Source organism: Candidatus Solincola tengchongensis, assembly GCF_015711935.1.
GTDB lineage: Bacteria > Actinomycetota > Geothermincolia > Geothermincolales > RBG-13-55-18 > Solincola_A > Solincola_A tengchongensis.
The window spans coordinates 1-57,671 of record NZ_JACVJJ010000098.1; the positions used below are offsets into that span (position 1 = coordinate 1).

Consider the following 57,671-nt stretch of genomic DNA (forward strand, 5'->3'; position numbering starts at 1 on the left):
CCGTCACCCCGCCCCTCCTCAAGGCCTTCGGGGAACACGACGTGGCATCCCTCCGCTGGCTGGTGCTCATATACAGTCTGGTATCCCTCGCCTCCCTTGTCCTGTTCGCCCTCCTCGGCAGGTCCCGTCCGCCCAAGCCCCCGCACCGCACCGAGTCCGAGGCCCTGGGGGAGGAAGTGGCCATCAATCTGGGCGCATTGCGCGCCCTCTTCGGCCTCCACGACTTCCGGCTCCTCTGCGCGGTCATCTTCATCGGCAACGGGGTGTTCGTGGGCCTCATGCAGCTCATCGAGAAGATCCTCAAGCCCAAGGGCATCGAGACCGGCACGGCGGGGAACATAGGGGCGGTGATCGTGCTGGCCGGGGTGGTGGGCTGCCTGGTGCTCCCGGCCATCTCCGACCGCCTCATGCGCCGCAAGCCTTTCCTGATCCTGGCCGCGGCGGCGGCCGCGCCCACACTCTTCCTGATGGGGGTGCTGAGGAGCGCGGCTCAGATATTCGTGGTGGGCGGGTTCCTGGGCTTCTTCCTGCTCAGCGCCCTTCCCGTGCTCCTGGCCCTCTCCGAGGAGACCACCGGGGCCGCCCTCACCGGCACGGCCACCAGCATCCTCCTTCTCCTGGGGAACGCGGGAGGGGTGGTCATCACCTTGGCCATGGAGGGGATAAAAGGGGCCACCGGAGGAGCGGAGGGGTCCTTCCTCTGGGCCATGGTCTTCGTGGCCCTGGCCTTCCTGGTCGCCCTGTCCATCGCCCTGCGCATCCGGGAAAAGCGGGCGGCTTAGGGTGAGGAAAATCTTTGACTCCTTTGGCCTCCGCAAGGCAAGCGAGGCGCTTTAGACGGTGAGGCATCGGGTCTTCGCTCGATTCCCTTGCGCTTCTTCGCCCCGCCTTGACGCGCTTTCACGCTGCGGGAACGGAAGCGTCGTCCACGGGAGGTCAACCTCCGCGGAGGCGGAGGTAGACCTTGGGCAGCTCACGGGGGAGGTCCTCCACGCTGCCCACCACCAGGTAACCGTGGGGAGGGCACATGCGCCGCAGGTAATCGTGCCCGGCGGCGTCCACGGTCACGCAGAAGGGCACGATATGTCCGGCCTCGGCCTCCCGCAGGGCCTGTGCCGTGTCCCGGAGCCCGTATTCCCGGTCCGTGCGGTCCTCGCCGTAGTCGAAGTCTTGGGGGTAGCCGTCGGAGAGGAGCAGCATGAGCTTGAGGGAGGAGGCCTCGGCATCCAGCAGGCGGCGGGCGTGGCGAACCGCCGTCCCCATGCGGGTGCTCTTCATAGGCCTGAGGCTGGCCAGGCGGCGCCAGGCGGCCTCGTCCATGGCCTCCTCGAAGGACTTGATGCGCAGGAACTCCACCCGATCCCGCCCGTAACCGGAGAACCCGAAGATGCCGAAGCGGTCTCCCAGCTGCTCCAGGGCGCGGGCCATGATGGCCACCGAGGCCAGGAGGAGGTCCAGTACCGTCTCGCCGGCGTGGTCCCCCTCGGTTATCTCCGCGGAGGTGGAGGCGGAGAGGTCCAAGAGGAAGAGGGCGCTCACTTCCCGGGTGATCCGCCTCTTCTCCATGTACACCTTCTCCGAGGGAGGGAGGCCGCAGCGAAGGGATACCCAGCGCTCCACGGCAGCCTGTATGTCCACCTCATCGCCGGATACCAGCCTTTTCCTCCAGTTGCATTCCCGGTACCGCAGCATGCGGAACTGCCGTGTTACCTCCCTGACCAGGTCCTCCCATCCGCCGGTAAGGCGGTCCGACCCCGCAGTGCACCTCTCCTCGGCCCGCAGCTGGAAGAGGGTGGTCCAGTCGCGGCGGTAGCCCCGGGCCAGATAATCCCATTCCGGGTAGCGCAGCCTCCTTTCCTCCTCTCCCGCCGCCTTTTCCCCTTCGCCTCCTGCCCTCTCCCCGGCTTGCATGCGACCGGCACCGGCGGTCTCCTCGGCATCCAGCCTGTGCCCCAGGATGTCCGGGCGGAGGAACTCTCCCAGCCCGGCGGGAAAGCGGATGGACACGAAGTCCGCCCCCAGTATCTCGCCCATCTCCTGCGGGGCGACGATAGCCCCGGCCTCTTCCCCTTCCCCTCCGGGGGATGGCCTCTTTCCGCCGGGACGGCGGAGGGGTGCCTCCAGTCCCGGGAAGCCCTCATCCGCGGCAGGAAAGCCCTGAAACCCCTCCTGGAGGCGGCGATAGAGTGGGAGCAGAATAGGGTACAAGGATGCGGTGCAGGAGAGGGTATCCCTGAGGTGGGCCCCCTCGCGGGCCGCCCCCTCCGCGGCCTCCAGGGCGCCGGCCGGATAGCCCCCTGCGGCCGGGGCCTCCGTGGGCCGGAGGAGGTCGAAGAAGAGGTTCCACAGCGCGCAGCGGTGGTCCAGCGGCTCGAGAGGCGCATTCAGGCGGGGGAGGAACCAGGAGAGGTCGGCGGCCAGCCCGCGGTAACGCCGGGAGAGGTGGGAGATCACCCGGGCGCTCTCCAGGGTGAGGAAGATCTCTCCCGCCAGTGCCGGCATGGGAAAGAGTTCCAGGAAGCGGCGGATGAACCCAAGCGGTTCCGAGTCGCCGGACGGCTGACGCCGCGCTTTTCCGGGAAGGCCACCCTCCTTTTGCGGTCGGTCGAAAGTGCCCGCCTCCCACTGCCCCACCTGGGCGGATGCGTAGAGTCGCAGGATCCTCCAGTTGTCCCTGCGGTCCGCGTAGAGGTCCAGGAGGCTCGGAAGGTATACCTCCTTTCCGTTGCTGAAGGGAAAGGGCCTCCAGGGGTTGGCCAGCGCCGACGGCGCCTCCTCCAGGGGCTTGGCCTGCAGGTAACGGGAGCACAGGCCCTTTCCGTAGAGGGCGAGGGAGGCCCTTGCCTCCTCCAGGCTCACCCCGCCTGCGGCCACCCGTCCCGCATCCGTCGAAGGCCTCCTTCGTGGCGCAAGGATACCGGTGCCGCCCTCCCGCGGTGGGTTTTCCCGGGAGGTGTCCGGCGAGTGGGAGTGCGGGAGGTCGGAGATGCCGAAACCGGCCCTCACATGGTAAAAAATACCATCAAGATCGCCGCCCCCCTCTTCGGTGCCTCTCCGGGAAATCGCTCCCCGGGAGCGGAATAACGCGGATCTCGTGTAGATGGCGAGATTGAGCGGAGAGGTCAAGGCCTCACCCCCAGGTGTGGGTCACGGGAATACGGTGGCCACCAGATCCCGCACCGCCTGCTGCACCACCGGGTCGTCGGACAGGGCGGAGACCAGGGCCGTCTCACAGGCGCGACGTGGCTCCACTCCCTGCCCGATGAGCCGGGCAGCGTAGATGAGCAGGCGGGTGGACGGCCCCTCCTCCATGCCCGGCTCTCCCAGGTTGCGGGCCAGTTCCCCCAGGCGGGCCAGCTCGCGGGCCAGGTCTTCGTCCACTCCCGCCTCCCCGGCGATGATGCGCGCCTCCACCGCGGGCGGGGGATAGGTGAAGTCGATGGCCGCAAAGCGCTGCCGGGTGCTTATCTTGAGATCCTTGAGCATGCTCTGGTAGCCGGGGTTGTAGGATATGACCAGGAGGAAACGGGGATGCGCCCTCACCAGGCAGCCCTTTTTCTCCAGCGGGAGTATGCGGCGGTGGTCGGCCAGGGGATGGATGAGCACCAAAGTGTCCTTGCGTGCCTCAACCACCTCGTCCAGGTAACAGATGGCCCCCGCCTTGACCGCCGCGGTGAGGGGTCCGTCCATCCATACCGTCTCCTCGCCCACCAGTATGTACCTGCCCACCAGGTCGCTCGCGGTGAGGTCCTCGTGACAGGCCACGGTGATGAGGGGAAGGGGCTCTCCCTCCTCGCGGCCGAGGGTCCAGGACATGTATTCAAGGAAACGGGTCTTGCCGCAACCGGTGGGACCCTTGAGGCTCACCGGGAGGCGGGCGCGGTAGGCGGCGCGGAATATCTCCACCTCGTCGCCCACCGGCACGTAGAACGGTTCCTCCGTGGGTACGTGCTCGTGGTAGGCGACCTCCCTGACGGGATCCTCTTTGCCGCCCTCCCCGTTAGTACCCTTTCGGCGGTCCTCGGGGTCTCCGCTATCCGAGGTCGCCGCAGCGGACACGACCCCTTCCGACTTGGGGTTCCGCCCGCTTCCGGTAAATGGAGCATCATGGCGCATTGCGTGGGGACCTCCTCCGTTTCCGCTCCCCGTTCTACCTTTCCGGGAAGAGGCGGCGTGTCCGCCGGGTTCCTTTTTCGAAGACCGGTCTCGCCGGGCCGCCGCTGATGATATTCTAACAGTTTTCTCGATGTGGCCGCCCGGAGCGGCGTTGGTGGGCTCACCCTCCCGGGTTTCCGGTTTGTAGGCGAGAGGCGACGGCCCGTGTCTGGCCCTTGCTCGAAAGGACGGTAACCGCCGGAGGTACGGAGGCGAGGAGCGGACAGGGAGGCGGAAGAAGGCGACCCATCCTTCGGGTGACCGTTACTGTGAAGAGGTTGCTGTGAGCCGCGCCCAGCTTCCACGGGAAAGGAAAGTGAACATGGGAAGGTGGAATAAAATAGAAGGGCGATAGGTTTTCGCACTCGCGCCTTGTGCCCCGATGTCCGTTTGGCCCATGACGAGGGAAGGAGGTCCTCATGCCGTTCTGTCCCCACTGTGGCCGGGAAGTTGGAGAGGAAGCCACCTACTGCGCCCGCTGCGGGAGCCGGTTGAGGGAAGCCGGAGGTGAGAGGATGCCCTCAGTGGCGGGCGGCACGGAAGGAGAGCCCCGAGCCGAGGCCACCCTGCCGCCGGTGGAAGGACCGCGGGTGCCGGTTGCCCCGTCCCCGGCGTTCAAGGTGGCGAGAAGGAGATGGGTGTACCCCGTCGTGGGTGGCATGGTGATATTGCTGGCGGCGGTCGCCGTGCTCCTGGCCCTCTTTCTCGCCGGCGGGAGGGGGATGAGCCTGCAGGAGTACAAGGAAAGAGCCGGGAACTTACACGGTGAGGCGGGGGAGTCCCTTTCCGAGCTGGGCTTGGAGATGGAGGAGATCGCCGGTTCACTATCCGGCTCGGAGGACCCCGAGCAGATCGAGGATGCCCTCGCGGAGATGGAGGGCCTGCTGGATGAATGCCTGGCGGCGGTCAGAGAGGCGCGGAACGGTCTCCAAGGGATGCGGCCCCCAAAAGAGGCGGGATCCCTTCACCGGGAATTCCTGGATTTCTACGGGGAGTGCGAGCTCGCCTTCGCGGAAGCGGGGCTCTTCTTCACCTACTCCCGGGAGCTGATTTCCGCCATGGTCGGGGGGTACGCGAAGCTCACGCGATTCCTGACCGGAGACATGGCCACGGAGGAGGACATCTACCGGGCGATGGGAGCGCTGGAAGAATATTACAGTGATTCGCTCAAGGAGCTCCAGGCCGTGCAACCGCCGAGGGGCCTCGAGGATTTCCACCGCCGCTTCCTCGAGACGTGGAACGGTATCTCGCCGGTCATCGCCGATTTGAGGATGGCCCTCGCCAACCAGGATCCCGCAAAGCTCGCTTCCGCTGAGTCCGGCCTCGAGAGATGGCAGAGTGGCATGTCCCTGCTGGCCGGGGAGCTGGAGTCCCGCTTCGACGAGGTCAGCGACGAGCTGATGAACCTGGGGGAGAAGGGCGCCGATCTGGAGGGTGAGCTTATGGCGCTCTGAAGACCCCCACGGCGGGACCCGGCGCGGCGGCCTTGAGCGCCGGGGCGGCCGGCATTGCGGTGGGAAGGAATATCGGGTGGCAGCGTGCGGAAACTCCATGAGGCTATCTTGTCCGGCGGTTAAGCCGCTGGGAGGACCTTGAAACGATTAAGTGAAGCGGTAACGAGTGGGCGACTCGCACCGGCCCTCGCCGGGAAGCTTGCGCCAGGAAGGTCGTCAATGCGCGGGGGAGGACGAGTCGGGCTCATGAACGGTCGTCGGTTCGCGAGGAAGAGCGGCCAAAGGCCGCGAGAATGGAGGAGGAAAAGAATGGAATCGGCTTGGAAGGAGGAGGCCGGGGTCCTGGTGGAGGTCCTCGGACTGGAGCGTAAGCCGGTGGCGGTGACCTTCACCAACGACGAGGTGGAGGAGGGAAGCCGGGAGAGGATATCCTTCTGCCGGGCCCTTAAGAGGGCGGCGGCAGGGGAGGCCTTCGTCATAGAGGCCGCCAACTCCTCCTGCCCGGGTGGTTCCTGGCACTGCGGCCTGTCCGAGCCGCCCTCCGGCCGGGGGTGGCGTTTCATCCAGGATTTCCTCACCCGGGGCGAGAAACTGACCCACTCCATCGTCAGCTTCCACCGCATGCAGGCCCTGGGCTCCCCGCCCCCCGCCGGGCTGGCCGACCGGGTGCTCATAGGTCCCGTCGAGGAGGCTCCCCTGCGGCCGGACCTGGTGGTCTTCGTAGTGGACCCGGAACAGGCCTGCCGCCTCATCACCCTGGACCATTACTGGGACGGGATTCCCCTCCGGGTGGAGCTCACCGGGGCGCTGTGCCATTCGGCGATAGCCTATCCGGTGGTCACGGGCCGCACCAACGTGACCTTCGGGGACTGGACGGCGCGGCGCATGCAGAAGTATCCGCGGGATGCGGTCTTCGTCTCCGTGCCCTACGAGAGGATGGCCGCCCTGGTGGACGCCGTGCCCAGGTGCTCGGCGGGCAACGCTCCCCTGGAGATACCCAGGGAGATAGAGGAACACATGGAATGAACCCCGGTAGAGCCCCGGCCGCTGCGCCGCAGCCACCGGGTCCCGAGAACCCCGGTACCTCGCCCGGGAGCGAGCCGGGAGGGGGGAGCATGCGGCGTGTGGAGCGGTGAGGGGAGAGAAGGGGTACCGCGGGGATCTCCACAGTGCGGGATGCCGGGAAGGAAACGGAGGGTGGGCATGGAATTGACACCGCGGCAATTGGAGGAACTGCGCCTGGGCGCCCTCACGGCCATCGACGGCTTGTGGTTCCTGGAGGTGGAGTCGGCATACGGTTTCGAGGCCGCCCTTGAGCTGGACCTCGAGGTGTGGAAGAAATACGGGCTCGTGGTCCTCAAGCGCATGGCGCGCATGCTGGGCCTGGACCTCACCTCAGGGCCGCCTCCGGACCTGGAGACGGTGAACTTCCTCATGGAGAACATCTGCCGTATCGACGGCACGGAGTGCAGGGGTGAGGTGCGCGGTGGGGAGGTCCTGTTCAGGGTGACCCGCTGTTCCTGGTGGGAGAACCTGAAGAGGGCGGGCCGGGAGAGGGTGGTGCCCTGCGAGGACATCGACAACACCATCTTCCGCCACTGGCTCGAGGCCGTGGACCCCTCCCTGGACTTCGAGATCACCGCCTCCCTCCCCCGCGGCGACTCCTTCTGCGAATGGGTCATCCGCAGGAGGTGAGCCGTCCCGGAGCGTGGCGCCGTAAGAGGGTGGTAGGCTCCCTCTCAGAAGGGGCGGCCGCGGTTCTCCTTCCAGGTGTCCATGGAGCGGTCCACGCGCAGGAGGTGGAAGAGGAAGTCCAGGAGCTTCGGGAGGCAGAGCCCCCTGAGGAAGGCCACCAGCCGCACGTTGAAGCGGGGCACGCAAATCTCGGCCCGGTTCCTCTTCACCGCCTCCACGAGCGCCTCGGACACCTTGCCCGGGTCCTGCCAGCGGGTGATGAAGGGAACCTTGGCCCCCTCGAACATCCCCGTGGCTACGTACCCGGGATTGACGATGGTGAAGCTCACCCCGCTGCCCCGCAACTCCTGCCGTATGGCGTCGGTGATGCCGATGTCCGCGAACTTGGTGGCGCAGTAACCGCCCATCTTGGCCGTGCCCGTCTTGCCGGCCACGGAGCACACGTTGACCACGTGGCCGCTTCCCCGCCGCACCATGTCGGGTACCAGGGCTTGCATCATCCACACATACCCGAAGTAGTTGACCTCCATCATGCGGCGCACGGAGCGCTCCGGGAGGTCCAGCACCGCTCGGCAGTCGGTTATCCCCGCGTTGTTCACCAGGACGTCCACCGGCCCCACCTCCTCCCGGACCCTCTCCGCGGTCCGGAAGCAGGCCTCCCGGTCGGAGACGTCGAAGGCGTAGGCGTGCACCTGGTATCCGCGATCCCGGAGCTCTCCGGCTGCCCGGTTGAGCTCCGCCTCGTCCACGTCGGTCATCACCACCCGTGCGCCTTCCCGGCAGAAGTTCTCGGCGTGCAACCTTCCCATCCCCCGCGCCGCGCCGGTGACCAGCACCACCTTTCCCCGGAGTTCCATGTTCGACCTCCCTCCTCTCTTTTTCCGTGTCCCCGCGATTCTTCACGAGCTTCGCCCGTTGGGGACGAAAGACTTATCTTCTCCGCTCTCAAATGCCTTCCTTCAGGGGAGAAGAGGATGGCCCGAGGCCGTGCGGACCCTCCTCTCCCTCGCCTTGAATCGTTGCATCTCTCCATGGAATCTCTTCAGATACGAACAGGTAACCCATCCATCATGCCCGGTTTTGGGCTACGGTATTTTCGAGGTTCGGGGAGGAATTCTTCGTGGGAACCGTTATCGCGGCACGCATGGCCGCGTTCGCTGGGATCGATTCCGTGCAATCGCCCCCCTGGACTTTCCTCCCTCCGGAAACCTATTCTAACACCGCTATGGTTCTCCTTGTCCCAATGCGATCGGTTTACCGCTCTGCTCGAGTCCAACCTCGCCTGACCATGCGTCGCATTACCGAACCCGACATGGAGCAGTCAGGATCATCTAATTAGGTATCAGGCGGGAATCGGCCCTCCCTCTACTCACCGAAGGCGGGACCCTGCGTCCTAGAGATGATCGACCCCATAACGTTCTCGTGCCTCAAAATGGATTATCTTGCCGTATGTTCATCCTGCTAAGGTCGGGAACCTCCTTCAATTTTTCGAGCTTTCAGCTCCCCATGCGCCACGCTTTTTCCTCTCCCCACAATCAGCCCGACCTGCGCCTCGGTTTTTTACCACTCTCCCACAAACAGCATGCCACCCGCCCCGGTTTTCCCGCTCCTCCCAAACGGTCCGCCGTCCGCCCCGGTTTCCCATCATCACGAAGACCTTCCCGCCCGCCCCGTCTTTCCCCCTCCTCGCCATTTCCATCATCACCTCATCATCACTCTCAACTCTGTTCTTTCCTCCCGCCCCGGGTTCAAGAGTTCCCGTTCTTTCCCGCGGACGCGTTCGGGAGGGCTCGACGCTTTGCCGCCACGTTGAAAGGGCCTCCCTGGGATATGGATCGGCCCTCCAGTGCCCCTGCTATTCGGTGTCTCGAATTAGGAAAATGGGCGTTTTCGGTAACCATGTGCCGCCCCGCGTGTTTACTTGGTCGAAGGATGGGCGGCGAAAAGCGATCCGTTTACTCTCTCCGGCATGGATGGTGCCGGAGCGGGACACTTGGGAGGCGTGGGTGGCCTCGGGAGATGCGCGGCACACGCGGGACGGGAACCCCGCCCCGATTCGCCGTTTCGTCCTCTGTACGCATGTGGCCTGTGGTGAAGGGGAAGGCGGCGGCCTAAGCCCGCCGCGCTCGCTGAAGAGGGAGGAGGTGCCTATGAGGAAAGCGAGCAATGTCTGGGAAGGGATCGTATCGGGCGTAGAGCGCTCCAGGCGGGGCTTGATCATACTCGAGGAGGACGGGGAACGTGTCTTCTCGCCTCGCGAACTCGTGCGCGAGGCCTTGCGTGTGGCGGCGGGGCTGGCCGGGCTGGGAGTGAGGCCCGGGGACCGGGTGGGCATCATGGCCCAGACCACCCCTCATGCCGTGCTCACCTTCCTGGGATGCTGGGCCGCCGGTGCGGTGGCCGTGCCCCTGCCCCTACCCATGCGCGCCGTGGAACCCTCCTCCTTCATGGAGCAGAGCAGGCGGAGGCTGGAGAAGGTGGGAGCGGAAGTGCTGGCCCTCCCCGGCGCCTTCCTCCCCCTGGTCTCGGACCTGGGCGGGGGTTTCCGCCTGGTGGCCATGGAGGACCTCCCTGCAAGCGGGGAGGCCTCTCCCGTTCCGAGGGGAAAAGGGGACGTGGCCCTGATCCAGTTCACCTCCGGTTCCACCAGTGAGCCCCGAGGGGTCATCCTCACCCACGGGAACATACTGGCCAACGCACGGGCCATCGCCGAGAAGGTGGGCGCGTGCCCCCGGGATACGGTGGTCTCCTGGATGCCCCTCTACCACGATATGGGGCTCATCGGTTTCATGATCACCGCCCTGGGGGCGGGATGCAGCCTGGTGCTCATGTCGCCCCAGCGCTTCGTGGCCGATCCCTCGCTCTGGCTCCGGGCTTGCGGGGAGTACCGTGCCACCATCACCGGAGGGCCCAATTTCGCCTATGCCCTCTCCACGCGTGTGCTCCGATCCGGGGGGCTGGAGGGCACCGACCTCTCATCCCTGCGCCTAGCCCTCAACGGGGCGGAGCCCATCGACCCCCAGGTCCTGGACGACCTGGTGGAGGCCGGCGCGGGATACGGCCTCGGGCCGGAGGTCCCCTATCCGGTCTACGGGCTGGCCGAGGCAACGTTGGCGGTGACCTTCCCGGAGCCCGGCACGGTCTACCGCAAGGATCACGTTTCCAGGAGGGGAATCGAGGAGCGGAAGGAGGCGGTCCCCTGTCCTCCCGATAGTGCGGACGCGCGCTGCATGGTCTCCCTGGGGCGGCCCCTCCGGGGTCTAGAGGTGCGCATCGTCAGGGAGGACGGCACCACGGCGGGGGAGCGTGAGGTGGGGGAGGTGTGCGTGCGCGGCCCCTCCCTCATGCAGGGCTACTGGGGGGATGCCGCGGCCACCGCGGAAGCCCTCAGGGGCGGCTGGCTGCACACCGGGGATCTGGGTTACCTGGCCGGCGGGGACCTTTTCCTGGTGGGACGGATCAAGGACATGGTCATCATCGGGGGTCGAAACCTCTTCCCGGAGGACGTGGAACGCTGCGCCGAGCGCGTGGAGGGCGTGCGCAAAGGCAACGCGGTGGCCTTCGGGGTGACCACCCGGAGAGGGCGGGAAAGGCTGGTGCTGGTGGGCGAGACCCGCCTCTCCTGCCCGCAGGCGGCCCTGGAGACGGCCCGCGCCGTGTCCTCCCTGGTGCGCGAGGAGATCGGGGTTCCCGTGCGCGAGGTCGTCCTGGTCCCGGCGGGGACCCTGCCCAAGACCTCCAGCGGGAAGAAGAGGCGTTTCCTCTGCCGCGAACTCTACCTCAGCGAGAAGCTGCAGGCCATAGCCCGGAGCGGCGCCCCGGTCATGGCCAACTGATCACATTAGGGGCCCCGGGTCATAAGGCGGGGATAAGGACCCTCCCGCGGCCGAGGCGGAACACCCTGCCCGACCCGGGGCATCCCTCCGGTGAGGCGGCCGGGAAAGCTTTCCTGAGGGTTCCGGGCTGCGATTTTCCCATATCATCGCCCACCGTCTCCTCTTTACGCTGCTGCCGAGCGCACATTGCTCCCCGACCGCCCAGGTCTGTGGTTATGGGCGTTTGATTTCCTCCCCGGCCCGTCCATGTTCGTTGTTTCCTGAAGAACATCCCCGGATGGGGCCGCGGCCCTTCCGGGTCCGGGAAGGAACGCCGGGATTCGTTCCCGGTACCCGCGCCTTCGTCAGGGGTTGAGGAGCTCCAGGAACCTCTCCAGCTTCCCCTTCTGCTGCAGGATGCGCATGCCCATCTCCGCCGTGGTGAGGGGAGGAGCCGCCGTCTCCACCTTCTTTTTCAGGCTCATGGCCCGGTTGGGGCAGCCGGTGACGCAGAGGCCACACCCGATGCAGCGGGATTCGTCCACCACAGCCCGCTCCTCCTCGATCCTCACGGCCCCCACCGGGCACCTGTCGTCGGCGCATATCCCGCATCCGTTGCACATCTCGGGGTCGTTCTCCGGGATGAAACCCGAGGAGGTGAAGACGTTGGGATTCCCCCATTCCAGGGAGGCGCGCAGAAGCCCACAGCAGCAGGGGCAGCAGTTGCAGACGAAGGTCAGCCGCTCCTGGACGTTGTTTATCTGGTGCACCAGCCCGGCGCGGTCGAACTCGCGCAGCTTCTCCTTCATCTCCTCCTTGGTCAGGTAGCGTCCGAAGCCCCGCTCCACCAGGTAGGTGCAGGTCTCGTCGAAGAGCATACAGGCCTCGCGGGGGGCGTCGCATTTCTGCTCCAGTTCCCGGCAAGCGCAGCGGGCGATGCCCACCACCCTGGCCCTGTCGATCATGTCGTAGACCCTGTCGTAGGGGAGCACCCCCGGCTGGCTCTCCACCTCCTCTTGGATGGGAACGATGCGGGAGAAGGAGACCTCCGGGGTCCCGAACTCCCGCGAGAGCTTTGGGAGGTAGCTTTTCCACAGAGGGGTGAGCCTCTCCCTCGTCTCCGGGTCCAGGCCCTTCATGTAGGGGAACTCGAAGATGCCGGGCATCACCGGCAGCAGGGCGTATCCCCAGACCCCGTCCTTCTCGCGGGCGAAGACCACTCCCTTATCCGCCAGGGATTCCAGCCGGGCGCACGCTTCCTCCGGATCCACCCCCGCCCTCCGGGCGACCTCCTCGAGGGGAAAGGGCCGGAATCCCAGTCCCAGGGCCACACGCGCTTCCTCGGGGGTGAAGAAGGTCTTGAGGATCTCCATTATCTCCGGCGACGGCGGGCATCCCGCCGGGTGGCGGTCCAGGATCTCCCTCAACTTCTCGTAGATCTCCTCGGACATCGAGTTTACCTCCTCTTGTGTTCCTTGCCGGAGAGCAGGCGCAGCTGCTCCAAGACGAGGGCGATGCTGTTGCGCATGGGCCCCGGGTCACGGGTCACCTTGCTCATCATTATCCCGCCCTCCATGGCGCTCACCGCGAACTGGGCGTAAGCACGGCAGTCGAAGCCGGGTGGGAGGTGTCCTTCCTCCTTCATGGCCTCAAGGTGGGAGGTTATGAGTTCCCACCATTCGCGGAAAGCGGCGGCGATGGCCTCCCGGAAGCCGGGGTGGTCGTGGCTGGTCTCCAGGGCCAGGTTTCCGAGGATGCACCCCCGCGTGCAGTCGGCGGCCTCCACTATCCGCTGTATCTCGCGCAGCATGGCCTCCAGGCGTTCCCAGGAGTTGAGGCCGGGCCTCTCCAGGACCTCCCTCAACCTCCCAAGGATGTAGTTGGAGGCGTTCTCTATGACCGCATAGCCCAGGTCCTCCTTGGACCGGAAGTGGAAGTAGAAACTGCCCTTGGTGATGCCCGCGGCGCGGATGACGTCGTCTATCGAGGTGCGGGCATAACCGTTGGCGTACATGAGCAGGGTGGCGTGCCCCACGATGCGCTGCCGGGTGCGTGCCCCCTTGGAAATCCGCTCGCCGCCCTTGGCGGCCTTGCGCCCCGAGGCACGATCGCCATCCATAAGGGTCGTCTTTCCCCGCTCGCCCATCTTTCCCCACTCCTTTTGGAGGACGCGCGCAAGTTACGTCGTCAACGGCGGATGCCACGGTTGCCAACTGCTCCCGGGTACCCTTTACCGTATCCGTATACTGCCTTCCTCATCACCTTGTTCACGGCACCGTAATAAGGGGTTATCCTGGTACCTTTTACCGTCCCTCTCGCCTGCCGCTCCCATCTTGACCCCCTGCCTCTGCCTCATGTGCATCTTGACGCCCATCTACCCGGCCTTCCTCCCCCTTTCGCCGCCAGGAGGCTGGGGGTTAGGGTCCCTTCCCGTGGAAACCGCCCTTTAGGCGCTTGAGATACGGGAATACCCGGCGGCCTCCGATTTCACATCTTCATACGGGCGGCGATGAAGTCCTGCAGGCTCATGGGCGGGTTTATCCTCTCCCGCACCTCGAGGCGGATGGCCTCCTCCTGGCAGGTGGGGGTGCACACCCCGCAGCCTATACACACCTCGGGGTCCACGACCGCGGTATCTCCGGACAGTTTAACAGCTCCAACCGGGCACCTCTCCTCGCATATCCCGCAGCCGGCACAGTCCTCCTCCACCCGTGCCACGTAACTGGACGAGGAGACGGTTTGCAGCCCACGACCCAGCTTGGCGCGGAAGAACCCGCAGCAGCAAGGGCAGCAGTTGCAGATGGTCCGCACATGGCCTTCCACGTTGTCGCAGACGTGGATGAGGCCCTCCTCCGTGGCTTGGCGCAGGATGCGCAGGGCCTCCTCCTTGTCTATGGCCCGTGCCTTTCCCGTATCCACCAGGTAGCGGCCCATGGTCCCGAAGTGCATGCACCTCTCCACGGGGTGCTCGCAGCCCTCGCCCACGAACCTGGCCATCTGGCGGCAGGGGCAGTGCCCGACGGCGTAGTAGTCCACCTTGTCCAGCAGCTCCTCAAGGGCGTCGAAGGGCAGGACCTGCGAGGGGTCGCGCAGGGACTCTCCCACCGGGACCACCCGGATGAGGGGGACCTTGCGGGCCAGCTCCTCGCCGAACTCCGCGTCAAGGTACTCCTTCCAGTGGCGGGCCAGGCGGCGCAGTTCCGGGGTGTCCTCACCGGAGAGGAAGGGTGCCTCCGCGAAGCCCACCACGCTGGGCAGCAGGCGGTATATCCTCTCCTTGCCGGGCTTCTGCGTCGTGAGCACCGTGCCCCTCTTTGCCATGCTCGAGAGGATCTCCTCCAGTCGATCGGCCTTGTCCGGCATCATCTCCCGGAGTTGTGAGAGGGTCCGGTTCTCGTAGATGGCCAGGTTGAGGGCCACCTCCGCCTCTTCCCCGGGGTAGAGGATGTGCAAGATCTCCATGAGATGAGGGGACATGGGGACCCCGTTGATGGCCCGGTCGAGGTGTTCCGCAAGCCGCTGATACACGTTCTCTTCCATCCTCTCCTCCCTGGCTTTCCCCGCCTGCCCGGCTTATCAGATGACCGTAGCAGGAGCCTTTAAACATACCAACCGGTCGGTTTATTTATTATTACGCCGGGATCGCCCTACGGTCAAGCCGGTGTATGCCGATCGTGGGGGAGCCCGCTCAGCCTGAAGGCGTGTCGCTCGGCCCGAGGGACGCGCTTTACCAGGGGCAAACGACTCCCGTCGAAATTCCTCGATGCGTGGGTGTCAAGGCCCCCACTGCAACATCGAGGACGGTCCCGACAAGTCTGCTTTTCAAGGCTTCGAACAGGACGTCCGCGAGGCCCAGCCCAAGCGACTATGCAGTGTCCATTGGAGTGTCTGGCGAAAGCCTCCTGTTTCAAGTTCCACTCGAAGCTTCAGGGAACCAAGGTACCGCCTTGGGTGGAACTTTCAACGTTGAAAAATCGCCGGCGGCGCGTGGTGTTCCTCGGGGACGGCCTCTTCCGCGGGATTTCCGGGCGGTTGGCCCATGTACTGCTCACTCATGGACCCCCGGTGGTCTTCCTCCACAACGACCGCATGCTCTCCTCTAGGCGGGTATAAGGGGGTGTCCGGGAGACCGCGGAGGCTTTCGGACCCGACGAAGGTTCAGGGGTGCGCGACCTCGCTCATTCCGGCAGTTCCACCCGCATGCAGGGGTCGGTGCTGATAGCGAAGCGACTTTCCGGTGACGATGCGGCGCTCCTCCCCGGATGTCTTCATCAGAAGGGGCGGAAAAACAAGCGGCTCAGGGTGAGCACCCCTCGAGGGCCCTCTCCTTCTGCAGGCGGCGCAGGCGGGCGTAGAGCCTCCCCACGGCCACCCCGGAGGCCGCCGCCAGGCGGGGGAAGTAGCGCCGGTAGTGGTACATCAATCGGGAGGGGAGGCCGGGTATGACCAGGAAGCGCCCCCTCTCCACGCCGTCCAGGGCCAGGGAGGCCACCTTCTCCGGCCGGCTGCTGAAGAGCTCCAGCAGGCGGGCCACCCTCTCCCAACCCCGGAAGCGGATGGGCAGGTCCTTTATCGGGTGGGAGCGGGCCATGGGGGTGTTCACGTAACCGGGGCAGACCAGGGTCACCCCTATGCCCTGTGGTTTGAGGTCGTAATAGAGGACCTCGCTCATCCCGGTAACGGCGAACTTGCTGGCGCAGTACGCGGACTGGCCTGGGATGGGGACCAGACCGTCTATGGAACCGATGTTCACGATGCAACCGGAGCCTTTCTCCACGAGATCGGGGAGGAAGACCTCCACCACGTTGACCGTGCCCATGAGGTTGACGTCTATTATGCGCTTCCATTCCTCGTGCTCCGTGGAGGTCACGTGGGCCACAAGGGTGACCCCCGCGCAGTTCACCAGGACGTCGGGGGAGAGGGAGAGCGCATCGAGCCTCTCGCGCAGATTCCTCACCGCGTCTATGTCCGTGACGTCGATGCGGAAGCCGCGTGCCTCGTGACCCTCTCGGCGCAGAGAGGCCTCCGCTGCGGCGAGGGCCTCGGGGTTCAGGTCCACCAGGATGGGGGTCGCGCCGCGGTGAGCCGCCTCGGCGGCGATGGCCAGTCCTATGCCGCTTCCCCCGCCGGTGACGAGCACCTTCTTTCCCCTCCAGTCCCATCCCCTCTTCATCTTCCCGTTCCTCCCTGTCGGACTGTTTGCTGCGACGCTGAGATGGCTTCCGCCGGGCATCATTTCCGGGTCGGCACACGTCGTGTCACAAGCGGTTTCCAGCGGGGCGCCGCAGGTGCGTTTTAACCGGCCCCTCCACATACCGGGTACATGGTACACCATTTTTAAAAAATTTGCAAATTGCAATAGTTTATTAATGAAAATATGACTTTTCTGCTCCTCCGGCAGCGGAGACGGGTCCTCTGGGCCGTATGTACGTAAGCTTTGCACTGCCGCCCGTGGTCATCTTGACCTTTCCTCGCCGCTGCCAAGCGGCCTTCAGGGGTTTCTCTCCTTCCGTCCATCCCCTTCGGCGGAAAGTGCACGGGTTTCGTTTACAACCACACAAGGCTCTGTCGAGGCCTTGGAACTATCGGCCCCGTGGAATTCCCGAACGGGTTAACATTGGAGCGGAACAAAAGGGTGAATCGTATTCCCTGTTGTGTCCCGGACAACCCTTGATTAGAGCGTCTTTCTTCGGCCCATCGTCTTGAGGGCGGTCGTGGCACGATTTCCCCCGAGAGGGCACCCCTCGTCACCAGGGCAGCGGCTCTCCGTCCACGCAGTCCGGCGCCTCCCACCCCAGGATGCGGTAGATGGTGGGTGCTATGTCCCCGATCTCCACCTCCTCATCCACCCGGGTCCCCGGGAGGTAGAGGGGGTACCCGGTGGGGGCTTTGAGGAGCAGGGGCATGCGGGTGGTCTGGGGACCGCCGTGTGCGCCGGGGAACCCGAGCTGCACGTTGTCCGGCACGTTTCCCAGGTTGATGCCCACCGGGTTGGCCGACGTGGAGAGGATCCCCCCGTGGGCGGCCACGTTGTAGTTGTACAGGGGGAAGACGAACAGGTCCGGCCAGAGGTGTCCCTCCGGCAGGTCGGGATGGTTTATCCAGAACTCGGAATACAGCTCGCGGGGGCGTATCTTGCCCCACAGGCCCAGGTCCACCCCGTTGAGCATCTCCTCGCGGTTCACCACCACCAGCGGCTTCACGGGTCCGCGCTCCGGATCCTCAACGGTAAAGTTTTCCAGTATCTCCTCGATGTTCCGCAGCCTCTCCGGGTCCGGGCACCAGATGAAATTTATCTCCGTTCCGCCCCCCTCCCTGTAGTCCTCGTTGAGTACCAGGCCGTGGGACCTGAGGATGAGCCGCAGGTCCAACACCTGGTACCCGCGCGCCCGGTCCTTCATATTCTCCATGCCGTGATCGGAGAGGAATACGATGACGCTGTTGTCGTAGACACCCCTTTCCTTCAGGGTGCGCAGGAAGTCGGCGAACAGGAGGTCCGCCTCGCGCAGGATGTCCAGGCATTCGTCCCGGCGCATCCAGGGGCTGTAACGGCTCTCATCGTCCGCCGCGCCCGGGGTGCCCTTTTCGTCCCATTCCCCGGTATCCCAGGAGGAACCAGTGAAGTGACCGGTGTTGTCCAGGTCGGCGATGTTTATATAGCAGACATCAGGGTCCTCTTCCTCTATGGAGCGCAGGAAGGACTCCATCAGGTAACGGTCTTCGCAGTGGCCGCCGGGCACCATGCCCACGAAAGTGCTCACCGGCATGACGTAGAGCCCCAGGCCCAGGAGGAGGTTGAACTGCCCCAGCAGGGCGGGGATGAGTATCTCCCGGGTGGTGTCGGAGTAGAAGCAGGCGGAGAAGGGGCCGGAAAGCGGGTCGGACGGATCGCCATCGCTGCGCGGGTCCCCGGCGGCGGAATACTTGTACGGCGGCGGGAAGAAGAGAGGGAAGCGCTCGCTGTGGCCCACGATGTCCACCGTCCGCTCCCCCTCGATGTCCGCCAGCCAGTTCTTGTTGGACCAGAACCCGCAGAGGGCCTTACCCCCCGTCTCCTCCTTGGCCACCTCGAAGACGCGCTTGAGGGGTTTCCCCTCCAGGCCGTAGAGCATGAGGGCCATGGAGTTGGGGCCGGTGATCACCTCGTCGTGCTCCGTGAATCCCCGCCAGGTCCCGCCCACCATGTACAGGCCCTGAGTACCGGTGTAAGTGCCTGCCAGGGCGTTGGTGTGGTTCATGTCCGTGGCCGAGGGGAGGTAGACCCGGGCGTTGGGGTAGTGGACGGCCTCCTTCATGAAGCTCCGCAGGTTGGGCATGAGCCAGTCACCTTCCGAGCCCGGCCCCGTTCCGGCGCGGTTGAGGTCGAGGTACTCGGGGTCCATGGAGTCGATGGCGAAGTAATAGATGTTGGGGACGTCGGTCACCTCTGCGGCCACCCGCACTTCCTCCACCCGGCCGGAATCGCTCTCCGCGCGTACGGTGAACTCCACGCGTTCGCCCACCGTGGACTGGGAGGGTGCGGTCGCGGTGAGGACCGCCTGGGCGGTGGAACCGGGTTCCAGCCCGCTTATGGCTTCCCGGTCCAGGAGGACCCGCCAGTCGGTCGCGCCGCCGTTCCAGGAGAGGCGCACGTCGATGGGTTTTTCTTCCAGGTCACTGACGTGGAACATGAAGGTCGTGGACTCCCCGGGCATCACCTGATGGGCGTGAGGCCGCGGTCCCTCCAGGTCGTTGGCGCAGTAGAGCATCCCGGGGTTGAGCACCTCCACGGTCACCTCGCTCACCGATCCGCTCCTTTTGCCCGGACCCAGCGTGAGGGTGACGGGCACTGCCCGGTTCTTGGGCAGTCCCGGTCCGGGAATGACCTCCGCCTTTAGGTACACGGGCCGGGGATAGAGGTAGTTGTGCGTCACCCCGGGAAGGCTCACGGAGCTGATCTCCTCCCCGGAGGGTCCGAGGAACCTTACCTGGCAGGGATGTTCGCAGCGAAAGGAGAGGCCGTAGGTGTCGTCGCCGCCGCCGAGATTGGTGGCCGCCAGGCTCCAGGTCAAAGGGCGACCCGTGAAGGGCTGGCGCACGGGGTCGCGGTACCCCTGGCCCAGGAGCGTGTCCCCCCGAGAGAGCTCCAGGCGTGGTGCGGAGGAAAGGGCGGTGACCTTTAGCCACAGGCGATGCGTCTCCGCTCCCCTCTTGCCTGTGGCCTTGATGTAGCCCACGGTGCCCTCCGGGGTCTGCGGGGAGCAGGAGACCAGCACCCAGCTCCTGGCCGTTCCGTCCCTTCCCGCCGGGCGGACCAGGCAGGGCAATACCACGGCTGTGAAGTAGGGCGACTCCGAACTCACCGAGAGCCACGTCCACTCGGTGACGTCGGCGATATTGCGGGTGTCCAGGGGCATCCAGGTGAAGGTCCTGCCCGCCGATGGCGCGAGGACCTGCTGCGGGAACATGCTGAAGAGGTCGAAGGTGGCCGTGGCCTGAGCCTTTGCCGTCCCGACGCCGGGGCCGTAGAGGAAAAGGCAGGCCGCCAGGATGAGGGCCAGGGCCAGGGAGAGTCCATGCCGGCGGCGTCTGTACCCGGCTTCCCATACGGCCGTACCGCCGCTCCAGGCCCTGCCGAAGAGAGCGGCCGTGCCGCTTGCCCTTGCGCGTGCGGCGCGGGCCCGGAGACGATCTCCGGGGCCGTGAGGGCCACCGGGGATATGGCGGCGTGGAACCCGAGACCCATTTTCGCCTTGTGGGAATACGGAAGGCATGATGGTCCCCCCCTTCCTCATCCGCGCGTCTGGAAACCGTCCCCCAAGAACATGTGGCAAAGCGCTTTTGACGCTTTGAGCAATTCCCCCAGACTGATTTGTATAATTCTATACCCTGCACGTGGGAAGAGAAAACCCTTTGATCACGCTTGGGCGGTAAAATGCCTGGTCAGGGGGATGGGGGATTCATGCACATGGTTCACTTTCGGTAAAGGAAGGAATGGTGGTCATAGCCCCGGGGAAGGCTCCCGGGATGGCCCTCGGGTGGAGGAAAGAAGCCGTGGGTAGACCTACGCGGAACGGAAACGCAGGGACGATGATGCTCGGCGGATTGCCCGCAATGGGCCTGATCTTGCCTCGCGGGACCCTCTTTTCCCGTCGTCATCCCTGCCCCGTGCTGCAGCGGAAGGATCCCAGAGGATACGGTTGGGCTGTTCCCGGGCGAGGAGGATCGCCATGAGTGGAGCCATTTGGTTTACAATCCCTTAAGAGGGGGGAGATTTATAGCATCGCCACGGTCAACGGACGGAAAGCGCTACCCGACGGAGCCTTTACGCACTTGTCCAGACGCTGTCTTTTGCGCGCTCAAGCTGGCGATGTCGTCCGTGGCCCGTGTGGGGCACTCTTTTCCGGCGGCGTAGCTTTGGGGTTCCCTTTCAAGAACGTGGGGGACCCACGAGGTCCGGCGTCGGACAGCGGACTTTCAGGCTTAGGCAGGCGGGCTTTGGGCATCAAACTCGGGGAGGGAGGTCAGGGATGAACGTGGCCATGCTGGCAGAGGAGCACTACAACCGGTTGGGTGAGACGGTTTCCATGGTCTTCGAGGGCCGGGAGATAACCAACCTGGAGACCATCAAGAACTCCAACCGTCTGGGCAACGCGCTTAAGAAGCTGGGCATCGGCGTGGGGGACGTGGTGGCGGTGACCATGTCCAACTGCCCCCAGGTCTTCGAGGCCTTCGGCGCCGTGTTCCGCATCGGTGGCGTGGCCCTTCCCATACTCTTCGTCCTCACAGCGGACGAGTTCCGATACATCCTTGACGACGCGGAGGCCACTGCGGTGATCACCGATACCATCATCGCCCCCAAAGTGCTCGAGGCGTCCGCTGGATTGGAGAGCGTGCGCCACGTGATCGTGGTGGGCGGGGAGGACTCCGAGCGCACCCTCTCCTACGAGAGGCTCCTGGAGGAGAACCCGCATCACCTGGACATCGAGGACCGCGACCCCGACGACTTGGCGATGCTCATGTACACCTCGGGGACAACGGGCAAGCCCAAGGGGGTCATGCTGACCCACCGGAACCTCATCACCTCCGCGGAGAGCGCCTACTACGCCAACGAGGTGGAAAGGCCGCAGGTGAGCCTGGTGTGCCTACCCATGGCCCACATCTACGGGGTGGGGGCCATGAACGCCGGCAATCTCTCCGAACACCGTGAGACGCGGGCCGTCCTCATGCGCTGGTACGAGCCGGAAGAGTGCATGCGCCTCATCGAGAAGTACCGCGTCAATTTCTTCCCCGCCGTGCCCACCATGTTCTCCCTCATCCTCAACCACCCCAACGTTGACAGGTACGACCTGAGCTCCCTGGAGGACACCATCGCCGGCGCCGCGCCCCTCCCCCTGGAGCTCCGCCGGGCCTTCATGGAGAAGTTCGGCTGCCGCATGCGCCAGCTCTACGGCCTGACCGAGTCCACGGGCATGGGGGCCATCCTCAGGCCCAGCCAGGAGTGGCGGGACGGGGCGGTGGGCAAGGCCTACGACAACACGGAACTGGCCGTCTTCGACGAGCAGGACCGTCCCCTTCCTCCGGGCCAGATAGGGGAGATCGTCATACGCGGTCCCCAGATCATGAAGGGGTACCACAAGCTGCCGGAGGAGACGGCGGAGGCCCTGCGCGGCGGCTGGTTGCACACCGGAGACGTGGGTTTCCTGGACGAGGACGGCTACCTCTACCTCACCGACCGCAAGAAGGACATCATCATCAAGGGGGGCGAGAACATCATGCCCACCCAGATCGAGGAGGTCATCTACCGCCACCCCGCGGTGGCCGAGGCGGCGGTCATCGGAGTGCCCGACCCCGTCTACGGGGAGGAGATCGTGGCCTACGTGGCCCTGAAGTTCGGGGCCGAGGCCTCCCCGGAGGATATCCTCTCCTTTTGTCGGGAGAACCTGCCGACCTTCAAACAACCCAGGGAGATACGCATCCTGGAAGCCCTCCCCAAGAGCTCCGTCGGGAAGATCCTCAAGCGGGAGCTGCGCCGCCTGGTCCAGTAGTGACGTGGTCCCCGTGGACATCCGACCTCCGGTGGGGACGCGTCGTTTGAGGAAGTTGAACCTCACACGATGCTTCTCGCGGCATGAAGGAGGGATTATCATGGCTGGGAGAGTCCTGGTGGCCTATGGGACGAAGCACGGGGCCACGGCGGAGCTGGCGGAGAGGATCGGCACCGTGCTGCGGGAGCAAGGGGTGGAGGCGGACGTGCTCCCGGCGGCCGATGTTGAGGACTTGTCCGGTTATACGGCGGTGGTCCTGGGGAGCGGGGTGTACTACGGTCGCTGGGTGAGGGGCGCGACCCGGTTCCTGAAGAGGTGGAAAGGGGAGCTGGAGAGGATGCCCCTCTGGCTATTCTCCAGCGGTCCCACCGGGGAGGGCGAAGCGGAGGAGCTGACCGCGGGGTGGCGCTTCCCCAAATCCATCCAGCCGCTGCTGGAAAGGCTCAAGCCTATGGACACGGCCCTCTTCAAGGGGAAGATAGACCCGGAGAGGCTGGGATCTCTGGAGAGGGCCGTGGTTGGGAAGGTCAAAGCGCCATCCGGAGACTATCGCGACTGGAAGGAAGTGGAAGGTTGGGCGGCCTCCATAGCCGGGCGGGTCAAGGGGGCGGAGCGGTGAGGCGGCTCGGGAGGCCGCGAGATAGGGATCGTCGCACCACCGGTTGCGGTTCTTGGGGTTAAACGGTCGGGGACGGGATGTCGAATAAATAGGCGCGCGAGCGCGCGTGACCCGCGGACCTGGAGAGGAAGGGAGGAAGATGGACATCCTGTTCCTGTGCAAGACGCTGCCTCACGAGAAGGTCATCGGAGGCCCCATCCTGGTCTACAACCGGGTGCGCATCCTCTCGCGGCGCCACAACGTGTCCCTGCTCTGCTTTGTGCCCGAGGAGGAGAGGGAGTACCAGGACAGCGTGGCCCGTTTCTGCCTTGATTACCGGGGCGTGCCCATGCCCGGCCCGCGGCCCTTCCCCCGCAAAGCGTGGGATTTCCTCTTCTCGCCCGTCCCCATCTACTTCCTCAACTCGCGTTCCCCCCTGATGTTCGAGGCCCTCCGGGAAATGGTGGGCAAGCACTGCTACGACGTGGTGGTCTCCGAGTACTCCGCCGTGGCCCAGTACCTCTTCCGCAACCCGGACCTCGCGGGGATGAAGCGGGTCATGTCCGTGCACGAATGCTATTACCTTGCGCGCCGCAAGGCCTGGAGGGTGCAGCGCTTCTCCCGCGAGGGCGTCTCCGCCCTCTTCAACCTCAAGGGGCTCCGGAGGTTCGAGTTCGAGATGTACGCCGACGCTGACCTGGTCCTCACCCTGACCCCGGAGGGGAGGCAGGAGCTACTGGACATCCGCCCCGACCTGAGGATAGAGGTGGTCCCGCACGGGGTGGACGTGGAACGTTTCTGCGTCTCCGGGGAGTGCGAGAAGGAAGAGGCGGTGATGTTCCTGGGCAACTACCCCCACGACCCCAACCGGGATGCCGTCCTCTACTTCCACCAGCGCATGTGGCCGCGCATCAGGAGGGAAGTCCCTTCGGCCCGCTTCTATGTAGTGGGAAAGGACCCCACCCCGGACCTCCTGGAGCTGGCCCGAGAGGACCCATCGGTGGTGGTCACCGGGACGGTGGAGGACGTGCGCCCCTACTTCGAGCGCAGCAAGGTATTCGTCAACCCGGTGCGCATCGGGGGCGGCTTCCGGGGCAAGCTCCTGGAGGCCATGGCCATGGGGTTACCCATCGTCACCACCTCCCTGGGGGCGGAGGGCGTGGAGGCCGAGGACGGTAGGGACATGGTCATCGCCGACGACCCGGAGGAGTTCGCCGCCGCGGTAATACGCCTACTGCGGGACGACGAGCTATGCTGTCGGTTGGGTGACAGCGCCAGGAGACTGGCCGAAGAACGTTTCTCCTGGGAGAAGGGCGTGGAGCGGCTGGAGAGGGTGCTCCTGGACCTGGTGGAAAAGGGTTGAGTCCGGCTTGACTGCAGAGGGGATGCTACCCGGCCGCTCGATGCCGTGCCTTCCGGCCTGCACCAAAAGGTGGTCCTTGTGGTGATCCGAGTTCCATCCCGAAAGGCTAAGAGAACTCTTTCCCGCCCCAACGGCGACTAAACGGGCTGTCCGGTTACGGGATATACCGGACGGACATCGGGCTTTCCTGGACAGCGTTTTTATGAAGCCAGCGTGCTTGCCTGGATGCGGCTTCTTTTCGAATGCGGAGATGCAATCATCGGCGAGGTAAGGACAAAAAGGGGCGAAAAGCCTTATCGCCGGGTGGCGGAAGAGGATGAGCGGGACCGAGGAGTCCCACCGTGAGGGAGAAAACCTCGCGGGATTACCAGTGAACCGGGATGTGCGAGAGAACGTTCTGGTTCCTGGCAAGGCTTCCCACGTGAAGGAGAGAAGTCTCCCCCGGAACACGGAAGCCGACCGGACCAAAGGACAAACACCTCTTGCCTCGTTCTTGGCAGAAAGTTCCATGGAGGTTTATATTGTTCACGTCAGGAGCTGATTCGCCTCTCTCGAAAAAGCATTGAAGAGGGGGTGGTTGTATGGGGAAGACACGGAGGACTGGGATGATCCTGGCAGCGGGCCTCGCGGCGCTTTTCCTCCTCGGCTCCTTCGGGCAAGCGGTCTCCGCTCCGGGTTCGCCAAGGATGGCCTGCCTGCGCTGGACGAAGGTGTGCGCCGATGACCCCGAGTGGTCGAAGGATGGCGGAACCTGGGTGATCGAGGACTATTCCTGCGTCGGTGGCCCGAAGCTGCTGGTGACCAACGACACGGGGGCCACAGCCACCTACGTCTGCGTGGGCAAGTCGCGCTTCAAGGTGGTTTCGGCCACGGACTGGCACATGGGTAGGATGGACATCCTGGTGGATGGCAGGCGGGTGGCCACCGTGGATCTCAGGTCGGAGGAGAGACGGTTCGGCGTGGAGGTTTATGAGGGGGCTTTTCCCCGCAGGCCTTTCCCTTGCGCCGTACACACCTTGACCTTCCGGTGCTCCGGTGAAGGCGGTCCCGGAGTGGTGGAGATCGACGGTGAGACCTATGATCTCACCTGGGTGCATTTCGTCAACGTCCAGGAAATATGGGTCAGATAACGCTCACCTCGCGCCTCCCTCCGGCTGGGGACGAAGCGTGATGCGCCAGGATGGGCGCAATGCGATACGCGGCCCCTTCGTCCGTTTCCCGGGGACATCCCATGCTGGCCAGGCAGGATTTCGTGGCCTGGCCTTCGCCTCTCATGGGCGAGTGGCCATGCGCCTCCGGTCAGCGCAGGTCCTCGGCCAGCACCTCCCTCACGTAGGCCAGGAGTTCCGGCCCGTAACCCTGTTCCGCGTGGCCGAAGCGGGGGAAGGTCTTCAGGCGGCAGTGGTCGCCGGCCCTGCGCTTCAGCTCGTGCGCCTGTTCCACCTCGAAGATGTAGTCGTCCTCCCCCTGGATGATGGTTAGGGGTTGGGAGGCGGTGAGGGGCGCCAGCTCCAGGGGAGAGGCCTGCCTCTTCCAAGAGGGGTCCACGTCCACGCGGTACCGTAAGCGGGCCGCCAGCCTCCCCAGCGGATTGCCCATGAGCAGCCGTATCAGCCGGGCCCCGGGGGCGCGGGCGGTCCACAGGTCGGCGGGGACGCTCACCGCCAGGGCGGAATCCAGCCCCCCGTAGATGGCGGCATAGCGTATGACCACCACCCCTCCCATGGAGAACCCCAGGGCGGCCAGCCTGCGGTTGCCGTCGCCGCGGGCCAGCTCCACCACCGCCTTGAGGTCCAGCACCTCGCGGTACCCGAAGGTGGAGCGCCCCGGGGAGAGGCCGTGGCCACGGAAGTCGAAGGTGTAGACCGTGTAATCCAGGGAGAGCTCCTGGGCCAGCGCCACCAGGCCACGGATGTTCTTGTTCCCCCCGAAGCCGTGACAGATTATCACCCCCCGCTCCGGTAGGCGTCCCAGCCGCAGGGTATCCAGGAGCACCCCATCCTCGGTGCGCACCGGGCGCCGCAGGTTCTGGACGGTATAGGCGGCGAACATGGCATCCGCGGGGAGGTCCCGGTTCACCCCGCTCTCCACCCGATTCTCCATGCGCAAATTATAACCGCCCGCCGGGGCAACTGCGGATGCCGCGGGGCTGAAAGCGGTGAGCGCCGGTTATGGGGAGGGGCTGCTGTGGCCTCCTCTCACCGCGGCCATCCGGGAGGTTAGAGCGGAGGGGCGGTACTTGTCGATGGCCTGTGGGAAAAACTCTGTGCCGCATCCGGAAAGGGATATGAGGGGCCTTCGGGATGGAGCGGATGACGGTGGATGTTGAAAGCCCCTGCCGGTGTGTGAAAGAATATCCAAGGCCGCGTGCCGGAACGCGGCCGGAGGAGGCGAAAGAGGTAATGCTCGTAGATCTGCACGTCCACACCGTGGTCAGCTCCCCCTGTTCGCACATCGACCCTCGCCAGCTCATCCACGCCGCCCGCAGATTGGGGCTCGATGCCGTGTGCGTCACCGAGCACGAGGAGATGGAGGGTGCGCAAGTTGCCTGGGAGCTGGGGTGGGAATTGGGCTTTCCCGTCCTGCGCGGGGTGGAGGTGTACACGGACTGCGGCGATATGCTGGTCTTCGGGCTGGAGATTCCCTCCTTCCCCCTCCAGGTGCCCTTCGAGGAGCTCCACCGCTGGGTGCGGGAAGCCGACGGGCTCATCATCCCCGCTCATCCCTGCCGCAGCGACCGCGGTTTCCACGACAGGCTGGGGCCGGAGAGGGCGGAGTTCCTCTTGGCGCGCGTGGATGCTCTGGAGGTCAAGAACGGGGGCAACACGGAGGAGGCCAATCTCCGGGCCGAGGCGGTGGCCCTGGAATACGGGATCCCGGGCGTCGGGGGGAGCGACGCCCATTTCCTCATGCAGCTTGGGCGCTGCCTGACCGTCTTCGAGAACGACATAGAGAGCGAGGAGGACCTGGTGCGGGAGGTGAAGGCCGGGAGGTGCCGGGCGGCCTACGCACACGAGGTTGAGGGAATAGAGCTCTCGCGCCTCTGGAGGTAGCCTTGATCGTAGACCTGCACATCCACACCAACCTGGGTTCCATATGTTCCCAGCTGGGCCCTGACGAGCTGCTGGAAAGGGTTCAGGAGCTGGGCATCGACGGCATCTGCATCACCGACCACCATTCCCACCGCGGCGCCAACAAGATGCTGGAATACGCCGGAGACCGGGGGTACCCCATTTTCCGGGGCGTGGAGATATACACCGATTTCGGGGACATGCTGGTCTTCGGCCTCCGGAGGGACACCCGGTACCACCTTACCACTTTCTGGGAACTCGTGGAGATGGCCGAGGAGGACGGCGCGGTCATCATCCCCGCCCATCCCTGCCGGGGGTGGGACCCCAAGCACGGGCATCGCCACGCCTTCCCCCGCGAGATAGCAGAGCACATCGTTGCCCTGGAGACCCACAACGGGGCCAACAAGACACGCAGCAACCTCCAGGCGCAGGAGCTGGCGCGCGAATGGGGGATTCCGGGGACGGGCGGGAGCGACGCTCACGCCCTGTGGCAGGTGGGGAAGTGCGTCACCGTCTTCGAGCGCGAGATAAAGACCGAGGAAGACCTCATCCGCGAGCTCCGGGAGGGCAGGTTCTACGGGGCTTACCTGGAGGAGCTCCGCCGGGAAGTCGTGTGAGCCTCATCCTCCCCCGGGCCGTGAGGAGCGGCTTGCGCTCACCGCTTCCGGGAGGCCCCGAGCGGCCTGAGGCTAGATGATCGTGCGGTGACGCCACGCCATATGGTAAAAACTGTAAGAAAATTGCGCAGCCTCTCAACCAGTGGGAAGTCGGCTGCCGGATGACAACCCGGAACGTGGGGATGGCCATCGGAAGACAGGCGCCGGCGCCTCCAGGCCTTCTTTATCCGCGATCGAACTCCGGCTCGGTTCGTGCCCGATGTCGGTTTTCCGGGGGCCGGAATCCCTCCTTATCTGAGCCCCGCTTTCCTCATGGCCGCGAGGACCCCTTCCGCGGGAGCGGCTTTCATGAAATGTATCCCGGCCAGCCCGGGGAGGTCGCGCAGGGACAGGGCCGTCTCCGCGGCCATCGCCGCTCCTTCAAGGGCCTGGTCGGGAGCCCTCTCCAGGCGGCGGACGGCGCTCTCCGGCACCTCCACGCCGGGAAGCCCTCTGGAGAGGTACCTCGCCGCGCGGGCGCTTCCCAGCACCAGGACCCCGGCCAGTATAGGGCATCCCCGCAGCGTAACGCGGGCCTCCTCCCACCATTCCGCGAAGGGTTCGGCATCGAAGACCGGCTGGGTGACCAGGAAATCCGCGCCCGCCTCCAGCTTGGACCGCGCTCTCTCCAGCTCCGCGCTACCTCCCCGGTGGTCCACGGCGGCCCCGATGAGGAAGGGGATCCCCGTGCTCCCGCTCCCTTCCCCCGCGTCTCCTTCGCGCATCCCCGCGGCCAGGGCGATGAGTCCGGCGGTGTCCAGGCAGTATACGTCCAGGGCGTCCGGATGGTCGCCAAGGCGGGCGGGGTCCCCTCCCAGGAGGAGGAGGTTGTATATCCCCCATGCGGCGGCGCCCAGGAGCTCGCTTTTCAGAGCGATGCGGTTGGAGCGGATGCGAGTGAGCTGGAGGACCGGTTCCACCCCGAGTTCCTTGAGCCGGATACACCCCGCCAGGCTGCTCACCCGGGGGCGGGCACCCGGGGAATCGGTGACGAACACGGCATCGGCGGCAGGCGAGAGGAGCAAAGCTTCTCTGGAAAAAACATCCAAATTCGCTTCGCGTGGAGGATGCAGGTCGCAGGTGACCGCGAGGTGGCCGGAATGCAGCGCGGCGGCCAGTCGCGTGGGGGCGGGAGGGGCGATCGTCGTTCGCGGGGAATCGCCGGACTGGACGGATCGACGAACGCTTGACGGAGTCCCATCCGCTCCGCGACTAACCTTTCCCGCTTCGTCATCCTGTCCGGGAGGCATTCCCCGAGGCACTGCCTTCCTTCCCCGTCGCGGACACAAATGCCTTCGACTCACTTGCCTTTGGTGATGCGGAAGCGGCACCGCTCGTCGCCGCGGGGCAGGGATTCCAGGACCTCTATGTTGAAGTTCCCGCCGAGGTGGGAGACCAGTCCGACGAACTCATGCCGCGAGCAGCTCTCCTCGCAGTTGATGGGGAGGTGTTTGAAGTACCAGTCGTACCAGGGGTCCCTGCGGATGGTGAGGTATCCCACCTCGCCGTCCAACTCCGCGTATATCTGCTTCAGCTTGGGGAGGTAGGCCAGGGACTCGTTGTTGAGTAGGAGGAGGAGCCTCATGGCGTCTTCCACCGTGGGCTTCAGGCGGTAGACCTTCACCAGGCGCTTGCCGGCGCTCCAGCCCACGCCGTGCATGGCCGCGTTGACCAGTTCCTGGAACTGCTGCCGGTCGAGGTTGGAGGTGGCGAACTGGGCTATGTCGTTGAAGACGCCCATGAGAGCGGCATACAGGGTGCGGTATTTATCATCTACGGACATGGCCGGGCAGACGAGCATCTCCATGCTATCACCTCCTGCGGCCATTCTAACATGGAGGCCCTGCGCCGTAGATACTCGTCCACGGCTTCCCCTCCCGGAGGGGTGGGCACTTCATGCTGGCCCTCCTGCCCATGAGGAGGTATGCCGTGCCAGGGACCCCACCGACGAGGACCAACACCAGGATGATTACCGAAAGGACCTTGAGGGTCGAGGGTCCGCCGCCGGCTGCCCCTCGGGGGAGAGGGGCCGGCGCCGGAACGGGAGGCCCGTGACCTTCCTGGGGCATGGGCGTGGGGCCCGGTGAAGGGGCTGCGGCGGGAACACGTCGTGCGTTTCTGAGGCGTACTCGTGCTTGAAGGGCTGATCGCAAAGGTAATACCAGGCGGCGCTTTCGACGTTCTCCGCTCCACAACATGGACATTTCATCCCCATCACTCCCGGCTTGTCTCTTGTTCGTCCGGATCGCCTTCTACGCTACTCCAACGGCCATATGCGGGGCACCGGCCCTATCTGCCCCACAACGGATGCCTCTTTCGCTCCGCACTCCACTCAAGCCCGCTGTCGCGGGGATAAGCGTCCGCCCTTACCCCTGTGGCCACACCGGGGGATTTGGGTATTCGAGTGGATAAGGATTTCATGCCCTCTCCCCAGCTCCACCCCCGCCTGTACCCCCAGGGCATAGGCCGACTTTTCGAAGTGTTCGACAGGTGAGGAATCATGGCCTTTTCGGCCGCGCGGTATTGGCATCCGCTCCGCGAGGGCCCCTCTTGTTGCTCGATGACCGGGTGCGTGAGAACCTCGGCTTCCATGCCCCTCCTACCTGGTTTTTTGCTTGCCCCCTCTCGTACAGCCGCGGGGGCCATTGTGCCCTCCGTATGGAAAAGCGTGCGAGTGGAGTCGCATGCTCGCCTAGACCCCTGAGCCCTCACAGGTATTTTGAGAGATTTGTCCTTGGATGATTTGACCGCCGGCCGCCCTCGACGAACCCTTGGGGGCTCACTCCTTTTCGCGATTTTAAGGTCTCCGGGGGCTTCCTCTCACGCGCCCTCTCAATACCTGGTCAGGTGGTACTCGCAGAGACCGAAGAGGTCCTCCACAGCATACTCCTCACTTCCCGAGGCCAGCTTGCCCCGGAACGTCCCGAAGGGCTGGTGGAAGTCTGAGAGTAACGGCCCCACGCGTATCCTCTCCGCCCGTTCTCCCCGGGGACGGAACTCCACATCCACCGAGCCGTCGGTGGTCTTTATGAACCAGGGCCCCAGGACGTCCGCCTCGCTGAAGCCGAAGCGCGCCGCCCCGGTGAGGTGAAGGCGGCCGTTCACCCAGTAGCAGTTCTCGCTGTAACGCTCGTCGTCGGCTATGTTGTTGTGGCAGAGGTTGGCCGCCAGTAGCCTTCCGCGGGAATCATACCCGGCGAAGGTCATCCACCTCCAGAAGCTCCGGTAGGGGTAGAAGGCCTTCTGTTCGTCGAGCAGGCAGACGTCGCGAGCGGGATCCAGGTCTATCACCTCGTCATCGACGGTCAAACGTCCCTCCACCGGGCAGGCCGCCTTGTGGGTATACAGGGGACGGTTGGGTCCGAAGGGGCTCACGACCACCAGCGGTTGAAAGCGGGAGAGGTCCTCGAGCATGCGGAATTCCCCCCTGATGCCCGGTTTGCGCGGCGAATCGGCGCTCAGTGAAACCCTGTGGAAACCGTCCTCCAGGCGGTTTTCCACGCCCAGTGAATATCCTCGGGCGGAAAAGGAGCACTCGCCCCGCCAGACCGATTCCGCCACTCGGGCCCTCCCTCCCGGTGCCTGGCGGGAGTGCTCGTGCATCTCCCCCGTGCCTCGGCGGTAGTGGTAGATGAAGGATACCCCCATGAACTTGGCGTCAAAGATCACCATCCCGAAGTAGTGTTCCGGGTGTATGACCCCGAAGTGCTGCCACTCCTTGAGGCGCAGCGCGCCCAGTGGCCTCAGGCGGGGGTTTCTCACGCGGAAGATGTCCGCTTCCTTGATGTTTAGTTCCCGGAAGGGTTCCCGGAAGACCCCGAAACCTACCACCCGGCCGTCCTCCACAAGGCGCGGGGGCGCTTCCTTCACCTCGCGAGCCGCTCCCTCCATGTCACCCTCCCTTCATCCGATGCCTGCGCGATCCGCCGTCATGGGCGCTCCCGGAAGACCCCGAAACCAATAACCCGATTCTCCTTGGCCCTCCCAATCATACCGAAACGGCACCTTTACGGCCCCCGCTTCCCGCTTGCCCCCTTTTCCTCTTTACTATCCGTTCCTCCTGCGCCCCCATTCTCTCACGGACGGCGTGACTTGTCCCTTGATGTGGGTATAAATGATTGGGGTCGGCAGGATGACCGCGACACGGACCGGGGAAAGGAGAGGATGGCCGATGATCACCGCTTTCCAGCACGTGGGCATGGGCGTGCACGACACCGAGCGGACCTACCGTTTTTACCGCAACCTCATGGGCTTCCGCGTGAAGCTCAGCGACAAGACCAGCTACCTTGAGGAGATGGCCCCCGTCATCGGGGCGGTGGTGGAGATGAGGGCCCTCATGGCCATGAACGTGAGGGGCGGGGCGGCCATCGAGCTCATCGAGCACACTTCCACAAAGCCGCAGGATCCGCCTCAGCCGGTGGAATGGGGGGATATCGGTTACCTGGAGTTGGGGCTCAAGGCCTTCCGACTGGACGACCTCTACCTGGACCTCAAGAGGAAGGGCGCGGATTTCCTCACCCCGGTGAGGGTGATGGATTGGGGCGGAGGGAAGGTCGAGAAGTACGCCTATCTCAGGGACCCGGACGGCCTCCTCATCCAGCTCGTGGAAGAGGAGGGAGGCCGAAGGCCCGAGGTGGGAGGGGTGCGGCACGTGGCCATAGGGGTTAGGGACATGGCGGAATCCCTCTCTTTCTACCGCCGGGTGCTGGGGTTCGAGGAGACACTCTTCGAGTTCTCGGGCTCGCTTCCGGAGATGGAGCCGGTCACCGGCGGCAAGGAGACGGAGATGGTGGTGCTCAGGCACCGGCCGGAGGGGGAGTGTGCCCTGCCCCTCCTGGAGAGCGCGGTGGTCAAGCTGGTGCACACACCGAAGTACCGCGGGAAGGTGATCTACGAGGGACGGAGGTGGGGGGACATCGGCCTCATGGAGATGGCCTTCGACGTCATAGACCTCCCGGAGACCGTCAACCGGATACTGGCAAGGGGCGCGGAGCTCTACCATCCTCCCACGCGCGTGGACATGGGTTCGGGGACCATCGGTTCTTTCGCCTACCTGAAGGATACCGACGGTAACGTGGTGGAGCTGGTGGAGGTGGAGAAGGTAATGCACGCTTCACCGCGCCTGATGAAAAACGCCCTTATCTGGCCGCTCAAGGCGGCGGCCAGGCTGAGGCTGCTCTGAATCAAGGTTCCATCTTACTCGCTAGGATAGCATCTACATAGAGGATGATGTCCACGGACGGGTGCGAGTTAACCGTTGAGAACATGGATAGGATGCGGTGCATCCTTGGTGAGGATGCGGTTGCCGTTGGTGCCGGCGGCAGAAACGGGATAGATCGGGGATCGTTCCCTCAGGGAGATCGATCGGCCGATCCCATTGCGGAGGTTTCGAGAGGCGGTGACGTTCATTGTGGACCCCCGGCGTAAATGCCGGAAGAGGGAATGCCGGAAGAGGGGAGCTTGACGGAAATTCTGGAGCCGTCGGGCCTTTCGAATGTAATGCGGCTCTGAGTCCCTCGAGGAATGTCAGGCGAGGACGACCCCGCCTGGGTTTATGAGTGTCGCGGCCGGCGTTCAAGTAATGCGAGGCCGCCGGATTTGTTGAGGAGCTGGTGGGAATGGATTTGCCGGATGACGTGAGCGTTCCGGAGGATCTGCAGGAGACGGCCCGGTTCCACGGTCACCTCTGCCCGGGTCTGGCCCTGGGGTATCGGGCTACCCGGGCTGCCCTGGAGAGAATGGGCCTGGACCGGTCCCGGGACGAGGAACTGGTATGCGTTGTTGAGAACGACTCCTGCAGCGTGGACGCCGTGCAGTACCTGGCAGGCTGCACCTTCGGCAAAGGGAACCTGGTCTTCCGGGATCACGGGAAACAGGTCTTCATCTTCGCTTCCCGGAGCCGCCCCGGCAAGGGGGTCAGGGTGAGCCTGAGAGCGGATGCCCTGCCGCCGCCGTCCGGGGAGGAACCCTCGGAGAGGAGGGCAAGGTTCCTGCGTAAACTCCTGGAAGCGCCTGTCGAGGAGCTCTTCCGGGTGGAGGAGGTGGATTTCCGGCTCCCTGAGGAGGCGACCATCCATCCCTCCGTGCCCTGCGAGCGCTGCGGCGAGCCGACCATGCAGACCCGCCTTGTGGAGGTGGAGGGGAAGAGGCTGTGCATCCCCTGCGCCGAGTCCCTGCGGGGCTGAAGACCTCCGTGCCCTGCGAGCGCTGCGGCGAGCCGACCATGCAGACCCGCCTTGTGGAGGTGGAGGGGAAGAGGCTGTGCATCCCCTGCGCCGAGTCCCTGCGGGGCTGAAGACCTCCGTGCCCTGCGAGCGCTGCGGCGAGCCGACCATGCAGACCCGCCTTGTGGAGGTGGAGGGGAAGAGGCTGTGCATCCCCTGCGCCGAGTCCCTGCGGGGCTGAAGACCTCCGTGCCCTGCGAGCGCTGCGGCGAGCCGACCATGCAGACCCGCCTTGTGGAGGTGGAAGGGAAGAGGCTGTGCATCCCCTGCGCCGAGTCCCTGCGGGGCTGAAGACCTCCGTGCCCTGCGAGCGCTGCGGCGAGGCCGGGAGAGGTCGCCTAGCCGATTTTGAGCGAGAATTGCGCGTCCGCGCGGGTAGATAGTTTTGGGATATAATGGAAAATAATGGTTAAATCGATTATCGGGATCTTTTAAGGACCGCGGAAGGAGATATTACGTTCGGCCTCAGGCCAGGATGATGCGGCTTCTTTCCCTCCAGTCCTCGTCCAGCTCTCCTCTGAATACGCGCCGGGCGGGCCCTCGCGTGAGAACCTCGCCTTCCGCGGTCACTTCCACCTCCATGAGCCCACCGGGAAGCTGGACGTGGACCTTCCTCTTGCACCTTCCGGTGCGTAGAGCAGCCGCCACCGCCGCTGCCGCTCCCGCCGCGCTGGCCAGCGTCTCACCCGCCCCTCTTTCCCAGGAACGCAGCCTCATCTCCGACATGTTTATCACCTGGGCGAACTCCACGTTGACGCGGAGGGGGAACAGGGGATGATTCTCCAGAGCCGGTCCCAATTCCCGCACCAGGCGGACGTCGGCCTCATCGAGGAATAGGACGCAGTGCGGGGAGCCAACGGAAAGACAGGTCACGTTCAGGCGCTTCCCCTCCACCTCCAGGGGTTGGTCTACGGCCTCGTTGTCCTCTCCCTTCATGGGTATGGAGGAGCGGCGGAAATCGGGCCTGCCCATGTTGACCTCTATCGTGGTCACCTTTCCCATGGCCGTGTGAATCACGATGTCCCTTATTCCGGACGGCGTTTCCACCTTCAGCCGCTTCCCGGTGTGGGTCCCCGTATCGTACAGGTGTTTGGCCAGGCAGCGCAGGCCGTTTCCGCTCGCCCCCGCTTCGCTGGCGTCCGGGTTGTAATTGACCATCCTGCAGGCCGCTTTCTGCGAGGGTTGGAGGACGATGATGCCGTCGCTCCCGATGCCCAGGTGGCGGTCGCAGAGCATCCGGATATCCTCGGGGGAAAGGCGTACGGGAGACTCGAGCGCGTCTATGAGGATGAAATCGTTTCCAAGGCTGTGATATTTATAGAACTCCAACTTGCCCTCCTGGTCGTTTATCGGTTTGGGCGAACGTTTCGTCCCTCCTGTCATCTTGACGAAGCCTGCCTCGACCTCCCAAGGCCCGGAAGCGGTATCCCCGAGGACCTCGACCCCCGGCCCCGCCACCGGGAAGGAGGATTTATCCGGTTGGGCCTTACGTTCCCGGAGGCCCGGTCGCCGCCTAGGGACCCGGTTTCCTCGGGCTTCAACGGGTCAAGGATTTGAAGGCGGCGACCCCCGGACTCGGCTACCGGTGATCTTCAGGGCACGGCATCCGGCTTCCGTCCCTCACGTCCGTCCTTAGACGATGAGGCACTCTCCTTCCAACAACGCCCTCTCGCCTCTTGGGCGCCTCCTTGTTTGAGGGCGCGAGCCTTTTAAATCTCCGGCGCGGGAAGAGCGAGATGATGCTGGCCGTGATCCTCTTTCGCCCCGGCGTCGCTTCTCCGGCCTTTCCCAACATATCATATACGTGCGGCATCATGTCCGTCCCGGTAAATGATTCCCGTCGTTTGCGCCGGGGATCTCCTCTTTGCGAACTCTCCGGCGCTGGAGCCCCCATCTCGTGAACCGTCCCGGATGACGGATCCCCTCCCACCGGTCGGGGTTGGCGCCCGGCGGAAAACCCCTCCGTTTCCCGCCCCTAGCACGACGAGGGCTCCTAATCCTAAACCGTCCCAGGTGCCGGATCCCCTCGCGCATGTCGAGGTGTCCCCCGGACAAGGGACACCCGCCTTCCTCCTAAGCCGCGTATCAGGTACCTCTTTCCCCCAGGCTCCTCTTGGATGACGGATCCCCTCCCACCGGTCGGGGTTGGCGCCCGGCGGAAAACCCCTCCGTTTCCCGCCCCTAGCACGACGAGGGCTCCTAATCCTAAACCGTCCCAGGTGCCGGATCCCCTCGCACCGGGTATGATGTTGGATGGAGATCCATGAGCGGTGGGGCTTCCGCGGGGTCGCGCTTGCGGGAGATTTTCCTGGATGGTCGCGGGAAGAGGCCCCTCCCGTTTTCCCGTGTGCCTTACGGCCTGTCGCAGGAGGACGCCGGTGTCTTCGGAAGTATGCGGGATATAAAGGGAGGGGAAAGGCCTTTAGCGATTGGTGAAGGAGGGGGTTTGAGCCTCGAATGGGACACTGACGAGGAGAGGGAGGAGTGGCTGAGCCAGGCCCTGCTCACCTTGCGCGCCGCCGAGGAGATGCTCCTCGGCGACCTGGCGGGCGACTGCATAGCCAACTCCTTTCTGGCCATGATATATGCCGCCAGGGCTGTTCTGGTGGGCAGGGAGGGCGAGGTGACCACCTGGGAGGAGGTCATCCGACGCTTCCGGGAAGCCGCCGTGGATAGCGGGATGAGTCCCGAGAACCGACGGGCCCTACCCGTGGTGGCCGAGCTCTACCGCCGCGTCTTCGTGGCCGGGGACATGGAGGCGGACCCGGTCACCGCCTCCGCCTGCCTGGACGATGCCCGCTCTTTCCTGGAGGAGGTGGCTGAAAGGATGGGTTTGTCCATAACCAGGGAGGATGACGAGGACGGAGACCGGTATCTTTGAAGGCTCATCGGCTTGGTGACCCAGGACCTCGAGGATAGGGCTTAAGTTGTGCTTTTCACCTGTCGCCGAAACCGGCGGCGCATCGCCCCAGCCCTGACCCCCCTCATGGCCGAATGTTTCGACATGCCGATCAGGCCGGAGCCTCTCAGAGCAGTCTCCGGTCCCATCCCAACCTTGCCGGTACGGAGGGATTGTGGCGAGAGGGGGAGGCCGACCGCACTTCGATGCCTTGGGGCTGACCAAACCCCTGGCGATATGTCGTAAGGAGGTGTTACGAAATATTGGTGTTCAATAAACAGTCATCGAGTTTGACTAATAAGTATAAGATTGCTTATAAAATAAATGGCCAACTCGTGCTCTGGCCAGTCCTTCCGTTCTTGCCCTTCAGGGAGTTGGGTGGAGGGAGGCGGCCTTCATCGTTGCCGGTAAGAGACGGGATGATTTTCCCGTGAGGCTTGCCCGCGATGACGGCTTCAGGGTCCGGATCGGCTTGTAAAGAGAACGAGCCAGGCGGATGGCTGCCGCTCTGCTAGCGAGTACCTGGGATGCCCTTATCCGCGTCGAGGACCCGTGCTGGCAGCGGCAGTTGGGGATGCGGGGAGCCGGTTCGTGTTGAGTCGAGGGGGGGCTCCGTCGTGGCGGGGACGATGATCCCGAGTACTTCGGGCCCATGCAAGGCCGCTTCTGGAGGAGCCGTTTACGGGATGCTGGAGGTTGCCGCCGGCACCTTTTTTCTACCTGGGTGTCCGTTCCCGGGCAACCGGGGAACCATCTCGCCGGGATGTCCGCCCGGCGCAGAGGCGGCACGGCCGGCATCGGTACCTGATAATTCGCGACGGGTGCTGACTTCTGGGGTCTCGTTCGAGGGGGAAACCAGGAATTGGACATGTGCCGCGAATGGGATGTCGGCGGCAGGACCCGTCGCGAATCATGAAACACCCTGGGCAGCGGCGTTCTCGCGTTTGAGGGTCGATTTTCCCTCCGTTGCACGGATTCGTGGTGGGTGGGCGCGGCACGCTCTCTTCGGGTGAGGACAGCCGCCAAGGAAGATGACGGGAGGCGCGTCATGACCGTGGATAGATACGACGTCATAATCATCGGCGCGGGCGTGGGCGGTCTGGTCTGCGGGAATTACCTCGTCCGCCAGGGAAAGCGCGTGCTGATCGCCGAACAGGGGCGGCAGGTGGGAGGCAACATATCCGGCTTCCGGAGAAAGGGCTTCTTCTTCGACGCCGGTTCCCAGTCCACGGAAAACGTGGGAATCCTCTTTCCCATACTCGAGGAGTTGGGGCTTTTCGATCCTGCGGACTGGGATCGCGCGGACTGGCGCTGGAAGACGCCGCACTGCGATGTCGTACTCCGCGACTTTACCCAGATAAGGCGAGACTTTAAGGCTTGCTTTCCGGAATCCGCCTCGGACATCGATGCCTGGTTCGACTTCCTGGAGCCAGGGACCATGCTCCTCAAGGAATTGATGGAACGGCCGTTCCCGCTGCTGAAACGCGGCGCGGAAAAGCACCGCCTGAACGCGAGGATGCTGAGGGCCGGCTTCTCGATGCTCAGGTCCATGACCGAGACGGTCCGTAAGCCGGGAAGCGAAAAGGCGCGGGAGATATTCAGGGACCCACGGCTGGCCTTTCTCTTCGGCGAGTTTGGGGACCAGAACATGCTGTTGTTCATGCATTTCGCCTTCTGGTACAGCTTCCTCTTCGACTACGTCTACCCCAGGGGAGGCCTGGTGGCCCTGGCCGGGAAGCTGGCTGATGCCTTCGAAGAGCATGGAGGAGAGATAAGGGTATCCTGCGGGGTGGACAGGATACTCGTTTCCGGACGCACCGCCGTGGGCGTTGAAACCTCGCATGGTGAACGGATCTATGCCGAGAAGATCGTGAACACCGGCAACCCGAGGCGGCTGGTCACCGAGATGTGCGACCCGGCGCTGTTCCCGAGGAAGTTCCTCTCGAGGAACAAGGACGGGGAGTTGAGCATCTCGGTGGCCACGGCGTTCCTCGGTCTGGACATCGACGATTCCGAACTTCTCGAGAGACATAAGGTGCACCACGTGCTCTATTGGAGGGACTACGGCCTGAGCATGGACATCTACGACCCGGAGATACACCGCAAGAACTGGCTCATGTCCAGTTGGGTATCCATGCACGACAAGAGCTTGGCGCCTGAGGGAAAGAACTCGTTGATAGTCCAGGTTCCCATGCCCTACGACTGGATGAACGGTTGGGGAACCGGTTCGGCCGACCCCACGGCTCGGAGCGAGGCCTACAGGGACCTCAAGTCGAGGGTCCTGGAGGACATCATCGAGGATATGGAGGACATTATTCCGGATATACGCGGCAGGGTGGAATACAAGGAGTTGGCCACGCCCCGAACCCTGGCACGGCTCACCCTCAACCCGAAGGGGTCCATAATGGGCTGGTCCTACGACATGTACAAGACGCCCCTCTTCGGGCGTTTCGTCCAGTTCACAACGCCGATAAGGAACCTTTACATGGCCGGCCATTATTCCATCTGGCCGGGAGGCATCGTTTTCTCCGCCCTTTCCGGCAAGCTCGTGGCGCAGGGCATGTACGAGGGTTTCTGGAAGGTGTTGCTCTGGTGAAGGAGAAAAAGGGATCCGGCACATCACTGCGTCCGCCGTTACTTGAAAGGGGCGCCCGGCCCGCGGCAGGCATGCCGGGAAGGTGGGAACCGCCTCAGCTGCGCTTCTCCCATATCTCCAGGAAGCGCTGGGCGTCCTCCCACATGTAGATGTTGTTGAAGAGCACGTAGGCCCTCTTCTTCTTGCTCTTCTTCAGGATGGTCACCAGCTTGTTCAGTTCCTGGTCGGTGAAGCGGTGCTTGTAACCCCCTATCCCGTGAAGGCGCCAGTAGATCACCGACCCCCACTTCTCCCGTCCCTGGAAGGGGTCCACCACATGGATGAGGTCCAGCTCCCGGCACAGCTTTCCCGCTTCCTCGGGACTCCAGGCCCCTCTCGGCTCCCAGGCCAGTTTCAGGCCGTCGCGCTCGATGGTGGTCAGGAACTCCCGCATCTGGGCGATGTTCTTGGGGCCGGGCCCGAAGCTGGCCGGGGTCTGGAAGACCACGATCTCCGCCTCCAGGGCGTGGGCCACCTCCAGGGTCTCCTTCCAGGCCTGATAGTTCTCCGGGCTGGGCTTGAAGGAGCCGTAAGCTTCCTTCTTCTCCTCCGGGATGGGGTGCGTCAGACGCCGATATGTGGGGCTGGAAGGCCGGTGGGTGATTAGCTGCCAGGCTTTGAGGGTGAATTCGAAGTGGGGAGGGGCTTCCTGGCGCCATTTCAGGGACGTGGCCACCCTTGGAAGCTGGTAGAAGGTCCTCTGCAGTTCAACCAGGGGCAAGGTCTGATAGTAGATGGACCTGGCCTGAGGAAAACCGCAGCAACCGACCTTGAGCTCCAAGGCGAAACACCCCTATTCCGAACGAACTTGTCTGGTTTACCGGCGGTAAAAACCGGACCAGCAAGCACTGCTAAATATTTTATAACAAAATATAACAGAAAGGGCCGGGGGGAATGTTCCTCCCGGCCCGCGGTTCGCTCGTCCTTCCGTCGCGTGAGCCTCCTATTCGAGGTCCTTCTTCAGCTTGCCGGCCTCGCTCAAGAGGTTGTCTATGGCCTCGGAGAGCTCGTTTATCTTCTTCATCTCCTCACTTTCGAGGAGCACGGTGAGGTCGGGGACGGTTCCCGGCTGCATGGTGGACAGCATCTGCATAAACTTGGCCACGAGAGCCTCCACCTGGACCAGGAGCTCCTGGTTCTTCTCCACCACCTCGAGCATCTTCCTGGCGTACTCCTTGTACTTCTCCACGCCTTCCAGCTGGAGGATCTGCTCATAGCTGGCCTTGGCCGCCTCAAGGTCCCCCTCCATCTCGGATACGGTCTTGCTTATCTCTTCCTTGGTCTGCTCTATCTGCTGCGGGGTTATGCTCGTCGCTCCACCGGAGAGCAGCGACTTCGCTATCTCGCTCTGCTTCTGCTCCAAGGCGCTTGCGGAAGTCTCCACCTTGTCGTAGCTGAGATCTCCCTCCTTCATCAGCGACTTCGCCGTTTCCAGGTCCTTCTCCCCCCCGCAGCCGAGGATGGTCACGGCCGCGGTAAGCGCCAAGAGTGCCGCCAGGACGATCACCAGGGATTTCCTCATTCCCCAACACCTCCATTGTTGCTCCTCGCGCCCCATGCGGGCGCCCTTTCCTGCATGACGAGAACTGCGCTCGGACAACCTTGCGCCCTTCCCTCCCACAGGCGAATCGGATGTGGTCTGGCCTGGGCCATATGAGCCGCCCATCCCTGAGGCCTTGTGGGACGGTTGCAAGCTCCGGTTGCCGCCGGGTCCGCAGGCTCGGGGGCCTTGCAAACCCATTCCACAGCCAAATATTATATTCAACTCCGCCGCGGTCTTGTCCTTTCCCGCTTGAGGGAAGAGTTTCTTTTTTCGCTTTGTGGAACGGGATTTTCCACCCCTGTCCTAAACCTTCTTGATTTGTGTGCCCGCTGCACGCCCCTCGGCCTCCCACGGCCTTCGTGCCCTCCGGCGATTCTTCTTTGCCGCCGGGGTTCCTGTTCAACACCGTGGGTAATTGAGCCATATGGACCCTGTGGCATCCCGCTACCTTATTCATGTGCCGCTCAACCCCCATTCCTAAGCCGGGCAAGGAGGGGACGGGCGTTCACCGTTCGGGGTAGGACCTTTCGAGACGGCGATCTGGTAATGGGGATGGGGAAGGTGACCCGGGGGCTTCGTGTCGCGAGCTTGGTCCATCACCCGGATATCCCTGCAGGACCGCCGGAGGGCAAAAGTGGGGAGGTTCACCGGATGGCGATGAGTGGTCGGGCGCACGGATATCGTGGTTGTCCTCCCACAAGGTAGTGATGGCCGGCGGTATCTTGTTCACGGCCCGGGTTTCGACGCCTTCGGCGCTATCGTCGGCTCTCGGGTTTGCGTGTTATGCTGTCCCCGGCTCTCGGGCCCGCGTTTTATACCCTCCCCCCTGGTCGTCGTCCAAAAAGGGCGGGCGCCGTCCCCGACCCTCGGGCCCGCGGCCCGCCCTCTTTCGTCACCCGTTGAGGGCCTTTTCCCCTTCCGTCCTCGAGGGATCCAGGCCCTTCCTGCCGCCATCCTCCTCTACGCCGGGCTTGCGGATGCGGAAGCCCCGCTCCTTCAGGTCTTTTATGAAATCCCGGTTAAGGGACCGCCACTTGTTCACGGCATGATGCGCGTAGAGATAGAGGGCCATGTCCTTCCAGCGGAAAAGCAGGCCCAGCTTCCAGCACTGCCAGGTGGAGTAGAAGCGCCGCATGGAGCGTATGGACCCTTCCTTCTGGAGCTGGTAGGGGGTCATGTTCCGGGGGTTGAAGACCACGTGGTGACCGCTGTATTTGGACCAGTCCTCGACGATTATCCTTCCCTGGTGGCGGAGCTCCTCGTAGGTCTCGGTGCCCGGAAGCGGGGTGAGGACCAGGAACTGCACGGTGTCTATCTTTAGGCCGCGGGCGAAGCGCACCGTTTCGCGGATGGTCTTCACGTCGTCCTCGTCGGAGCCCAGGACGAACATGCCGTGCACCTTGATGCCGTAGGTGTGGAGGACCTTCACCGCCTCGGCGATATCCTGGACCGTCTGCTCCTTGCGGTAGCTCTCCAGGGTCTTCGGGTTGATGGACTCCAGCCCCAGGTAGAGGAAGAGGCAGCCGCTGTCCCGCATGAGCTCCAGGAGCTCCTGGTCCCTTATCACGTCCACCCTGGCCTGTGCCGTCCAGCGTACCTTGATGCCCCTCTCTATCATCCCCCGGAGCAACTCCTTGGTACGCCTCACGTTGGCTGTGAAGTTGTCGTCGTAGAAGAAGATGGTGGCCTTGGGGTTGCGGCGATGGAGGGTCTCCAGTTCCGCGAGGACATCTTCCGTGTCCCGGAAGCGGTAACGCCGCCCGAACATCTTGGTCACGGAGCAGAACTTGCAGTTGTAGGGACATCCCCGGCTGGTCATCACCGGGAGGATGCGTATCTTCTCCCAGTTGTGGATGAGGGTCAGATCCGGCCAGGGAAGAGCGTCCAGGTCGTCCACACGAGGGACCACGGGATTGTGATAGAAAATTTCCCCTTCCCGGTAAGATAGGCCGGGGATGTCGTCGAAATCCTGCCGGCCGTCCCGGAGGCGCCTCACCAGCTCGAGGAAGGAATACTCTCCCTCGCCGCGAATGACGAAATCGGCACCCTTCCCCAGCGCCTCCTCGGGGAGGAAGGTCACGTGAGGTCCGCCCATGACCACCGGGATGTCCCCGCGCCTCTTGGCCTCTTCAAGGATGGAATAGGCCTCCGGTGCGGTGGGGGTGATGGTGGAGATCCCCACCAGGTCCGAGGAGGCCACCGCTCCCCAGTCGATCCCTCCCAGTTCCTGGAAGTAGATGATGGGCCTGATCCCCAGCTCCCTTTCGAGCATGGCGCCGAGGAGGGGGAGTCCCAGGCGGGGGAGCTTGAACTTGGCATAGACGTGGACTCCCGACGCCCTGGGTTCTATCAGTGTAATGCGCATCTCCTTGCCTTCCCTTAATCTCTCCGTGATTGCGGCTCTTCGCCTTCCCGCGATGCCCGCATGTCCTTTCCCGGGCCGCGCCCGTCTGGGGTACGGCTACCGACTTTCGCGCTTTCGCCTCCCCGCAACGCCCTCATGGTTCTTTCCCGGAAGGGCCTTGGCGATTGCTACCCTATCGGACTCCAGACCTCACCGCAAGCCCTTCGTCCCCTTCCGCTCCAGAGCGGGAGGTTTCCGCCCTCCCAACCCCTTCCGGGCCGCACGCTTCGACATCATACACTTATACCCATTATGCGCGCTGAATAACGAGGAGGAGGCCGGCAACCCTTTCCCCGGCGAAGGCGATGGGAGGAAAGCGGACTCCGTTGCTCATTTTCCCCTTGCGGCGGAGGGAGTAGAGTGGGCATCTCCCACTGCCTCTCCTGCTGTCCTATAATGAAGGTGGCACGGATGGAAGGAGTTTCCTGCTGCGGAGAAGAGGGGTGTCCAGGCGTGACGGGCGGAAAGATAATGATCATCGAGGACAACCAGGTCATCGTGGAGCTCCTGGAGCGCCGCATCTCCAGGCAGGGATACAGCGTGGTCACCTGCCTGGACAGCGAGGCTGCCCTCCGTGTATGCCGGGAGGAAAAGCCTGACCTGGTCATCCTGGACATCCTCATGCCGGGGAAGAGCGGATGGGAGATTATGGAGGACCTGAAGTCCAACCCCGATACCGCCTCCATCCCCATCATCGTCTCCACGGTCAAGAACCGGCCCGAGGATGTGGAGAAAGCGCGCGAGCTGCAGGCCGCGGATTATATCGCCAAGCCCTATGTGTTCAGCGACCTCCTGGAGAGGATAGAGAGGGTCCTTGGAGGGAGAAAGGCAGGCCCTGAGGGCACTCAAGGCCCATAGCCTGCGAACCTCTCATTGCACCACCAGCGGGGGAACACCTCCGTGCGTCTCTCGCCATCCGAGCTGGAGACCATGTACACGGTTATCTCCTCTCCCACGATCTCGATGAGATTGAAGGAAGGTGGGGTGAAACCCCGCGTCCTCCAGGTGGAGGCCGTTCCCGAGGTGATCAGGTACATGCGGTCCAGGGGCCACACGTAAGGGACGTGCTTGTGGCCGTTCAGGACGATGTCCACCTTTGTCTCTCTCAACACCTGCAGGACGTCGCCCGCGTCCCAGACGATGTTCCTCTCCCTGCCCGTTCCCGGGACGTGCACCAGATGGTGGTGGAGGACGAAGACCTTGAAGGTCACTTCGGCGGAGAATTCCCTCTTGATGAAGTCATAGTTGTGGCGCCCGATCTCCCCGTCGTCCAGGTCGGCCTTGTTCGAGTCCACGCTCACCACTTCCACCTGTTCGCTCAGGTGCTTCCCGCAGGTGCCGCTGTGGGTGAAACGCATGCTCGAAGTGCGGGGTCCCAGCAGCTCCTCGAAATGCAGGTAACCCACGTTCCGGCAGTCGTGGTTCCCGGCGATGACCGTCTTGCGCGGGCATTGGATGGCGTCTATGTACTCCCTCGCCTCCTCGAACTCCTCGCGGTAGCCGTTGGCCGTGAGGTCTCCGGCCACCACCACCAGGTCGGGCTCCACGGCGTTCACGACGCGGATGCAGTTGTCCATGAGACGGGAGTCGAACCTCAGGTCCCCGCAGTGGAGGTCGGAGATCTGGGCGATGGTGAACTTCCGTTCATTCCTCATCATCCTGCCCGCCTTCCTCCCCGGTGTTCTCGCGGCGCCGTAAGCCGGAAAGACGCCGGCCCTTGCGGCGGCTTCTCCCTTTTCCTCTCCCTCGCCCACGCCCCGGGGTTTCTTCGCTGCCGTTCCGGCCTTCACCCCGCGGCTCACCGCTATCCCGTTCCTCCGGTGCCGCCCCTCCAGCCGGGGTCGCCGATTGCCCGGATGGCGAAGCGGACGATCCGTAGGGGCTTTCCCCGCACAGCTCACGAGCTACCACCACGCCGCTGAGCATCGCCCCTTCCAGGCCTCCCCCGTAGCGGCTCCACCCTCCCACCAGGTACAGGTTTGCCGGGGCGAGGCGGGGGCCGGGGCGCCGGAAATACCACTGGGTCAGCAGGGGAGCGAAACCGAAGGCCGCGCCTTGTCCGTGGGAGGCCAGCCGAGCCAGGTGGGTGGGCAGGGTGACGAACTCCTTCGTCGCCCTCTTCACCGAGGGGATCACGGAGGCCAGTTCCTCCCTGACCAGAGCGGTGAGCTCCGTGCTCAGCTCCTCGGAGTCCCGTTGGTCCTCGAAGGCGTGGAAGCACGTCGCCGGGATGTTGGCCCGGACCATGAGCACGCAGGCGTTCCTCGAGGGGTCGGTGTGCGCTTCCCGGGAGAGGATGAGGGAATCGATCTCCACGAAGCTGTCGCCGGTTCGCACCCGTCGCGGACGGGTGGGGAAGAGGAACACGCGGTCCGGGATGCGCAGTTCCTCCTCGAAGATGAGGTGCAGGAGGAAGGCGGAATGTGAAGGTCTGAGCTTTTCCATCTCCCGCAGAAAGTCGGTTCCAAAGGCAGAGGAGGGCATGATTCCTCCCGCTGCCCTGCGGGGGTCCACGTCCAGGACGACCACGCCGCTTCGCGCCTGGGTCCCGTCCGCAAGCCGGACCCCGATGGGCACGGACCCCGTGCCTTCCCCGCGCAGGAGTATCTCCTCCACGCCGCAGGAAGTGGTTAACCTTCCGCCCCCCTGGCGCACCTTTTCCGCCAGCGCGTTCACGAGTCCGGACATGTGCGACGCGGGATAGTGGATGCCGTCTATGAAAAGGGAGACCAGGAGGCGCGCCCCCTCGTAAGCGGGGAAGGTGGAGGGCTCGCCTCCCAGGATGGCGGACAGCCTTCCCAGGAGATCCACCAGGCGTTCGTCATCGAGGTAACCCTCGAGCATCTCCCGGAAGGAGAGGTTCTGCCAGTGCGCGGATAGGGGATGGCGGATGAACTGTTCGTGGTAATCCTCGATGTTGGAGGGTAGGGGGGAGGAGAGGTAGTCGGAACGGTCTCTCCATTCGCCCCGGAAGCGCCGAAGGTCAGAGAAGAGACGCTGCAGCCCGGCTCTGCAGGTGGGGAATTTCTTGGATAATTTTTCCATATCCTGTTCAGCCCCCAGGCCGAGGCGCAGGGCCATCCTCCCATTGGCTATACCCCAGGAGAGACGGCGCATGGGGACCATCCCCTCCAGGTCGAGCCTCCGGAGCAGGGCGTGGAGGACCCCGCCTTCCCCGGCGCCCAGGAGCACCGTGGGGCCGGAGTTCAGGGGGAAGCCCTCCCACTCGTAGGTCTGCGAGTATCCTCCCGGAAGCCTTCCCCTCTCCGCCACCAGCACCTTCATGCCCGCTTGGGAAAGGAGGGAAGCGCAGGCCAGCCCTCCCACGCCCGAACCAACGACCACGGCGTCGAACTCGTTGGCGGCGCGGGTGGTGCCCGGGGTGAGAAGAGGCGGCTTCCATCTGGGCGACAGAGGCCCCTTTTCCACCAGCTTCGCCTCCATCCGCTTGGGGAGGAAGGCCACGACAGCCGGGGTGGCCAAAATGCCCAGCCCGAAGAGGGCGGCGGCGGTAGTGGAGGAGACCAGGAGGGCGGTGGATGCGCGCAAAGCCAGCATGCTCACCAGGCAGACGGCCAGCCCGGACAGGAAGAGGGCATCCCAGGCCAGGGTCACCACCCGGAAGGCGCGGCGCAGGATGGGGCTGCGGCGCATGCTCTCGGGGTAATCCAGCTCCAGGAGGGAGGCCGGGAAGAGCGTGCCCTCCAGCGCCCCGTAGCCAGCCATGATGCAGAGGGTGGCGAAGCCGCCCGCCAGGAGGTTGGGGAGGCGTTTGGTGATGGTATCCCCCAGGGCAGGGACGGCGGCGGCGGCCACGGCGAAGAAGAGCAGGGAGAAGGCGGAGAGTATGTTGAACCGGTGTCCGCGGGGAAGGAGCAAAAGCACCGACAGGGAGAGGGCCAGGCCGGCCGCGGCTCCCCACAGCGCCATCTCCAGGCGGCAGAGCACGGCGAAGGCCAGCCAGGCAGTCATTGCCAGGGAGAAGAGAAGAAGGGACTTCTTCCTCAATCGAATCCTCCCATGTCATTCAGGAACTTTTTGCCTCATCCGGCTCTTCATCCTCGCCCCTCCACGCCCGTGAGGGTTCGAGGACCGGCCTCGGCCGGATCACCTATCCGCTTGTCGCCGTCCCCTTGCCGCGTGGAGGCGGTACGGCGAGGTATCATCCTCGCGAATTCGCCCCAAGCCGCGCCGTTCCGCATCCCACCGCGTTCCCCTGACCGCCGGCGCGGCCCCTTTACGCCCCTTCGAGGGGCCAAAGGGTCATGGATAATATACCCCAAGGCGGTGACGCTTTCCTTCCGTGGAGGCTGCCGGCCCGTGGATAGATCAGTCTTCCTCGCGCCGTCCTTCCCTGAGGATAGTGCGGGGGATCTCCCGCAGGAGCTGGAGGGAGAGGGCGGAGGAGAGGAGGAAGACGGCGAGTCCGCAGAGGGCCAGTGCCGGTTCGGGACGGATGGCGACGAAGGCCAGCCACATGCAAGCACCTAGGACCAGGACAAACAGTGTCCCAAAGACGGAGACGGCGAGCCCGAACCTCTCATCCAGCTCGCGGGCCACTTCATCGAGCTCTTCCCGGGAGCGGGGCTCCCCGTCTTCCAGGGTGCGGGACAGGGCGGAGCGCAGCCTCTCGGGACCGAGGATGAGGGCACGCCGACGGAAGTTGAGGGCGTAGAGGAGCAGGAGCACGCCCAATGTGGCAAAGAATGCCAGGACAAACAAAGCGACATCCACCGCCGGCCCCTTCCCCCAAGGGCGCCGGGATGACCGGTCCGCTTTCCCGGCGCCACCGCCGTCCCACCCGGCTCGAGAACGCGTGGCATGCCCCGGTTGCCTCCCCTCCGGGTGCGGTGTATGGAAATATCACATACATGGATATCATATTCTCGCCGCCCTCTGGCGCCAACCCTACGCCTGGCGGTCGCCCTGCGTGCGGCTGCTGCCGTCGAGGAGCCGTTCCCCGGCCGCCACTTGCCTGCCGGACTACGAGAACCGTTCCCGCGCGCCCCGGTTGGCCTCACCCCTAACCGTCACCGCCTTTTCGCAGTGTTGCGGGAGGAGGGCATCATCTTTGCCTCTGGCCGCGGCGAGGTTTGAAAAGCGCCCTCCCGTCTGGTAAGAAAAGGGATATGCGGCGCCGAAGGGGAGGGCGGAGTGAGACCGCCCGTGGGAGCCGCGAGACGCAAACCCGGTTTCAGGCGAGGGAACAGGAGGAGACCATGCCCGACGGCATACTTTCCAAGACGCAGGCGGAGGTGGCCCTGGACCTGGTGCGCAGCTACCTGGAGTTCGCCGGCGAGGAGGAACGCGAAAAATACCGGGACGCCGATTCCTATTTTCAGCTCTTCGAGAGGGCTTACCGCCTGATTATAGAGGTGGCCGAGAAGGGAAAACCGCCTACCGGCTTCATCAAGTCCTGAACTTGCCTCCTCCGGCCTCCGGGTCAAGCTTGCTCGGCCGCCTCCACGAGCCTCCTGCCCAGCTTTCCCTTCCCCAGCTCCACCTCCATCTGCTTTATCTGCTCGGAGATGACCTTCTTGAGGAACTGGAAGACGGCGAAGCGGACCAGCTGCTGGAGCATGGAGCGCTCCTTCTTTCTCGACCGCTTGGCGGCCTTTCCCTTCGCCTTCGCCTTGCGCTCCTTCTCCTGCTGCGCCTTGAGCTTGGCGCGGGCTTTCAGGATCTTCTCTACCTTGCGCTTCTGCCTCCAGCGGTTCAGGAGCAGGAGAACCGCCAGGCCGCCGGCCACCATCCCCCACTTCTGCAGCTGCTTCTGGACCTCCGCTTCCTCCACCAATTTCTACCTCCTTCCCCTAACCGGTCCATCTTTTCGTATTATAGACCCTTTGGGCGACGGTCCTTCCCCGGCCCGCTCCGGCCGGGTTTCCCCGCTCGCGGTTGACGCCCCGGAATGCCGCGATTATCTTTAGGTAGCGATTCCCCGGCGGCCGTTGGAAGGTCGTGGTTTCCGGCCGGGAGCCCGGGTGGTCACGGGCGTGATAGTTGCTCCCGCAGCGCTGAGGCCAGGGCCGCGGTTGCGGGCCGGAGGCTCGGCGGTCTGGAGGCGCGCCGCCCGGCGGAGCTCCCGGCGCTGGGGGGCCGGGGACAGGCGCGGAATGCTCCCAGCGAGAGAGAAGGCGTGGAAGGCGCGAGAGGTGGCGGACAGGGAGAGATCGTGGCTCAAGGAGCTGGCCCGCCCGGCATGGGGGGACTGGACTTCCTTTCCGGGCATGTGGCTTCTCCTCGCGGCTTCCGTCCTGCCCCTGGTGTTTCTCAGCCAGTTTCTGGTAACTTATGCCTCCACCACGCTCTTCTTGCTCCTGCTCCTCGTGGGATACGCGGTGTGCTTCTGCCTGCACTTCGTCTTCTGGTGTATGGCGGCCCTGCTTTATGCGGGGAGGGTCCCCGGGGATGTGTGGGAGGAGAGTGAGGGAGGCGGCGGAAAGAAGGGGTCGTTCCGGCGGGCATACCGTCGTCTGCTCGAATCCTCGCGTCCGGTCTTCTTCACCGGCCTCACCTGGGGAGTCATAGCCGTCATGGCCAACATGGTCGCCCAGATGGTGCTGGGCATAGTCCTCAGCCTCTTCCTGGCCGGGGGGGCCAACGTGGGGAGCCTGGTGGTGATCTCCACCTTGCAGTTCTTCTACCTGGGGTACTTCGCGGCGGACCTCGCCCTGGTGCTGGTGGTGACCGCGCCGCAGGTCGTCACCATAGGCGGGGGCCGGAAGGTGGATGAGACGCTGCGCGCCGCCTACCGCCTGGTGAGGCCCAGGTACGGAGAGGCGCTCAAGCTCATGCTCCTTCCGGAGTTCGCCGTGCGTACCCTGATGCTGGGGCTATACTTCCTCCTCGCCCTCCTCCGGAGGCCGGTCCCAGCGTCTCTGATCTTTCTCCTGTGCATGTCCCTCCTTGAGGGCGGGAAGACCGCCTTTCTGGCCGCGGCTTTCAACCGCTTCTTCTTCCGGTCCGTGGAGGAGGAGAAGAAGCGCAGGGCGGCGGAGAGGAAGAAGAAGGGGAAGAAGTAACCGAGTGCCTGTATCTCCGACCGCTCCGCGGACTCCCCGCCGTGCTCGGAGGGGGAGAGCTCCCCGATCCTTCTCGCCGCTGCAACCCGCGCCGTGTCCGGTACTGCCGCCCCGCCTTTATCTTGCAGCCGCAACTTCAGGTTGAGCAGGGGCAGGGTGGTCCGCTCCCGCGGGTGCCCCTCGTGTTCGGGAGCGCGAGGCGGCCTTCCCCCCTGTGATCATGCCGCCGGCGCGCTTGCCCCCAAACACCTGGCGGTCGAGGCCTTTGACGGTACATGCCCTGCGGGCTTTTCCCTACAGGCCCTCCTCATGCTCCGGGAGCACGAAGTACTTCACGCCGCGCGCGTACCTTTTGAGTTCCCCGCGGAAGTCGGGATGGGCGATGCTTATCAGCTCCCGCGCCCTCTCCCGCAGGCTTCTCCCCTTGAGGTTGACCACCCCGTATTCGGTGGCCACGTACATGACGTCGGTGCGGGTGAGGGTCACCGCCGCCCCCGGCCGCAGCTGGGGCACTATCTTGGACACCGTCTCCCCGGTCTCCCGGTCCTTCGCCGTGGAGTGGAGGGCGATGAAGGCCTTCCCGCCCCGAGACATCCAGGCCCCCCGGGTGAAGTCCACCTGGCCCCCCGTGGCCGTGTATTGGTAGGGACCGAAGGACTCCGAGCAGCACTGGCCGGTGAGGTCTATCTCCAGGGTGGAGTTGATGGCCACCATGCGGTCGTTCTTGGCCACGTTGTAGGGGTCGTTGTTGTAGCTGATGGGGGTGAAGCAGATCATGGGGTTGTCGTCCAGCCAGGAATAGAGGGCGCTGGAACCCGCGGCGAAGAAGGCGTTGAACTGGTAGGGATGAAAGGTCTTTTTCGTGTTGTCCAGCACTCCGGCCTCGAAGAGCTTCATGATGGCGTCGGGTATCATCTCCGTGTAGCATCCCAGATGGTGCCGGTCGTGCTCGATGAGGCATTCCCCGATGGCGTTGGGCACCGCGCCGATGCCCAGCTGGATGGTGGCCCCGTCCTCGATGTGCTCCACGATGTTCTCCGCGATCTGGCGGTCGATGTCCGTGGCCGGTTCCGGCGGGAGGTCGAAGACCGGGTGGTGGTTCTCCACGATGGCGCTCACCTGGCTGATGTGGTAGAAATTGCGCCCGTGCACCCTCGGCTGGTACTGGTTGACCTCCAGGACCAGTTCGTCCACCTTGTCCACCACGTCCAGGAAATTCCCGGAGACCCCGCAACTGAAGTAGCCGTTCTTGTCCATGGGACCGCACTGGGTGAATATCTTGCGGTAACCCCGGTATTCGGAGGCCAGGCGGGGGAGCTCCGAGAAATGGAACGGGGTGTGCACGCTTATGCCCTCCCGCAGGGATTCGCGGTCCAGGGGAGTGGCGTAGAAGTTGTCGAAGAGGATGTTTCGCGTGAGCTCCATCTTGAGGACCTTGTAGGTGGGGGCCAGGAGGATGAGTCCCCCGAAGACCACGTCCCTTAGCTCCTCCGCCCGGTCGAAAAGGGCGTTGAGGAGCGCGTCGGGGGTACAGGAACCGCTCCCGCAGAAGATGCGGTCCCCGTCCTTGACCGTCTTGGCCACCTCCTCGGGGGTGGTCAGCTTCCTCTTGTACTCCTCTTCCCACTTGTTCATCCCTGTCCCTCCTCTGCTGCCACTCCGGCCCTCTCCGGGCCGGTGCGGGAAGCGGGCCCCATTACCGGAGACGGTTTCCGGTCCCCGTCCCGCCTGCTTCCTGTGAACCGCGACGCTTGCCGAGATCCACCCGACGGATTCCCTTAGGATACCCGAACCGCATGATGCCAGACGGCTTCCCGTGGAATGATCCCCGCCCGACGGCTTCCGATAGCATGATCACAATCTTCGGAAAAATCGTGAAGTATTGATTATCACTAAATGACTATTTTATTTCCTTCTTTACATGCTTACAAGGGTGACTTCCGGGATGGCAGGGTGTTCTCCCAACCTCTTCAACCCTGGAAACGGCTAACGAGACGCTCCGACACCGCGAGATTGCAGGGGTCACGGCATGATGCTTTCCGCTTATCGGGGATAGGGAGGCGAGCACGGGGCAATCGCCGTCCCCGGGAACACGCCGCCGGGCGGAGATGCGTCCCCCGGTCTTGGGGCGCGACAAGGGGAGCGGCATGGCTCCGTGGGATGTGAGTTGGACCCACACACATAAGAACCCCCTCCGGCGGCCATCGGGCGCTCCGGGAGGGGGCAGACCCAGGTTGTCCTCAGTTGAGGAGCGGCTCCACGTGGTTCTTTATCTTGACTTTTATGCGGCAGAGGGCGTTGTCCACTACCTTGGTGTCCCGGTTTATCTCCTCGGCGATCTCCTTGTAGCTCTTCCCCTCCAGGTAGGAGACCAGCACCTTCCACTCCAGCCCGCTCAGCTTCTCCTTGAGGATATGGATCACGCGGGTCACCTCGTCCTCGAAGATGAAGAGCTCCAGCGGGTCTTCCACCTTGGTGTTCAGGCCGCTACCGGCGTAATAGACGTACTCCCCTCCCTCGTCGAAGGCTTGGGCCTCCAGCGGGCGGTAGCAGCTCAGCGGGTTGTGCTTCTTGCGGGTGTGGGTCTTCACGGCGGTGATTATCTGCCGGGTGATGCACAGGACGGCAAAGGAGCGGAAGGAGCAGATGTCGTTGAACTTGTAGTCGCGGATCGCTTTGTACAGGCCTATCATCCCCTCCTGGATGGTGTCGTCGTGCTCCGCCCCGTCCAGGAAGTAAGACTTGGCCTTGACGTGCACCAGGTACTGGTACTTGTTGAGGAGATAGGCCTCCGCCTGGGAGTCCCCACGCCTTATACAGGCGATGAGGTCCTCGTCGCTCATCTCGTCGTAGGAGACCTCGAGGAAATACGGTCTGTGGCGTTCCTTCAGCGCTGTGGACCTGGTTTTCTCCTTGACCGGCAACGGCACCCCTCCTCACATACAGCCCATATCTTGTATTTTGTTGCTAATAATAAACCATATATATTGATGATGTCAATATTTTGTGGAGATATTTTCGGGAAAATACAATATAATGTATTCAATGCGCGGGCGTGGTTGGCCTTCGATCACGGTGGAGATTTTTGATGGCTGAGGGAGGGAACGGAGAACGGGAAGCGCTCCGAGAGAGCGTCCGCCTGAAGGTCCAGGCCGACCTGGATGCCCTCCGGGAGGCGGTCTCCCGCTGTTCCCTTTGCCCGGGGCTGGGGAAAGGCATTCCCGGCCGCGGCTCTCCCGGGGCGGACATCCTCTTCCTGGCGGGAAAGCCGGGGCCGGGGGCCTCGCCCGAGGACCCGTGGGGCGGCTGGAAGGAGACCGCGCGGAAGAGCCTCGCCCTCGTGTCCGGATTATCCCGGTGCGCCATGTATTTTTCGACCGCCTTGCGCTGCGCGCCGGAGAAGGTCACTTTGGCTCAGCTCCGCCGCTGCGCCCCTTACCTCGCGGAGGAGATCCTCCTGGTGGGGCCGCGGGTGGTGGTGGTCTCCGGTAAGGTGGCCGCGGTGGCCCTGCGTATCGCCCTGGGGGACGAGGTGCCGGAGAATCCCCGGGCGGGGGACGTCATCGCCCTCTACGGCTCCCGCTTCCTCTTCCAGGTGGACGTAGCCCGCCTGGAGAGCGAACCCTGGGTCCAGAACGTATTCTGGAAGATAATGGAAAAAGTTCCTCCCCTCCTCGGATGAGGCCGCCTTCGCCTGCGGGTAGCCCCGCTGCGCAGCGCGGGGATGTGCTCCTCGCGGGTGGTGGAGCGTTTTCCCGGCCCTGAGAACGGCCGTGCTCCACTGAACCCTTGAAGAGGGGCCCTGGGTTGGTGCGCAGCGATCTTTCACCTCTGGACAACGGCGACCGGCGGGGAGAGCGAGGATCGAGACGGTTTCTGCCGATCCTAAAAACGTCCGCCAGGCGCCGCTTTGGTTTCGATCGGCGCCCCCGGGCTTTAGGGGGTTGGGGGGAGAGCCTCTCATCCTGGCAAGGCAAGCAGATCGACGCAACAAGGGGGGATCTCATAAGCGATCGATCCTGTACGATTGGCGATGCGCCCGAGTTGTTGAACAACGGATGGCCTTCTGTTTTAATCTAGATGAGGGGGTCTTGATGGTGCGGGGGTGCCAGGTCATGTCGGTCGGCGTTTGAGGAAAGGGTGATTGTTGTGCAGGCTGAAGCCGCCTCCCGGTTGCGCCAGGCGATGGACAAGTACGCCAGGCTCTTCCGCGTCCGCACTATGTTCATCTACCTCTTTCCCATGACCCTGGGCTTCGCCGCCGCCGCCGAGGGAGGGGGAGACGCCCCCGGCTACCGGGTGGCCCTGGCCTTCCTGGCCTTCCTCTGCGGCTCCTTCTTCTCCAGCACGCTCAACTTCTACGCCGACGTGGAGTCCGACCGCCTGCACAACGACATGTACAAAGGAGACCTCCACATGTCCGACCAGCCTTTCGTCACCGGGGAGATGGGGAAGCTGGAGACGGCGGCGGTCTTCCTCCTCACCGCTGCGGGATGCGTGGTCCTCTCCCTCCTGGCGGGGAGGGAGTTCGCCTGGTTCATGATCGGTTCCGTGGCCATCCTAGGCGTCCTCTATTCCCATCCCTGGTTCCGCTTCAAGAACAAGCCGGTCCTGGACATCGTGACCAACGCCACCGGGGCCTGCGTCCTGCTCACCGCCGGATGGAAGCTCCTGCAGCCGGACACCTGGCCTCCCATCTGGCCCCTGGTCTACGGGTTCCTCTTCGCCTCCACCCTCTACATGCCCAGTGTGGCCAACGACGTGCCTTTCGACGCCGCGGCCGGTTTCCGGACCTCGGGGGTGGTCTTCGGGGCCGAGCGACTTCTCAAGGCCATGATCCCCATGTGCGCGCTCCTCATACCCGTGGCCGTGGTCAACTTCATCGTCCCCCAGAGCTGGACCTTCAAGCTCTTCATCGCCCTGGCCCTCCCCGGAGCCCTGGTCTTCACCGCCGGCATGCACCTCCTCTACAAGCCGCCCTTCATCCGTTTCAATGCCTCCCTCCTGGTCTATCCCATAGCCCTGCTCTGGCTCTTCTACTTCGTCTACGGGCTGCACATGGTGGTCCGCACCTGATGGCGGCCTCGCGGATGACTGCCCCGTCCCCCTGTGGAATCCACGGTGCCTGTCGCAGACGCCGTGAAGGAACGGGTCCTCCGTCGGTCATGACAGTGCCTGTTTGGCGTTGACGCATGGCCTTGCGGCAGGTGGCACAGCGGGATGAGCTTGTCGACCCTCCCGCCCCCGCTCTTCCCCCGAGATGACGGCGCGGCCTCTTTCCCGAGGCGGAAGGCATTCCCTCAGGGGTGAGGCGGGAGGGGAAGGGACGCACTTGCCCCCCAGACCGCCGAGGGTCTCCCCGTGGCCAGCTCCCGTGATCCGAGCTCCCTGGTATCCTCACCGCTACCTGGTGAACCGTGAGGCCGGGCGCCTTCCTGGATATACGGTCCCCGGGATGGGCCGGCGGCTCTGGCCGCTTCCCCCGGTTCCCGGGAGGGCGGGGACGTCTTCCGGGCGTTGTTTTTCTTGCATTCCGCACAGTACGGGTATCGGAAGCGGCTGCTGCGCTGGCGGGAACATTTTCCGGGTTCCCTTCATCCTTAAAATTGAAAATAATATTGTAATTATTCTTGACAATAATATTATCAAGATATATAGTAAAGATAGGCTTAAGTTTGATATGGAACGATGGCTGATTCCGGATGGGAAGAACCGACAGCCATCCAAGACAAAGAGTGGCGAGATAGATCACAGATAAAGGAGGAAAAGGGAAATGGCGAAGGCAGTGGGTATCGATCTGGGTACCACCAACTCCGTCGTGGCCATCCTCGAGGGTGGGGAGCCCACGGTCATCCCCAACAGCGAGGGAGGGCGTACGACACCTTCGGTGGTGGCCATATCCAAGACCGGAGAGTGGTTGGTGGGCCAGGTGGCCAAGCGTCAGGCGGTCACCAACCCGGAGAACACCGTGGTGTCCATCAAGCGCAAGATGGGGACCACGGAGAGGGTGAAGCTGGGCGACAAGGAGTACACGCCGCAGGAGATCTCGGCCAAGATCCTGCAGAAGCTCAAGGCGGACGCCGAGGACTACCTGGGCGAGAAGATCACCGACGCGGTGATCACCGTTCCCGCCTACTTCAACGACGCCCAGCGCACGGCGACCAAGGAGGCCGGGCGCATCGCCGGGCTCAACGTGCTGCGCATCATCAACGAGCCCACCGCGGCGGCCCTGGCCTACGGCTTGGACAAGGAGAACGAGCAGACAATCCTGGTCTTCGACCTGGGTGGCGGGACCTTCGACGTGTCCATCTTGGACATCGGCGAGGGCGTCTTCGAGGTCAAGGCCACCGCTGGGAACACACACCTGGGCGGCGACGACTGGGACCAGCGCATCATCGACTGGATGGCCGACGACTTCAAGGCCAAGCACGGCATCGACCTCCGCGAGGACAAGATGGCCCTGCAGCGGCTCAAGGAGGCGGCGGAGAAGGCCAAGATAGAGCTGTCCACGACCACGCAGACGAACATAAACCTGCCTTTCATCACCGCCACCCCTGAGGGGCCGCTGCACCTGGACATGACCCTGACCAGGGCGGAGTTCGAGAAGATGACCGCGGACCTGCTGGAGAAGTGCGTGGGTCCTTTTAAGCGCGCCCTGAAGGACGCCGGGCTGGAGCCCAAGGACCTGGACCACATCATACTGGTGGGCGGGGCCACGCGCATGCCCATGGTGCAGGACCTGGTGCGCAAGCTGGCCGGCGGCAAGGAGCCCCACAAGGGCATAAACCCCGATGAGGTGGTGGCCATGGGCGCCGCCATCCAGGCGGGGGTGCTCAAGGGCGAGGTCAAGGATGTCCTCCTTCTGGACGTCACCCCGCTCTCCCTGGGCATCGAGACCCTGGGTGGGGTGTTCACCAAGCTCATCGAGCGCAACACCACCATCCCCACCCGGAAGAGCGAGATCTTCACCACCGCCGCCGACGGGCAGACCAGCGTGGACATCAAGGTCTACCAGGGCGAGCGCGAGATGGCGGCCTACAACAAGCTCATCGGGAACTTCCAGCTGGTGGGCATACCGCCGGCGCCACGCGGGGTGCCGCAGATCGA

47 protein-coding genes (1 of these 47 running past the window's edge) are annotated in these 57,671 nt (G+C 64.2%); 25 read left to right on the forward strand and 22 right to left on the reverse strand.

Annotation, left to right across the window (positions count from 1 at the left end):
• Window positions 1-782: MFS transporter (locus tag H7007_RS09165; protein ID WP_287154926.1), on the forward strand; the 782-nt coding region annotated here is incomplete at its 5' end.
• Window positions 783-936: 154 nt separating this feature from the next.
• On the opposite strand, the gene H7007_RS13740 is transcribed toward H7007_RS09165, so the two are convergent.
• A complete protein-coding gene (locus tag H7007_RS13740; RefSeq protein WP_287154927.1) occupies window positions 937-2,874 on the reverse strand; it encodes a nitric oxide reductase activation protein NorD in 1,938 nt (645 codons plus the stop codon).
• A 273-nt stretch (window positions 2,875-3,147) separates the two neighbouring features.
• Window positions 3,148-4,116 (reverse strand): CbbQ/NirQ/NorQ/GpvN family protein, encoded by a 969-nt coding sequence (locus tag H7007_RS09175; protein WP_287154928.1) that lies wholly within the window; start codon window positions 4,114-4,116, stop codon window positions 3,148-3,150.
• 458 nt (window positions 4,117-4,574) lie between these two features.
• Here H7007_RS09175 and H7007_RS09180 point away from each other — a divergent pair, with 458 nt between their 5' ends.
• The 3 genes from H7007_RS09180 to H7007_RS09190 all read left to right on the forward strand — a co-directional run bounded on the left by H7007_RS09180 (window position 4,575) and on the right by H7007_RS09190 (window position 7,304).
• Window positions 4,575-5,609: a zinc ribbon domain-containing protein gene (locus H7007_RS09180; protein ID WP_287154929.1), complete on the forward strand. Its 1,035-nt coding sequence runs from the start codon at window positions 4,575-4,577 to the stop codon at window positions 5,607-5,609.
• A gap of 309 nt (window positions 5,610-5,918) precedes the next feature.
• The gene (locus tag H7007_RS09185; protein WP_287154930.1) at window positions 5,919-6,635 is read left to right on the forward strand and encodes a DUF169 domain-containing protein; all 717 of its coding nucleotides are present in this window, start codon (window positions 5,919-5,921) and stop codon (window positions 6,633-6,635) included.
• A gap of 177 nt (window positions 6,636-6,812) precedes the next feature.
• The gene (locus H7007_RS09190) at window positions 6,813-7,304 is read left to right on the forward strand and encodes a DUF6125 family protein (protein ID WP_287154931.1); all 492 of its coding nucleotides are present in this window, start codon (window positions 6,813-6,815) and stop codon (window positions 7,302-7,304) included.
• A gap of 44 nt (window positions 7,305-7,348) precedes the next feature.
• Here H7007_RS09190 and H7007_RS09195 read toward each other — a convergent pair whose 3' ends face one another.
• The gene (locus H7007_RS09195; RefSeq protein ID WP_287154932.1) at window positions 7,349-8,161 is read right to left on the reverse strand and encodes an SDR family NAD(P)-dependent oxidoreductase; all 813 of its coding nucleotides are present in this window, start codon (window positions 8,159-8,161) and stop codon (window positions 7,349-7,351) included.
• Window positions 8,162-9,454: 1,293 nt separating this feature from the next.
• On the opposite strand from H7007_RS09195, the gene H7007_RS09200 reads away from it, so the two are divergent.
• Entirely contained in the window at window positions 9,455-11,140 is a 1,686-nt protein-coding gene (locus tag H7007_RS09200) for a fatty acyl-AMP ligase (protein ID WP_287154933.1), read from the forward strand.
• Between the two features lie 344 nt (window positions 11,141-11,484).
• On the opposite strand, the gene H7007_RS09205 is transcribed toward H7007_RS09200, so the two are convergent.
• From H7007_RS09205 to H7007_RS09225, 5 genes are all read right to left on the reverse strand, one after another.
• Entirely contained in the window at window positions 11,485-12,570 is a 1,086-nt protein-coding gene (locus H7007_RS09205) for a 4Fe-4S binding protein (RefSeq protein ID WP_287154934.1), read from the reverse strand.
• 5 nt (window positions 12,571-12,575) lie between these two features.
• Window positions 12,576-13,265, reverse strand: coding sequence for a TetR family transcriptional regulator C-terminal domain-containing protein (locus H7007_RS09210; RefSeq protein WP_287154935.1), 690 nt, complete (start codon window positions 13,263-13,265; stop codon window positions 12,576-12,578).
• A 341-nt stretch (window positions 13,266-13,606) separates the two neighbouring features.
• Window positions 13,607-14,659 carry a DUF362 domain-containing protein gene (locus tag H7007_RS09215; RefSeq protein ID WP_287154936.1) on the reverse strand — a complete coding sequence of 351 codons (1,053 nt, stop codon included), beginning with the start codon at window positions 14,657-14,659 and terminating at the stop codon, window positions 13,607-13,609.
• A 757-nt stretch (window positions 14,660-15,416) separates the two neighbouring features.
• A complete protein-coding gene (locus H7007_RS09220; protein ID WP_287154937.1) occupies window positions 15,417-16,292 on the reverse strand; it encodes an SDR family NAD(P)-dependent oxidoreductase in 876 nt (291 codons plus the stop codon).
• A 574-nt stretch (window positions 16,293-16,866) separates the two neighbouring features.
• Complete coding sequence (locus tag H7007_RS09225) at window positions 16,867-19,872, reverse strand: alkaline phosphatase family protein (RefSeq protein ID WP_287154938.1); 3,006 nt, start codon at window positions 19,870-19,872, stop codon at window positions 16,867-16,869.
• Between the two features lie 756 nt (window positions 19,873-20,628).
• Between H7007_RS09225 and H7007_RS09230 the strand changes: the two genes are divergently transcribed.
• From H7007_RS09230 to H7007_RS09250, 5 genes are all read left to right on the forward strand, one after another.
• A complete protein-coding gene (locus tag H7007_RS09230) occupies window positions 20,629-22,146 on the forward strand; it encodes a long-chain-fatty-acid--CoA ligase (protein ID WP_287154939.1) in 1,518 nt (505 codons plus the stop codon).
• Window positions 22,147-22,246: 100 nt separating this feature from the next.
• The gene (locus H7007_RS09235; protein WP_287154940.1) at window positions 22,247-22,765 is read left to right on the forward strand and encodes a flavodoxin domain-containing protein; all 519 of its coding nucleotides are present in this window, start codon (window positions 22,247-22,249) and stop codon (window positions 22,763-22,765) included.
• Window positions 22,766-22,904: 139 nt separating this feature from the next.
• A complete protein-coding gene (locus H7007_RS09240) occupies window positions 22,905-24,107 on the forward strand; it encodes a glycosyltransferase (protein ID WP_287154941.1) in 1,203 nt (400 codons plus the stop codon).
• 316 nt (window positions 24,108-24,423) lie between these two features.
• Window positions 24,424-24,648, forward strand: a complete 225-nt coding sequence (locus H7007_RS09245) for a hypothetical protein (RefSeq protein ID WP_287154942.1) — start codon at window positions 24,424-24,426, stop codon at window positions 24,646-24,648.
• Window positions 24,649-24,712: 64 nt separating this feature from the next.
• A complete protein-coding gene (locus H7007_RS09250) occupies window positions 24,713-25,237 on the forward strand; it encodes a hypothetical protein (RefSeq protein WP_287154943.1) in 525 nt (174 codons plus the stop codon).
• A 169-nt stretch (window positions 25,238-25,406) separates the two neighbouring features.
• Here H7007_RS09250 and H7007_RS09255 read toward each other — a convergent pair whose 3' ends face one another.
• Window positions 25,407-26,198 (reverse strand): alpha/beta hydrolase, encoded by a 792-nt coding sequence (locus H7007_RS09255; protein ID WP_287154944.1) that lies wholly within the window; start codon window positions 26,196-26,198, stop codon window positions 25,407-25,409.
• A gap of 311 nt (window positions 26,199-26,509) precedes the next feature.
• Here H7007_RS09255 and H7007_RS09260 point away from each other — a divergent pair, with 311 nt between their 5' ends.
• Window positions 26,510-27,160 (forward strand): PHP-associated domain-containing protein, encoded by a 651-nt coding sequence (locus H7007_RS09260; RefSeq protein ID WP_287154946.1) that lies wholly within the window; start codon window positions 26,510-26,512, stop codon window positions 27,158-27,160.
• 2 nt (window positions 27,161-27,162) lie between these two features.
• Window positions 27,163-27,795 carry a PHP-associated domain-containing protein gene (locus tag H7007_RS09265; RefSeq protein ID WP_287154947.1) on the forward strand — a complete coding sequence of 211 codons (633 nt, stop codon included), beginning with the start codon at window positions 27,163-27,165 and terminating at the stop codon, window positions 27,793-27,795.
• 290 nt (window positions 27,796-28,085) lie between these two features.
• Here H7007_RS09265 and H7007_RS09270 read toward each other — a convergent pair whose 3' ends face one another.
• From H7007_RS09270 to H7007_RS09280, 3 genes are all read right to left on the reverse strand, one after another.
• Window positions 28,086-29,084 carry a methylenetetrahydrofolate reductase gene (locus tag H7007_RS09270; RefSeq protein WP_287154949.1) on the reverse strand — a complete coding sequence of 333 codons (999 nt, stop codon included), beginning with the start codon at window positions 29,082-29,084 and terminating at the stop codon, window positions 28,086-28,088.
• A gap of 50 nt (window positions 29,085-29,134) precedes the next feature.
• Window positions 29,135-29,641 (reverse strand): hypothetical protein, encoded by a 507-nt coding sequence (locus tag H7007_RS09275; protein ID WP_287154950.1) that lies wholly within the window; start codon window positions 29,639-29,641, stop codon window positions 29,135-29,137.
• Between the two features lie 1,025 nt (window positions 29,642-30,666).
• Window positions 30,667-31,725: a DUF2804 domain-containing protein gene (locus H7007_RS09280; protein WP_287154951.1), complete on the reverse strand. Its 1,059-nt coding sequence runs from the start codon at window positions 31,723-31,725 to the stop codon at window positions 30,667-30,669.
• A gap of 280 nt (window positions 31,726-32,005) precedes the next feature.
• On the opposite strand from H7007_RS09280, the gene H7007_RS09285 reads away from it, so the two are divergent.
• From H7007_RS09285 to H7007_RS09305, 5 genes are all read left to right on the forward strand, one after another.
• Complete coding sequence (locus tag H7007_RS09285; protein ID WP_287154953.1) at window positions 32,006-33,016, forward strand: VOC family protein; 1,011 nt, start codon at window positions 32,006-32,008, stop codon at window positions 33,014-33,016.
• Window positions 33,017-33,452: 436 nt separating this feature from the next.
• Window positions 33,453-34,019, forward strand: a complete 567-nt coding sequence (locus tag H7007_RS09290) for an FmdE family protein (protein WP_287154954.1) — start codon at window positions 33,453-33,455, stop codon at window positions 34,017-34,019.
• Between the two features lie 8 nt (window positions 34,020-34,027).
• Entirely contained in the window at window positions 34,028-34,129 is a 102-nt protein-coding gene (locus tag H7007_RS09295) for a TraR/DksA C4-type zinc finger protein (protein WP_287154955.1), read from the forward strand.
• An 8-nt stretch (window positions 34,130-34,137) separates the two neighbouring features.
• Window positions 34,138-34,239 carry a TraR/DksA C4-type zinc finger protein gene (locus H7007_RS09300; protein WP_287154955.1) on the forward strand — a complete coding sequence of 34 codons (102 nt, stop codon included), beginning with the start codon at window positions 34,138-34,140 and terminating at the stop codon, window positions 34,237-34,239.
• Between the two features lie 8 nt (window positions 34,240-34,247).
• Window positions 34,248-34,349, forward strand: coding sequence for a TraR/DksA C4-type zinc finger protein (locus H7007_RS09305; protein WP_287154955.1), 102 nt, complete (start codon window positions 34,248-34,250; stop codon window positions 34,347-34,349).
• Between the two features lie 174 nt (window positions 34,350-34,523).
• On the opposite strand, the gene dapF is transcribed toward H7007_RS09305, so the two are convergent.
• On the reverse strand, window positions 34,524-35,387 hold the full coding sequence (dapF, locus tag H7007_RS09310) for a diaminopimelate epimerase (RefSeq protein ID WP_287154956.1): 864 nt from the start codon (window positions 35,385-35,387) through the stop codon (window positions 34,524-34,526).
• A 1,117-nt stretch (window positions 35,388-36,504) separates the two neighbouring features.
• On the opposite strand from dapF, the gene H7007_RS09315 reads away from it, so the two are divergent.
• Both H7007_RS09315 and H7007_RS09320 read left to right on the forward strand, forming a co-directional pair.
• Window positions 36,505-36,939 (forward strand): HEPN domain-containing protein, encoded by a 435-nt coding sequence (locus H7007_RS09315; RefSeq protein WP_287154957.1) that lies wholly within the window; start codon window positions 36,505-36,507, stop codon window positions 36,937-36,939.
• Between the two features lie 1,066 nt (window positions 36,940-38,005).
• The gene (locus tag H7007_RS09320) at window positions 38,006-39,553 is read left to right on the forward strand and encodes a phytoene desaturase family protein (RefSeq protein WP_287154958.1); all 1,548 of its coding nucleotides are present in this window, start codon (window positions 38,006-38,008) and stop codon (window positions 39,551-39,553) included.
• A 94-nt stretch (window positions 39,554-39,647) separates the two neighbouring features.
• Here the strand turns inward: H7007_RS09320 and H7007_RS09325 are convergent, their stop codons facing one another.
• The 3 genes from H7007_RS09325 to H7007_RS09335 all read right to left on the reverse strand — a co-directional run bounded on the left by H7007_RS09325 (window position 39,648) and on the right by H7007_RS09335 (window position 43,500).
• Window positions 39,648-40,373 carry a DUF72 domain-containing protein gene (locus H7007_RS09325; protein ID WP_287154959.1) on the reverse strand — a complete coding sequence of 242 codons (726 nt, stop codon included), beginning with the start codon at window positions 40,371-40,373 and terminating at the stop codon, window positions 39,648-39,650.
• A gap of 162 nt (window positions 40,374-40,535) precedes the next feature.
• Complete coding sequence (locus H7007_RS09330; RefSeq protein WP_287154960.1) at window positions 40,536-41,114, reverse strand: hypothetical protein; 579 nt, start codon at window positions 41,112-41,114, stop codon at window positions 40,536-40,538.
• Between the two features lie 913 nt (window positions 41,115-42,027).
• On the reverse strand, window positions 42,028-43,500 hold the full coding sequence (locus H7007_RS09335; protein ID WP_287154961.1) for a B12-binding domain-containing radical SAM protein: 1,473 nt from the start codon (window positions 43,498-43,500) through the stop codon (window positions 42,028-42,030).
• 450 nt (window positions 43,501-43,950) lie between these two features.
• Here H7007_RS09335 and H7007_RS09340 point away from each other — a divergent pair, with 450 nt between their 5' ends.
• Complete coding sequence (locus H7007_RS09340; RefSeq protein WP_287154962.1) at window positions 43,951-44,397, forward strand: response regulator; 447 nt, start codon at window positions 43,951-43,953, stop codon at window positions 44,395-44,397.
• Here the strand turns inward: H7007_RS09340 and H7007_RS09345 are convergent.
• The 3 genes from H7007_RS09345 to H7007_RS09355 all read right to left on the reverse strand — a co-directional run bounded on the left by H7007_RS09345 (window position 44,385) and on the right by H7007_RS09355 (window position 48,273).
• Window positions 44,385-45,197: a metallophosphoesterase family protein gene (locus tag H7007_RS09345; RefSeq protein ID WP_287154963.1), complete on the reverse strand. Its 813-nt coding sequence runs from the start codon at window positions 45,195-45,197 to the stop codon at window positions 44,385-44,387. The genes H7007_RS09340 and H7007_RS09345 overlap by 13 nt on opposite strands.
• On the reverse strand, window positions 45,184-47,547 hold the full coding sequence (locus H7007_RS09350) for a phytoene desaturase family protein (protein ID WP_287154965.1): 2,364 nt from the start codon (window positions 47,545-47,547) through the stop codon (window positions 45,184-45,186). Before H7007_RS09350 ends, H7007_RS09345 begins: the two co-directional genes overlap by 14 nt.
• 321 nt (window positions 47,548-47,868) lie before the next feature.
• Window positions 47,869-48,273 carry a hypothetical protein gene (locus H7007_RS09355; RefSeq protein WP_287154966.1) on the reverse strand — a complete coding sequence of 135 codons (405 nt, stop codon included), beginning with the start codon at window positions 48,271-48,273 and terminating at the stop codon, window positions 47,869-47,871.
• A gap of 485 nt (window positions 48,274-48,758) precedes the next feature.
• Here H7007_RS09355 and H7007_RS09360 point away from each other — a divergent pair, with 485 nt between their 5' ends.
• Window positions 48,759-48,959, forward strand: a complete 201-nt coding sequence (locus tag H7007_RS09360) for a hypothetical protein (RefSeq protein ID WP_287154967.1) — start codon at window positions 48,759-48,761, stop codon at window positions 48,957-48,959.
• 23 nt (window positions 48,960-48,982) lie between these two features.
• Here H7007_RS09360 and H7007_RS09365 read toward each other — a convergent pair whose 3' ends face one another.
• Window positions 48,983-49,336 (reverse strand): hypothetical protein, encoded by a 354-nt coding sequence (locus H7007_RS09365; RefSeq protein WP_287154968.1) that lies wholly within the window; start codon window positions 49,334-49,336, stop codon window positions 48,983-48,985.
• A 358-nt stretch (window positions 49,337-49,694) separates the two neighbouring features.
• On the opposite strand from H7007_RS09365, the gene H7007_RS09370 reads away from it, so the two are divergent.
• A complete protein-coding gene (locus H7007_RS09370; protein WP_287154969.1) occupies window positions 49,695-50,564 on the forward strand; it encodes a hypothetical protein in 870 nt (289 codons plus the stop codon).
• A gap of 294 nt (window positions 50,565-50,858) precedes the next feature.
• Here the strand turns inward: H7007_RS09370 and H7007_RS09375 are convergent, their stop codons facing one another.
• Together H7007_RS09375 and sigH are read right to left on the reverse strand one after the other, a co-directional pair.
• The gene (locus H7007_RS09375; RefSeq protein ID WP_287154970.1) at window positions 50,859-52,199 is read right to left on the reverse strand and encodes an acetyl-CoA hydrolase/transferase family protein; all 1,341 of its coding nucleotides are present in this window, start codon (window positions 52,197-52,199) and stop codon (window positions 50,859-50,861) included.
• Between the two features lie 605 nt (window positions 52,200-52,804).
• Entirely contained in the window at window positions 52,805-53,488 is a 684-nt protein-coding gene (gene sigH / locus H7007_RS09380) for an RNA polymerase sporulation sigma factor SigH (RefSeq protein WP_287154971.1), read from the reverse strand.
• Between the two features lie 164 nt (window positions 53,489-53,652).
• Here sigH and H7007_RS09385 point away from each other — a divergent pair, with 164 nt between their 5' ends.
• The 3 genes from H7007_RS09385 to dnaK form a co-directional block, all read left to right on the forward strand.
• Window positions 53,653-54,246, forward strand: a complete 594-nt coding sequence (locus H7007_RS09385; protein ID WP_287154972.1) for a uracil-DNA glycosylase family protein — start codon at window positions 53,653-53,655, stop codon at window positions 54,244-54,246.
• 467 nt (window positions 54,247-54,713) lie between these two features.
• Window positions 54,714-55,640 (forward strand): UbiA family prenyltransferase, encoded by a 927-nt coding sequence (locus H7007_RS09390; protein ID WP_287154973.1) that lies wholly within the window; start codon window positions 54,714-54,716, stop codon window positions 55,638-55,640.
• 697 nt (window positions 55,641-56,337) lie between these two features.
• On the forward strand, window positions 56,338-57,671 hold the 5' portion of the coding sequence (gene dnaK, locus H7007_RS09395) for a molecular chaperone DnaK (RefSeq protein ID WP_287154974.1). 505 nt of this gene lie beyond the right edge of the window; 1,334 of the gene's 1,839 nt are visible here — the first part of the coding sequence; it begins with the start codon at window positions 56,338-56,340; its stop codon lies beyond the right edge, outside the window.

Coding starts and splice junctions, on each gene's coding strand:
- H7007_RS09175 (WP_287154928.1), bottom strand. CDS start 4,116: ATGCGCCATGATGCTCCATTTACCGGAAGCGGGCGGAACCCCAAGTCG.
- H7007_RS09180 (WP_287154929.1), top strand. CDS start 4,575: ATGCCGTTCTGTCCCCACTGTGGCCGGGAAGTTGGAGAGGAAGCCACC.
- H7007_RS09185 (WP_287154930.1), top strand. CDS start 5,919: ATGGAATCGGCTTGGAAGGAGGAGGCCGGGGTCCTGGTGGAGGTCCTC.
- H7007_RS09190 (WP_287154931.1), top strand. CDS start 6,813: ATGGAATTGACACCGCGGCAATTGGAGGAACTGCGCCTGGGCGCCCTC.
- H7007_RS09195 (WP_287154932.1), bottom strand. CDS start 8,161: ATGGAACTCCGGGGAAAGGTGGTGCTGGTCACCGGCGCGGCGCGGGGG.
- H7007_RS09200 (WP_287154933.1), top strand. CDS start 9,455: ATGAGGAAAGCGAGCAATGTCTGGGAAGGGATCGTATCGGGCGTAGAG.
- H7007_RS09205 (WP_287154934.1), bottom strand. CDS start 12,570: ATGTCCGAGGAGATCTACGAGAAGTTGAGGGAGATCCTGGACCGCCAC.
- H7007_RS09210 (WP_287154935.1), bottom strand. CDS start 13,265: ATGGGCGAGCGGGGAAAGACGACCCTTATGGATGGCGATCGTGCCTCG.
- H7007_RS09215 (WP_287154936.1), bottom strand. CDS start 14,659: ATGGAAGAGAACGTGTATCAGCGGCTTGCGGAACACCTCGACCGGGCC.
- H7007_RS09220 (WP_287154937.1), bottom strand. CDS start 16,292: ATGAAGAGGGGATGGGACTGGAGGGGAAAGAAGGTGCTCGTCACCGGC.
- H7007_RS09225 (WP_287154938.1), bottom strand. CDS start 19,872: ATGCCTTCCGTATTCCCACAAGGCGAAAATGGGTCTCGGGTTCCACGC.
- H7007_RS09230 (WP_287154939.1), top strand. CDS start 20,629: ATGAACGTGGCCATGCTGGCAGAGGAGCACTACAACCGGTTGGGTGAG.
- H7007_RS09235 (WP_287154940.1), top strand. CDS start 22,247: ATGGCTGGGAGAGTCCTGGTGGCCTATGGGACGAAGCACGGGGCCACG.
- H7007_RS09240 (WP_287154941.1), top strand. CDS start 22,905: ATGGACATCCTGTTCCTGTGCAAGACGCTGCCTCACGAGAAGGTCATC.
- H7007_RS09245 (WP_287154942.1), top strand. CDS start 24,424: ATGAGCGGGACCGAGGAGTCCCACCGTGAGGGAGAAAACCTCGCGGGA.
- H7007_RS09250 (WP_287154943.1), top strand. CDS start 24,713: ATGATCCTGGCAGCGGGCCTCGCGGCGCTTTTCCTCCTCGGCTCCTTC.
- H7007_RS09260 (WP_287154946.1), top strand. CDS start 26,510: ATGCTCGTAGATCTGCACGTCCACACCGTGGTCAGCTCCCCCTGTTCG.
- H7007_RS09270 (WP_287154949.1), bottom strand. CDS start 29,084: ATGCCTCCCGGACAGGATGACGAAGCGGGAAAGGTTAGTCGCGGAGCG.
- H7007_RS09275 (WP_287154950.1), bottom strand. CDS start 29,641: ATGGAGATGCTCGTCTGCCCGGCCATGTCCGTAGATGATAAATACCGC.
- H7007_RS09280 (WP_287154951.1), bottom strand. CDS start 31,725: ATGGAGGGAGCGGCTCGCGAGGTGAAGGAAGCGCCCCCGCGCCTTGTG.
- H7007_RS09285 (WP_287154953.1), top strand. CDS start 32,006: ATGATCACCGCTTTCCAGCACGTGGGCATGGGCGTGCACGACACCGAG.
- H7007_RS09290 (WP_287154954.1), top strand. CDS start 33,453: ATGGATTTGCCGGATGACGTGAGCGTTCCGGAGGATCTGCAGGAGACG.
- H7007_RS09320 (WP_287154958.1), top strand. CDS start 38,006: ATGACCGTGGATAGATACGACGTCATAATCATCGGCGCGGGCGTGGGC.
- H7007_RS09330 (WP_287154960.1), bottom strand. CDS start 41,114: ATGAGGAAATCCCTGGTGATCGTCCTGGCGGCACTCTTGGCGCTTACC.
- H7007_RS09335 (WP_287154961.1), bottom strand. CDS start 43,500: ATGCGCATTACACTGATAGAACCCAGGGCGTCGGGAGTCCACGTCTAT.
- H7007_RS09340 (WP_287154962.1), top strand. CDS start 43,951: ATGGAAGGAGTTTCCTGCTGCGGAGAAGAGGGGTGTCCAGGCGTGACG.
- H7007_RS09345 (WP_287154963.1), bottom strand. CDS start 45,197: ATGATGAGGAATGAACGGAAGTTCACCATCGCCCAGATCTCCGACCTC.
- H7007_RS09360 (WP_287154967.1), top strand. CDS start 48,759: ATGCCCGACGGCATACTTTCCAAGACGCAGGCGGAGGTGGCCCTGGAC.
- H7007_RS09375 (WP_287154970.1), bottom strand. CDS start 52,199: ATGAACAAGTGGGAAGAGGAGTACAAGAGGAAGCTGACCACCCCCGAG.
- H7007_RS09385 (WP_287154972.1), top strand. CDS start 53,653: ATGGCTGAGGGAGGGAACGGAGAACGGGAAGCGCTCCGAGAGAGCGTC.